Annotated in this window: 40 protein-coding genes and 1 tRNA gene (2 of these 41 cut by a window edge); 24 read left to right on the plus strand and 17 right to left on the minus strand. The window is 35.5% G+C overall.

Annotated elements, in window-relative coordinates; all coding sequences use genetic code 11:
• A protein-coding gene (locus VOI54_RS06430) for a DUF2135 domain-containing protein (protein WP_326281899.1) crosses the window boundary here: on the minus strand, window positions 1-1007 show its beginning. It extends 2239 nt beyond the left edge of the window; 1007 of the gene's 3246 nt are visible here — the first part of the coding sequence; it begins with the start codon at window positions 1005-1007; its stop codon lies off the left edge, out of view.
• Window positions 1008-1208: 201 nt separating this feature from the next.
• Complete coding sequence (locus VOI54_RS06435) at window positions 1209-2387, minus strand: acyl-CoA dehydrogenase family protein (protein WP_326281900.1); 1179 nt, start codon at window positions 2385-2387, stop codon at window positions 1209-1211.
• A 439-nt stretch (window positions 2388-2826) separates the two neighbouring features.
• Between VOI54_RS06435 and VOI54_RS06440 the strand changes: the two genes are divergently transcribed.
• From VOI54_RS06440 to VOI54_RS06455, 4 genes are read left to right on the plus strand one after another with little or no spacing between them, the layout of a single operon-like run.
• Entirely contained in the window at window positions 2827-5520 is a 2694-nt protein-coding gene (locus VOI54_RS06440) for a DUF1553 domain-containing protein (protein WP_326281901.1), read from the plus strand.
• Between the two features lie 10 nt (window positions 5521-5530).
• Window positions 5531-7000 (plus strand): DUF1501 domain-containing protein, encoded by a 1470-nt coding sequence (locus tag VOI54_RS06445; RefSeq protein ID WP_326281902.1) that lies wholly within the window; start codon window positions 5531-5533, stop codon window positions 6998-7000.
• Between the two features lie 18 nt (window positions 7001-7018).
• Complete coding sequence (locus VOI54_RS06450; protein ID WP_326281903.1) at window positions 7019-7927, plus strand: sugar phosphate isomerase/epimerase family protein; 909 nt, start codon at window positions 7019-7021, stop codon at window positions 7925-7927.
• A 28-nt stretch (window positions 7928-7955) separates the two neighbouring features.
• Window positions 7956-9332: a c-type cytochrome domain-containing protein gene (locus VOI54_RS06455; protein ID WP_326281904.1), complete on the plus strand. Its 1377-nt coding sequence runs from the start codon at window positions 7956-7958 to the stop codon at window positions 9330-9332.
• Between the two features lies 1 nt (window position 9333).
• On the opposite strand, the gene VOI54_RS06460 is transcribed toward VOI54_RS06455, so the two are convergent.
• Window positions 9334-10050, minus strand: coding sequence for a tRNA1(Val) (adenine(37)-N6)-methyltransferase (locus VOI54_RS06460; protein ID WP_326281905.1), 717 nt, complete (start codon window positions 10048-10050; stop codon window positions 9334-9336).
• Window positions 10051-10218: 168 nt separating this feature from the next.
• Here VOI54_RS06460 and VOI54_RS06465 point away from each other — a divergent pair, with 168 nt between their 5' ends.
• Window positions 10219-10671, plus strand: coding sequence for a DUF2383 domain-containing protein (locus tag VOI54_RS06465; RefSeq protein ID WP_326281906.1), 453 nt, complete (start codon window positions 10219-10221; stop codon window positions 10669-10671).
• A 56-nt stretch (window positions 10672-10727) separates the two neighbouring features.
• On the opposite strand, the gene rimM is transcribed toward VOI54_RS06465, so the two are convergent.
• Entirely contained in the window at window positions 10728-11252 is a 525-nt protein-coding gene (rimM, locus tag VOI54_RS06470) for a ribosome maturation factor RimM (protein WP_326281907.1), read from the minus strand.
• Window positions 11253-11392: 140 nt separating this feature from the next.
• Complete coding sequence (locus tag VOI54_RS06475; protein ID WP_326281908.1) at window positions 11393-11902, minus strand: 30S ribosomal protein S16; 510 nt, start codon at window positions 11900-11902, stop codon at window positions 11393-11395.
• 236 nt (window positions 11903-12138) lie between these two features.
• Between VOI54_RS06475 and VOI54_RS06480 the strand changes: the two genes are divergently transcribed.
• Window positions 12139-13314 carry a hypothetical protein gene (locus VOI54_RS06480; RefSeq protein WP_326281909.1) on the plus strand — a complete coding sequence of 392 codons (1176 nt, stop codon included), beginning with the start codon at window positions 12139-12141 and terminating at the stop codon, window positions 13312-13314.
• 14 nt (window positions 13315-13328) lie between these two features.
• Here the strand turns inward: VOI54_RS06480 and VOI54_RS06485 are convergent, their stop codons facing one another.
• On the minus strand, window positions 13329-14390 hold the full coding sequence (locus VOI54_RS06485; protein ID WP_326281910.1) for a lactonase family protein: 1062 nt from the start codon (window positions 14388-14390) through the stop codon (window positions 13329-13331).
• 164 nt (window positions 14391-14554) lie between these two features.
• Here VOI54_RS06485 and dnaE point away from each other — a divergent pair, with 164 nt between their 5' ends.
• Window positions 14555-18940, plus strand: a complete 4386-nt coding sequence (gene dnaE, locus VOI54_RS06490; RefSeq protein WP_326281911.1) for a DNA polymerase III subunit alpha — start codon at window positions 14555-14557, stop codon at window positions 18938-18940.
• A 110-nt stretch (window positions 18941-19050) separates the two neighbouring features.
• Here the strand turns inward: dnaE and VOI54_RS06495 are convergent, their stop codons facing one another.
• Genes VOI54_RS06495 through VOI54_RS06505 form a run of 3 tightly spaced genes read right to left on the minus strand, consistent with a single transcriptional unit; the run spans window position 19051 to window position 20253 of the window.
• Window positions 19051-19656, minus strand: a complete 606-nt coding sequence (locus VOI54_RS06495; RefSeq protein ID WP_326281912.1) for a MarR family winged helix-turn-helix transcriptional regulator — start codon at window positions 19654-19656, stop codon at window positions 19051-19053.
• 48 nt (window positions 19657-19704) lie between these two features.
• The gene (locus VOI54_RS06500) at window positions 19705-19968 is read right to left on the minus strand and encodes a DUF2024 family protein (RefSeq protein WP_326281913.1); all 264 of its coding nucleotides are present in this window, start codon (window positions 19966-19968) and stop codon (window positions 19705-19707) included.
• A 51-nt stretch (window positions 19969-20019) separates the two neighbouring features.
• On the minus strand, window positions 20020-20253 hold the full coding sequence (locus tag VOI54_RS06505; protein WP_326281914.1) for a thioredoxin family protein: 234 nt from the start codon (window positions 20251-20253) through the stop codon (window positions 20020-20022).
• A 164-nt stretch (window positions 20254-20417) separates the two neighbouring features.
• Between VOI54_RS06505 and VOI54_RS06510 the strand changes: the two genes are divergently transcribed.
• Complete coding sequence (locus VOI54_RS06510; protein ID WP_326281915.1) at window positions 20418-21305, plus strand: hypothetical protein; 888 nt, start codon at window positions 20418-20420, stop codon at window positions 21303-21305.
• 83 nt (window positions 21306-21388) lie between these two features.
• Here the strand turns inward: VOI54_RS06510 and VOI54_RS06515 are convergent, their stop codons facing one another.
• Window positions 21389-21715, minus strand: a complete 327-nt coding sequence (locus VOI54_RS06515; RefSeq protein WP_326281916.1) for an ArsR/SmtB family transcription factor — start codon at window positions 21713-21715, stop codon at window positions 21389-21391.
• A complete protein-coding gene (locus VOI54_RS06520; protein ID WP_326281917.1) occupies window positions 21705-22136 on the minus strand; it encodes an SRPBCC family protein in 432 nt (143 codons plus the stop codon). Before VOI54_RS06520 ends, VOI54_RS06515 begins: the two co-directional genes overlap by 11 nt.
• A 419-nt stretch (window positions 22137-22555) precedes the next feature.
• On the opposite strand from VOI54_RS06520, the gene trxA reads away from it, so the two are divergent.
• The 14 genes from trxA to VOI54_RS06590 all read left to right on the plus strand — a co-directional run bounded on the left by trxA (window position 22556) and on the right by VOI54_RS06590 (window position 42856).
• The gene (trxA, locus tag VOI54_RS06525; RefSeq protein ID WP_326281918.1) at window positions 22556-22873 is read left to right on the plus strand and encodes a thioredoxin; all 318 of its coding nucleotides are present in this window, start codon (window positions 22556-22558) and stop codon (window positions 22871-22873) included.
• Between the two features lie 173 nt (window positions 22874-23046).
• A complete protein-coding gene (locus tag VOI54_RS06530) occupies window positions 23047-23589 on the plus strand; it encodes a ClpP family protease (protein ID WP_326281919.1) in 543 nt (180 codons plus the stop codon).
• A 72-nt stretch (window positions 23590-23661) separates the two neighbouring features.
• Entirely contained in the window at window positions 23662-24591 is a 930-nt protein-coding gene (locus tag VOI54_RS06535) for a DUF58 domain-containing protein (protein ID WP_326281920.1), read from the plus strand.
• Window positions 24592-24672: 81 nt separating this feature from the next.
• A tRNA-Asp gene (locus tag VOI54_RS06540) sits at window positions 24673-24746 on the plus strand.
• 407 nt (window positions 24747-25153) lie between these two features.
• The gene (locus VOI54_RS06545) at window positions 25154-25756 is read left to right on the plus strand and encodes a hypothetical protein (protein WP_326281921.1); all 603 of its coding nucleotides are present in this window, start codon (window positions 25154-25156) and stop codon (window positions 25754-25756) included.
• 345 nt (window positions 25757-26101) lie between these two features.
• Entirely contained in the window at window positions 26102-26431 is a 330-nt protein-coding gene (locus tag VOI54_RS06550; RefSeq protein WP_326281922.1) for a YegP family protein, read from the plus strand.
• Window positions 26432-26887: 456 nt separating this feature from the next.
• Entirely contained in the window at window positions 26888-28513 is a 1626-nt protein-coding gene (locus VOI54_RS06555; RefSeq protein ID WP_326281923.1) for a beta-N-acetylhexosaminidase, read from the plus strand.
• Window positions 28514-28523: 10 nt separating this feature from the next.
• The gene (locus VOI54_RS06560; RefSeq protein WP_326281924.1) at window positions 28524-30821 is read left to right on the plus strand and encodes a family 20 glycosylhydrolase; all 2298 of its coding nucleotides are present in this window, start codon (window positions 28524-28526) and stop codon (window positions 30819-30821) included.
• 26 nt (window positions 30822-30847) lie between these two features.
• Window positions 30848-32617 (plus strand): DUF4091 domain-containing protein, encoded by a 1770-nt coding sequence (locus VOI54_RS06565; RefSeq protein WP_326281925.1) that lies wholly within the window; start codon window positions 30848-30850, stop codon window positions 32615-32617.
• Window positions 32618-33231: 614 nt separating this feature from the next.
• Window positions 33232-33792 (plus strand): RNA polymerase sigma factor, encoded by a 561-nt coding sequence (locus VOI54_RS06570; RefSeq protein ID WP_326281926.1) that lies wholly within the window; start codon window positions 33232-33234, stop codon window positions 33790-33792.
• A 69-nt stretch (window positions 33793-33861) separates the two neighbouring features.
• A complete protein-coding gene (locus VOI54_RS06575) occupies window positions 33862-35019 on the plus strand; it encodes a FecR family protein (RefSeq protein ID WP_326281927.1) in 1158 nt (385 codons plus the stop codon).
• A 153-nt stretch (window positions 35020-35172) separates the two neighbouring features.
• On the plus strand, window positions 35173-38853 hold the full coding sequence (locus VOI54_RS06580; protein ID WP_326281928.1) for a SusC/RagA family TonB-linked outer membrane protein: 3681 nt from the start codon (window positions 35173-35175) through the stop codon (window positions 38851-38853).
• Window positions 38854-38874: 21 nt separating this feature from the next.
• A complete protein-coding gene (locus VOI54_RS06585) occupies window positions 38875-40470 on the plus strand; it encodes a SusD/RagB family nutrient-binding outer membrane lipoprotein (RefSeq protein WP_326281929.1) in 1596 nt (531 codons plus the stop codon).
• A gap of 520 nt (window positions 40471-40990) precedes the next feature.
• Window positions 40991-42856, plus strand: coding sequence for a PLP-dependent aminotransferase family protein (locus tag VOI54_RS06590; RefSeq protein WP_326281930.1), 1866 nt, complete (start codon window positions 40991-40993; stop codon window positions 42854-42856).
• 271 nt (window positions 42857-43127) lie between these two features.
• Here the strand turns inward: VOI54_RS06590 and VOI54_RS06595 are convergent, their stop codons facing one another.
• The 6 genes from VOI54_RS06595 to VOI54_RS06620 all read right to left on the minus strand — a co-directional run bounded on the left by VOI54_RS06595 (window position 43128) and on the right by VOI54_RS06620 (window position 55697).
• Window positions 43128-46433: a VCBS repeat-containing protein gene (locus tag VOI54_RS06595; RefSeq protein WP_326281931.1), complete on the minus strand. Its 3306-nt coding sequence runs from the start codon at window positions 46431-46433 to the stop codon at window positions 43128-43130.
• A gap of 103 nt (window positions 46434-46536) precedes the next feature.
• The gene (locus VOI54_RS06600) at window positions 46537-48588 is read right to left on the minus strand and encodes a beta-N-acetylhexosaminidase (protein WP_326281932.1); all 2052 of its coding nucleotides are present in this window, start codon (window positions 48586-48588) and stop codon (window positions 46537-46539) included.
• Window positions 48589-48597: 9 nt separating this feature from the next.
• Complete coding sequence (locus tag VOI54_RS06605) at window positions 48598-49017, minus strand: hypothetical protein (protein ID WP_326281933.1); 420 nt, start codon at window positions 49015-49017, stop codon at window positions 48598-48600.
• A 7-nt stretch (window positions 49018-49024) separates the two neighbouring features.
• Complete coding sequence (gene nagB, locus VOI54_RS06610; RefSeq protein ID WP_326281934.1) at window positions 49025-50947, minus strand: glucosamine-6-phosphate deaminase; 1923 nt, start codon at window positions 50945-50947, stop codon at window positions 49025-49027.
• Window positions 50948-51056: 109 nt separating this feature from the next.
• Window positions 51057-52667, minus strand: coding sequence for a RagB/SusD family nutrient uptake outer membrane protein (locus VOI54_RS06615; protein WP_326281935.1), 1611 nt, complete (start codon window positions 52665-52667; stop codon window positions 51057-51059).
• A 15-nt stretch (window positions 52668-52682) separates the two neighbouring features.
• On the minus strand, window positions 52683-55697 hold the full coding sequence (locus VOI54_RS06620; RefSeq protein ID WP_326281936.1) for a TonB-dependent receptor domain-containing protein: 3015 nt from the start codon (window positions 55695-55697) through the stop codon (window positions 52683-52685).
• A 180-nt stretch (window positions 55698-55877) separates the two neighbouring features.
• Between VOI54_RS06620 and VOI54_RS06625 the strand changes: the two genes are divergently transcribed.
• The gene (locus tag VOI54_RS06625) at window positions 55878-56972 is read left to right on the plus strand and encodes a sensor histidine kinase (RefSeq protein ID WP_326281937.1); all 1095 of its coding nucleotides are present in this window, start codon (window positions 55878-55880) and stop codon (window positions 56970-56972) included.
• A protein-coding gene (locus VOI54_RS06630) for a LytR/AlgR family response regulator transcription factor (protein WP_326281938.1) crosses the window boundary here: on the plus strand, window positions 56972-57671 show its 5' portion. The gene runs 26 nt beyond the window's last position; the window shows 700 of its 726 coding nt (coding positions 1-700); the start codon lies at window positions 56972-56974; its stop codon lies off the right edge, out of view. The genes VOI54_RS06625 and VOI54_RS06630 overlap by 1 nt, the downstream gene beginning before the upstream one ends.

Genomic DNA, 57671 nt, shown 5'->3' on the forward strand with positions numbered 1-57671 from the left:
AAATCCCCTATAATATTGTATGCAGTACCTCCGTCATAAGTAATACTTAATAACTCCTTCCTTAATGCTTTCCAGTTGCCATTTACTACCTTAAAATTTTTTCTTTTATGAATTGTATTACTAAAAGAGATGTACTCAACAGATACATCACCTATATAATTAAAGTAAGATTCTAATAAATTCAATTCTTTATTTAAGTCTCTATCTTCCATTGAAAGAGATGCATCCCAAAAAACTGTTATTTTTTTTGGCTTTAATCTGAGTTTTTTTTGTGAGGATAATACTTTATGAAAATAAAAGAAGCTATTATAGGTAATTAGTTTTTCACTTTGTAATGGTATAGGAATCTTAATTAAGATACTCTTGTTAGGCGTATAGCCTTTCTTAGAAACACTTGTTCTATAGTTTCTTTCCCAATCCTTAAATTCAAGCCCAGATATTTTTCCTTTCTCAATAACAGGTTTGTCTTTTTGATCAAAAACTACTATTTCTAACTTGAAATTCTCTAACTCTTTCTTAAAATATAATGGCAAATCAAAAAATTGCTCTCCAGTATTAATAATCAGATCTTGCTCATAAGCTAATAATACCCTTTTATAACCATTAGCAGGAATAGGATAGATTCTAGCTTTGTAATTATTTCCTGTTCCCTTTTGCAATAAGGCAGGGTCAACCCCTCTTCTAACTACCTGTTCAAAAGCAATTCTACCAAGTTCTTTATCAACCACAACGGCTTCTCTTAATTTACCGTTAACATCTAATGCAAATCTGGAAACATTATGACCATCTCCTAAAGGAAATGATAACTCTCCTTCTAAAACCTGATTAGAAGGATTGTAGTAGAGCATATCATAGGTTGTTGTGGCTCTATTACCAACAATCTCAACCTTTATTTCTAATGAGGATAGACCTAATAATTTATTTTTGGCTTTTAAGGTTGGTGAAACTTGAGAATTTCCTAACGATACCATTAATGTCATTAAGAAAAGAAGGAGTCTTTTTTTCATGGAAATTGTTTATAGATTAATTAATAGCTGTAAGACATTACATTCAAGTATTATGCCATTTTTTTTAATCTATTTTTTATGGACACCTTTAACTAAATTGACATACAAAATAATTTAAAAATTAAGGCCTATCCAAGACCACAAAATCTTAATTTAGAAAAACAGAATTAAGCTAGTAATAAAGAAAGCTGTCCGGGGTAATCACTTAAAAGCATTCAACCCTGTAATATCCAAACCGGTAATGAGCAAATGAATATCATGGGTGCCTTCATAGGTAATGACACTTTCTAAATTCATCATATGGCGCATGATAGAATATTCTCCGGTAATACCCATACCGCCTAATATTTGCCGGGCTTCCCGGGCAATGTTTATAGCCATATCCACATTATTGCGTTTTGCCATAGATATTTGTGCTGAGGTGGCTTTACCGTCATTACGTAATACCCCTAAACGCCAGGTGAGTAGTTGTGCTTTGGTGATCTCAGTAATCATCTCCGCTAACTTTTTTTGTTGTAATTGAAACTGTCCTATGGGTTTGCCAAACTGCATACGTTCTTTGCTGTATCTTAATGCCGTATCATAGCAATCCATAGCAGCGCCAATAGCGCCCCAGGCAATACCATAGCGTGCAGAATCTAAACAGCCTAATGGTGCTCCTAATCCCGATTTATTAGGTAATACATTTTCTTTTGGCACTTTGACATTATCAAAAATGAGTTCCCCCGTTGCCGAAGCGCGTAAGGACCATTTATTATGGGTCTCCGGGGTAGAAAAGCCTTCCATACCACGTTCTACAATAAGTCCATGTATACGGCCTTCTTCATTTTTAGCCCAAACCACAGCAATCTGCGCAAAAGGTGCATTACTGATCCACAGTTTAGCACCGTTTAGTACATAATGATCACCTGCATCTTTAAAATGGGTAACCATACCTCCGGGGTTACTGCCATGGTCCGGTTCGGTTAAACCAAAACAACCTATCCATTCGCCATTGGCCAGTTTGGGTAAATACTTTTGGCGCTGTGCTTCTGTACCGTATTTCCAAATAGGGTACATAACCAGAGAGGATTGTACGGAAGCCGTACTTCTAATCCCCGAATCTCCCCGTTCAATCTCCTGCATGATCAGGCCATAAGAGATTTGATCTAAACCCGCACCGCCATATTCCATAGGGATATACGGACCAAAAGCTCCTATTTCTGCCAGGCCACCAATAAGCTGTTCCGGGAATTCTGCTTTTTGTGCATAGTCTTCTATAATAGGAGAGACTTCCCGTTTTACCCATTTGCGGGCAGCATCACGTACTAATTTATGCTCATCAGTAAGTAATTCATCTAAGTTGTAATAGTCCGGTGATTCAAATACATCTGGTTTCATGTGCAACTGTTAATTTGAAATATGTATTTCTTAAATTTGACGTATGTTTTTTGTTAAATTCGCAATAGAGGTCAAATTTAATTAAAGCAATTTAAAAAATCGCAATAAAAAAGGCATTAATATAAATAGATGACAAGTATTTGTAAAGGAGTAGATAGGTAAATTAAACAACAAAATTAATTGAAAATGAAATCTACCCCTATAAAAAAGTGTATCCACACCCCATTGAGTTTCTTTATAATTAAGACATTTAAACCTTGGAGTTTTAATTTGTGTTGAGCTGATGACCGTCTTTTAATTAAGGACAAGTTATAATGAATACGTTCAATACTTTGTCAGATAATATGAAGACTCTGCAACACGGATTAAAATTTGAGATATTTAGACTAATGGTTAAACATCATTTAAAAATGATTATAAGTTATTTGAAAAAAGGAATATGAGTTTTTACAGGATTATAAGCCTTTACTTTTTTAGCTTTCTTCTATTCACATCTTGTAAAGAAGAAAGAATAGATTTCAATGCCCAGGTACGCCCCATATTAAATAAGAATTGTATTAGTTGCCATGGCGGTGTAAAGCAATCCGGTGGATTTGGTTTGGTGTTTAGAGAAAATGCCTTAGCAAAAACCATTAATAATAAGATAGGGATAGTACCAGGTCATCCTAAGAAGAGTGAAATGATTGCAAGGGTTATACATAAGAACCCGGAAATGCGTATGCCTCTTGAAGGCGAACCCTTAAGTAAAGAAGAGATCACCATACTTACCAAATGGATTGAACAGGGAGCAGAATGGCAAGAACACTGGGCTTATTTAGAACCACAGGAATCGGAAGTAGCTGTGGATAATCCGGGTTGGGGTGTTAACGAAATAGACTATTTTGTTTTTAACAAAATGGAAGCACATGATTTGATTCCGAATGAAGAAGCGGAAGCACGTGATTTGGTACGCCGCGTATATTTAGATCTAATTGGAATCCCCCCATCTCCGGAACAGATTAATGCCTTTGTCACTGATCCTTCTGATAAAGTCTATGAAAATCTAGTAGATACCCTTTTGCAATCTCCCCAGTATGGGGAGCGTTGGGCCACTATGTGGTTGGATTTGGCCAGATATGCCGATTCTAAAGGTTATGAAGCTGACAGAGCCAGAGAAATATGGCAATATCGAGATTGGGTAATTAATGCATTTAATAAAGATATGCCTTTCAATCAGTTTACTATTGAGCAACTGGCAGGCGATTTGTTACCTAACCCAACAAAAGCACAATATATAGCTACTGCATTTCATAGAAATACTTTGAATAACGGAGAAGGAGGCACAGATAATGAGGAGTATAGAATTTCGTCGGTAATCGATCGTGTTAATACAACTTGGGAGGTGTGGCAATCAACAACCATGAGTTGTGTACAATGCCATAGCCATCCTTATGATCCCATAAGGCATGAGGAGTATTATACCTCTTTTGCCTTTTTTAATAATACAGCCGATTGGGATGTGCCTACAGAGTATCCTATATATAGGGATTTTGATAGTTTAAATCTGACGCAGCTTCAAGCCGTTAAAAAATGGGTCGCTAAAGTATCATCGGTTTCGGAAGCCAATAAATGGGAGAATTTTATCCGTATACAAGAACCTAAAATACGTCCTGAGGATTTTAGTGAATCGTACAAAACCATTCATTATAATAGGAGCGGGCAGGACTATATGGAAATCTATGATGACGCTTATGTAAAACTTGAAAATGTTGATTTAACTAATGCCGATAGAATATATATCAATTACAGGCAACGTACTAATGCTAAAGGGACCGTGTTAGTGAAAAAAGACAGTCTTAATGGAGCGGTAATAGGTAAGAGGGTATTAAATAAGACGCATAAATTTGTTAGTGTTCCCATTGTATTAAAAACAGATTCCAAAACAGCTGATTTGTATTTTGAGTTCACGAGTCAAACAACAGATTATTTATGCTTTTTGGATGGGTTTTTATTTTCTGAAAAGCTGCCATCTGAGAAGAAAGAAGAAACCTTTGGAATCTATAAGAGCATTGACAACCTGCTAAATGCCCAATATAAGTATTCAACACCCGTAATGGTAGAGAAACCTGGGAATTTTGGTAGGTTGACACAGGTATTCGACAGAGGGAATTGGTTGGTGCCGGGAGATACGGTTCAAACAGATATTCCCAAATTATTTAATGTAAATAACAAACAATTTAAAAACAGGCTGGATTTTGCTGAATGGTTGGTTAGTGAAGACAATTATCTTACGGGAAGAGTTATTGTAAATCGTTTTTGGGCAGAGTTATTTGGAAAAGGTATTGTACTTACTTCAGAAGATTTTGGAACCTTGGGAGAAAGACCAACACATCCGGAATTAATAGATTGGCTGGCTTTGCGATTCTCTAAAGAGTGGAATTGGAGCATGAAAACATTAATTAGAAATATGGTCCTTTCAGCAACATACAGGCAAAGCGCTGTGATCACTCCAAAGACGAAGCAGATAGATCCGGACAACAAGTGGTTGGCAAGAAGTTCAAGGGTGAGGTTGTCTGCTGAACAGATCAGGGATCAGGCATTGGCTGTTTCCGGATTATTGAGCAATAAGATGTATGGGCCAAGTGTAATGCCCTATCAGCCCGAAGGTGTTTGGACAGTGGTATACAGCGATGATAAGTGGGAAACCAGTCCTAACAAAGATGCCTATAGACGTGGTTTGTATACGTACTTAAGAAGGTCAAGTCCATATCCTTCATTCATAAGTTTTGATGCCTCAGAAAGAGAAACTTGTTTGTCCAGAAGGATTAATACCAATACACCTATTCAAGCATTGGTAACTCTAAACGATCCGGTTTATTTTGAAGCTGCTATGAATTTAGCACGGCAAATTGAAGCTATTGATGGAGACAATAAGTTTAAAGTTGAAATGGCTTATACAAAAGTGATGGGTAAGACAATTTCACCTGATAAATTGAATGTTTTAACAAATCTACTTGAAGATACCAGGGCGTATTATCAAGTACATAAAGATGAAGCTCATGAGTTAGTAAAATCAGATAATTTAGAATTGGCATCACTTACCATAATGATGAATGTTTTAATGAATATGGACGAATTTATTGTAAAAAGCTAAACCGTACACTATGGACCTATATAATGAAGCACAAAAAAGAAAGTTAGAGTTTACAACAAGAAGGCATTTCCTAAAGAAGTGTAGTACCGGTTTGGGAGGTATTGCTTTGGCATCTTTAATGGGGCCACAATATATGTTTGGAAGTAATAACTCTATGGAAAGCTTTGACCCCGGGAGTTTGCCACACTTTTTACCTAAGGCTAGGCGTGTAATTTATTTACATATGGCAGGAGCACCATCGCAATTGGAGCTATTTGATTATAAGCCAGCTTTGCAAAAACTTCATGGATTGGACTGCCCGCAATCGTTGTTAGAAGGTAAACGTTTTGCTTTTATCCAAGGGGTCCCGCAAATGTTAGGCCCGCAATTCAATTTTAAGCAGTATGGGCAATCGGGAACTTATATATCGGATGCCTTACCTTATTTTAGTGAGATTGTTGATGAGGTATCTATTATTAAAGCGATGCATACTGATGAGTTTAATCATGCGCCTGCACAGCTATTATTGCAAACAGGAAGTGCTCGATCGGGAAGACCTAGTATTGGTGCTTGGGTGACCTATGGTTTAGGATCAGAAAATGAAAACTTACCGGGCTATATGGTGTTGGTTTCAGGAGGGAAAAACCCCAGTGCCGGTAAAAATGCATGGGGTAGCGGTTTTTTACCGTCTGAATATCAAGGCGTACAATGTCGAAATTCCGGGGACCCGATTCTTTACGTGTCGAATCCTAATGGTATGAGCAGAGATATTAGAAAAAAATCTTTGAAAGCCATTAATGAGATTAATAGAAGTGAGTATAAGGCGTTTAATGACGATGAAACCTTATCCCGTATTGCACAGTACGAAATGGCTTTTAAGATGCAGGTATCTGTGCCCGATGTTATGGATATTTCAAAAGAACCAGAGTATATTCGGGAAATGTATGGTGCAAAACAAGGCGAAGCATCCTTTGCAAACAATTGCTTATTGGCACGGCGCCTGGTGGAGCAAGGTGTTCGTTTTGTTCAATTATACCATTGGGGTTGGGATATGCATGGAAATAGTAAAGCAACATCGCTAAATGAGGGACTAAAAACAAAATGTGAAGAAGTAGACCAGTCAATGACAGCCCTTGTAAAAGATTTGAAACAACGTGGCCTTTTAGACGATACTTTAGTGGTTTGGGGTGGGGAATTTGGAAGAACTCCAATGCGTGAAAATAGAGGTGGACGTATAATGCCTTACTATGGCAGGGATCATCACACTGAGGCATACAGTATGTGGATGGCCGGGGGAGGTATTAAAGCAGGTTTCACTTATGGAGAGACCGATGAAATAGGTTATTATGGTATCAGAGATAAAGTACATATTCATGATTTACAAGCTACCATATTAAACCAATTAGGAATAAACCATGAAAAGTTTACTTATCCTTTTCAAGGAAGGGACTTTAGGCTTACTGATGTTCATGGTCATGTTGTTAAAGATCTACTTGTATAATCAAAAAGCAAAGATATAATGAAACAAACCAGGCGTCAGTTCATAGCAACAGCCAGTACGGCCGGAGCAGGCTTAATTTTAAGTAGTATGAAATTACCAAATAAGATCCCCCCAAAAAATGGGTTTTCCCTTAACATCTATGCGACACGATGGGGGTATAAAGGCTCTATGGATGCGTTTTGCAAGGACGTTAAAAAAGAAGGGTACGATGGCATTGAAGTTCGGTTTCCTACCAATGAAGCTGATGAACAAGCACTATACGAAGCTTTAGATAAGTACAATTTACGGTTTGGAGTCTTGACTAGCAGTGGGGGTTCCGATTTTGAAGCTCATAAAGAAAGCTATCAGGCTAATTTAAGAAAAGTGAGCTCCAAAAAACCAGATTTTATAAATTGTCATACAGGAAAAGATTTCTTCACATTTGAAGAAAGTAAAGCACTAATGGAATTTGCAATTGAGACCTCAAAGGTGTCAGGCGTACCCATTTATCAAGAAACACATCGTGGTCGTATGTTATTTGCTTCACATATTTGTGAACGCTTTATAGATGCTATTCCAGAACTTAAATTAACCTTGGATATCTCTCATTGGTGTGTTGTAGCCGAAAGCTTGTTGCATGATCAAAAAGCTGCAGTAGAAAAAGCATTGAAGCGTACCTGTCATATCCACTCAAGAATTGGACATCAAGAAGGGCCTCAGGTAAGTGAACCGAGAGCACCAGAGTGGCAAAACGCTGTTGATGCTCATTATGCTTGGTGGGATAAAGTAGTAAACTATAAAAAAGAAGCGGGAGAGCCCTTAACAATGACTGCCGAGTTTGGGCCTGCAAATTATATGTGGACCATGCCATATACGCAGCAACCATTGGCTAATCAATGGGCAATAAATGTGCATATGATGCACGAATGGCGAAAAAGATATTTGTAACCCGATTTTAATACAATAAGTTTAAAACATGATATTCTTTTTAGAGACTAATGTCTATCAATTTTTTGGCAGATTCCATGCCATAATTGTTCATTTGCCTATAGGTTTTATAGTTCTAGCTGTACTGTTTGAGCTCATTTCTTTAAAGAAAAAAACAGACTTAAACCTGGCTATTTCCTATGCCTATTTAGTTGGTGCGTTATCAGGAGTGTTTTCTATCATTTTAGGCTTAATGCTGGCTTCCGATGGTGACTATAATGAGACCACCTTAAATATCCATAAGTGGACAGGCATTACGATGACAATCGTTGCATTTCTATTGTTTTTTATAAAGCGAAAACAAGAGGCCTTATTTTGGGCTAGGAAAAGTTATCCGGTTTTGGTAACTCTAGTTGTAGCTTTGTTATTTGTAGCCGGACATAATGGAGGGAGTTTAACTCATGGATCTGATTACCTTTTTGAACATGCGCCAAATCCAATAAGAACTTTAGCAGGAATGAAACCCGTTAGAGAACGTGTAATAGACTTAGATAGCGCACTGGTTTATGAAGATGTAATTCACCCTATTTTCGAATCAAAATGTAATGTATGTCATAGCAATGACAAAGCGAAAGGAGATTTACTTTTAACGGATGCTGAAAGTATAATGAATGGAGGCGAAAGCGGAGCGGTAATAGTTGGCGGTAATGCTAAGGAAAGTGAGCTTTACAGGCGTATTACGTTGAGCCCTACGCATAAAGAATTCATGCCTACCGAAGGACGAACACCACTATCAAAAGAAGAAACGATGTTGATTCAATGGTGGATCGATGAGGGGGCTTCTTTCGATAAAAAAGTTGTAGAACTCAACATATCGGACCGTATGATGATATGCTTAAAAGATGTAGGCATTGGTTTAGAAAAAACGTTTATAGAACGTCTGGATTTGAAAGCAGTAGAGGATAATGTTATAGCGGCTATTGAAGCTCAGGGTTTTAAAATAAAACCAATTACAGGTAATAGCACATTGTTAGAAGTAGCATATTCGCCCTATAGAAAGGATTCCATAACATCTGAAAAAATAGAAGTATTATTGCAGGCTCGAACAAACATTGTATGGCTGGATTTTTCGAGTTTAAACCTGCAAGTGGATCTAATTGCCAAGTTAGGACAATTGGAAAATCTTGTTGAACTTAGGATGAGCAATACTAACCTTACAGATGTAGGAATGAAAGCTATTGAATCCTTAACGCATCTGGAATACCTTAATCTTTATGGAAACCCGATAAGTGATGTTAGTTTGGAAAGCCTTAATAAGTTGTCAAGCCTTCAAAAGCTCTATTTATGGAAAACCAATATATCAGAAGAAGGATTAAAAAATATTAAAGATCATTTACAAGAGGTAACAGTCATATCAGGAATATAGGCTACATCTTCAGATAAAAATCCTTAGTCAGATCAATATATTCGCGGGTGTATTGATGCCTTTCGGTTTCTATGGTCAGTATCTGGGTTTCTGTTTGGGCTTGCTCAAAGGAAAATTCTATTAAAGCACGTTTAACGGGGGTAGAGGAGTTTCCTTTTACATGGAGTTTCCGTTTAGGGTATAGGCCAAATTTTGAAGCTTGTTCAATAAAAGCCGGTTCTTCTTTAAAAGGGATGACCACTGAAAAGCGTCCTTCCTTTGAAAGTAATTTTGAAGCACTTTCAATAAGATGGTCAAAAGGCATGGCGTCTTGAAACCGTGCTAAATCGCGCTGGTTGTTTTTAGTTTTGTAATCTTCGGAATAGAAGGGTGGATTACAGATAATCAGATCGTATTCATCATCAATTTCTTCAACAAATTCTTCCAGGGAAGCATGATAACAAAACAACCGGTCTCCCCAGGGCGATTGTTCAAAATTGTTGACGCATTGTTCATAAGCACGATCATCAATTTCAATAGCGTCAATGAGTTCTGCATGACAACGTTGGGCAAGCATTAAGGAAAGAACCCCTGTTCCGGAACCAATATCCAATACTGAAAACGGACGATGTGCTGTTGAGGCCCAGGCCCCCAGGAGCACACTGTCTGTTCCAATCTTCATAGCACATAGGTCTTGGTCTATAGTAAATTGCTTAAAAGTAAAAGGCTTGTTAGACATAAAGGCTGTTGAAATGTAAGAAGTTATTGTAATAAGGCGTTAAAGTATTATAAAAATGTATTAAACTATGTTAAAAAAAATACTTTAGCGATCCATTTTGAGTTATTTAATAGTATATGAGGTAATGCAATATGCTTAAACAAGATATTAAATATAATGACGTGTGGTATGAAGTATTCTGAAAAACTTTTAAGAAGACTAAATGAACTATTATTGATTAACTATGAGGCCAAAAAAATATACATGGAGGCCCAGGGAGAAGATGTTAATGAGGATTTAAAACGGTTTTTCCGAAAAAGGACTTATGAACGGCATGAGAGTGTTAGGTTTTTAAGCTCGGAAACAGCAAAATTAAATGAAAAACCTTATGATTTAAAATTGCTAAATTCACGTTTTCATGATTTCAGGGAAAATTTTAAGAGTTTACTCAAGCAAAATAATGAAAATGAATTGCTTGAAGATATTTACTATTTAGAAAAATTGAGTTTAGATAAATTCAATGCCGTTTTAAGCGAGCCGGGATTATCTCTGAGCATGTGTAAGGCATTAATAAAACAAAGAGATATCACTGAATCGTCTTTAAATGCTATTAAAAGGCGGGAAGACGAATTAGTGGCTTAAAAGCATTAATTTTATAGTTGTTGAATGAGGCTGGTCTTTGGACTAGCCTTTTGTTTTTATAAATATAGGTCAATTAAACCCTCGGGTGTTTCTACAACTATTTTTTTATTATCTCTATCCACGTTAATGATAAACTCATCATTCATAGGGATTAAGACCTCTGTACCATTCCTGTCAATTTCAAAAAGAGATTGGGCCGTTGAGTCGTTTATAGCCGTTATTACTCCAACGTTGCCATAATTGATGTCTTCAACAGAAAACCCTATAACTTCATGAAAATAGAATTTGTTGCCTTCAAGTTTTGGCAGCAGGTCTAAAGGTAAATATAAACCGCTTTTCATTATAGCATCGGCATCAGCTTCAGTGTCCACATCTTCAAATTTTAACCTGAGAAGTTCAGATTTGTGAAGCTGGGAATGTTCAACAAAAAACGGAACCAGATTATTGCGTAATTCTAAAAAAATAGCATCTAGATGCTCATATAATTCAGGTTGATCTGTATCCAATTTGGCTAACACTTCACCCTTAAAGCTATACTTTTTAACAATCTTGCCCAGATAAAAACAATCTTCTTTTTTCATGACCAATGTTTTTTTGCCGTCCTGAACTTGTTTTCAGGATCTTTATAAATAGGATTATGTTGCGGTATGTTCCGGAATTATTGGAATAAAAAACTCCGATAAAAATTACCGGAGTTTAAAAGTATAAAAAATATAGTTTTTTATTCTTCTTCGTTTGAAGCTTCTGCTTCAGCAGCCGGAGCTTCTTCAGCTTCTTCTACTACAGGCGCAGCAGCAGCTATTCTAGCGTCGTTAACAGCTTTTTCAGCGGCTAATGCATCAGCTTTAGCTTTAGCTTCAGCTTGAGATAAACCTTCAGCTTTAGCTTGAACTTTACTTGCTTTTTCCTCTAACCAGGCTGAGAATTTAGCTTCAGCTTGCTCTTCTGTTAAAGCACCTTTTGCTACACCACCAACAAGGTGATTTTTAAGCAAGGCACCTTTGTAAGATAAAAGGTTTTTAGCAGTGTCAGTTGGTTGTGCACCATTTTGTAGCCACTTCACAGCACCGTCAACATTTAATTCAACTATTGCCGGGTTTGTGTTTGGATTATAAACACCTAATTTTTCAAGGTATTTACCATCTCTTTTTGATCTTGCGTCAGCTGCAACAATCCAGTAAAAAGGCTTCCCTTTTTTACCATGTCTTTGTAATCTAATTTTTACAGGCATAATGATTAATTATTTGAGGTTCACGACCTCGGTTATTAATAAGGGCGCAAATATACCATATTTTTTTTGAATCCCCTATGCTTTTTATTAAGACAAATTAATTTAATTAATTGTGGAGCAGCACAGTGTCATTTTATAGATTGTATTTTTGGTTTTTGACTCTTATATAGGAATAAACCTTTTTTAAAAAAGGAAGTCTAAAACATCAAAATGATTTTTAAATCGTAAATAAAACTATGGCGTTTCAGTTTAAGGAGAAGACCGTATTCATTTTTATATGGTTTGTATTTTGTTTTGGGTTTGTAAATTGTGCTTCGGCAGAAAACATGTTTGGTGAGAGCAATCCGGATAGTGACAGTTTACCCATGAAGGTGAACATTGTAATTCTTAATCCAAAGGATAGGGAAATTCCGGATTTTGCAGTTAAAATGTTACGGGAAATTGCCGATTACACACGTCATTTTTATGTTACCGAAATGACAAAACAAGGGTATCCGCCTAAGCATGAATCTATTTTTGAATTAGACCAAGACGGAGACATAAAAATTTATACAGCTAACTCACCATTAACTATGGTTGAGCTGGAAAAAGTAAAACATAAAAAGAAGCATGCCTATAATTGTATTGATCAACCAAAATCATCATATGATAATGCCGTTTGGTGGATTTTTAGTAACATTACAAACGAGGTGAAATATGGATTTAATGGAGGTGGAACTGTCAGCTTTGGAACGGCTATTGTGAATTTACCCCAGGCCTATGAAAAAATTGATAACACCATACCATTAGCATCCTCAGGATATTTTGTCAAGCATAAATTAAAAGCCCTATTGCATGAGTTAGGGCATGCTTTACAGCTTCCGCACAATGGCCCTGCTCCCGGATTTATAGAAAAAGACCCAAACGGAAATACGCTTATGGGGCCTACAAATAAGGCTTTCAAACAACATTATAATACAGAAGATAACCGGGTATATTTATCTAAATTATCAGCAGCTATACTATGGAAGCACCCTGTGTTTAATCATACAAACTATAAACCTTTTAAGACTATTGATTTTGTATTAACCGATATAAAAATAAACCGTGATAGTATAAAGAATACTGCAAAATTAACTGGCAGAATTAATACAAAGTTACCTTATCATAGTGTTGTTTTAATTGATGCCCCTAAAAATAAGAGAAGACACTTAAAAGGAAATAAATCTATTCGCCCCTTATATAGAGATAGAGGTTATGTTGCTAAGATTGATGAAAACGGTATTTTTGAATTTAATATTGATAAAATGACTTCAAAATCCGGGCATTTTTTAATAGCGGTGTGCTTCAATAATGGTTTGACTTGTGGTGCGTTTAAAAAACCATCGACTACCCGATTAAAGTGGATGCCATTGGAATATCAGTTTCAATAATAATCAGCCTGTTGTCAAAATAATAAACAAACCGGTGAAGGAACTTTAAGATCCTGTAAAAAAGTGAGCTTGCCGGTAGCGTTATCTATACTAAAAACAGAAATGTTTTCACTTATTTGATTAGCGGCAAGTAAAAATTTCCCAGTTGGATCTAAAGTGAAATTTCGTGGCCAGTTGCCATGAACACTCATATTCTGAATTTTATCCAGTTTCCCCGTCTTTACATTTCTTTTAAAAACTACTATTGAGTTTTCACCCCGATTAGAGCCATACAGGAAACGTTCATCTTTTGACAGATGAATATCTGCGCAATTGTTCTCTCCATTATAGTCGTCAGACATAGTGCTATCATGGTCAATCTGCTTAAAGCGCTTAGCTGTTCTTTTAATTGAGGTTACAGAACTGCCATGCTCATTGATGACATAAATGTGCTTGCCGTTTTGACTTAGAACAAAATGACGCGGCCCCGGATTTCCTGTTGTTTTAACTATGGCATCAGATGCTAGCTCATAGCTATTATTGTTCAGTTTATATTGATAAACAGCATTTCTTCCCAAGTCAGCTACAAACAAATCATCTTTAAAAAATTGTGCAGAATGTGCATGTGATTTTTCATTTTCGGTATTGTGGTCAAAAACCTGTGAGGCCTCTTCCAGACTTCCGTTTTTGTTTATTTGATAAAGCGATATTGTACCTCCGGTATAATTTGAAACTACTGCCTTATTGCCGGATGTGTTTATAAAGATATGGCAAGGCGCTTTGCCATTACTGCTCACCGTATTTAAAAAATCTAAAGCACCGTCCTTTTTTAATTTAAAAGCGCTTACGGCACTGGTTTCACCTTCACCAACAGCATATAAAAAGTTTTTTTCAGGAGAAAAAGCAATAAAGGAAGGGTTTTGAGTGGCAACGGCCAGTTGTAAATTGGAAAGCGCTCCGGTGCGTGTATTAAAATCCAGTTTATAAATGCCTTCGCTTTCACCATTGGTATAAGTCCCAACATACATTGGAATGGTTTGGGCTTTGAGGTTAAAACAGACAGATACTAATACTAAGAGCAGAAGTTTGAATTTCATTGAAATCGATTTTTTATGATTTCAAAAATAGAGCTTTTTAATTAAACATTTTTTGTTTACAACTCTTTATAACTTCAATAAAAAAAAGCATAAATTCTACCTATTTTTATATGCTCTTTATTCTTGAGATAATGAATACGCAGATCAACCTATAAACTTATTGAATGTACTTAATTTTTGATACTGAAACCACGGGTTTACCAAAGCGATGGGATGCACCTATTACTGATACTGACAACTGGCCAAGGTGTATACAAATAGCATGGCAATTGCATGATGCCATGGGGAACTGTATAGACAGCCAGGATTATTTGGTGCAACCGGAAGGCTTTAATATTCCCTATGATGCAGAAAAAATTCATGGTATTTCTACGGAATTGGCTCAAGAGCAGGGTGTGCCATTAGCTGAGGTTTTAGAGAAATTCAATAGCGTTTTAAGTAAAACTAAATTTGTTGTAGGACAAAATGTAAAGTTTGATTTAAACATTATGGGTGCGGAATTTGTGAGGGGCCGTGTTGAAAATTCCTTGCAGGAATTACCTGTTTTAGATACCTGTACAGAGCACACCGCAAGTTTATGCCGGATACCCGGAGGAAGAGGAGGGAAATTTAAATTACCTACACTTACCGAATTGCATGAATTTTTATTTAATGCACCCTTTGCTGAAGCCCATAACGCCACTGCCGATGTAGAAGCTACAACCCGCTGTTTTTTGGAATTGGTACGTTTGGGCGAATACACTCAGGAACAGTTAGATGTAGCACCGGATTATTTTGAGAATTTCAAAAGAGAAAACCCGGAACCGGTTCAACTTATAGGGTTAAAACATATTAACCTTAAAAAGGAAAGTGCAAAAATCAGCGCACGCTTAGAGAAAGCCGAATCTGAGATCTCTACTGAAACTATTCAACAGAATGTCTCTGATTTAGCCGATGCAGATTATGTGCATTTACATAACCATTCTCAGTTTTCGGTATTGCAATCTACTATGAGTGTGGCAGACTTGGTTTCGGCAGCGGCCAAATACAATATGCCGGCTGTAGCTTTAACAGACCATGCCAATATGATGGGGGCATTCCATTTTGTAAATGCCGTGTATAAACATAATAGTGGAGTTAAAGCTCAAGTTGAAGCAGCCCTGGCCTCAGGAGAAGCCGTTACCGCAAAAGAGATCAAACCCATAGTGGGCTGCGAATTTTTTGTTTGCGAAGATCATCTGGATAAGTCAAGAAAAGATAATGGTTACCAAATAGTTTTATTGGCCAAAAATAAAAACGGTTATCACAATTTGGCAAAACTATCCTCGCATGCGTTTGTTGATGGGTTTTATTACCTGCCGAGAATTGACAAAAAGCTAATTCAACAGTATAAAGAAGATATTATTGTATTGACCGGAAACCTGTATGGGGAAGTGCCGAGTAAAGTGTTGAATATTGGTGAAAACCAGGCTGAGGAAGCTTTGCTCTGGTGGAAAAATGAGTTTGGTGATGATCTGTATGTAGAGCTTATGCGCCATAATCAGGAGGATGAAAACCGTGTAAATCCCACTTTGATAAAACTGGCTAAAAAACATAATGTTAAACTGGTTGCCTCCAATAATACCTATTATCAGGATAAAGAAGACGCTAATGCACATGATATTTTATTATGTGTAAAAGATGGTGAAAAACAAGCCACACCAATAGGTAGAGGACGAGGTTACCGTTATGGATTGCCAAATCAGGAGTATTATTTTAAGTCTTCAGATGAAATGAAAGACTTGTTTAAAGATGTTCCGGAAGCCATATTAAATGTACAGGATATTGTAGATAAGGTAGAAGCTTTCCAGTTGGCCCGTGACGTTTTATTACCGGCTTTTGATATTCCGGAGCGGTTCAGGCATGACGAAGATTTGGTTGATGGCGGCAAGCGTGGAGAAAATGCGTATTTAAAGCATTTGGTATATGAAGGTGCCAAAAAAAGGTATGGCGACCCCCTTTCAGAAGACGTTACAGAACGTCTTGATTTTGAGTTAAGCGTTATAGAAAATACAGGCTATCCGGGATACTTCTTAATTGTTGAGGATTTTATTCGGGAAGCAAGAAATATGGATGTGTCTGTAGGCCCCGGGCGGGGTTCGGCAGCAGGGTCTGTTGCTGCTTATTGCCTTTGGATTACCAATATAGATCCCTTAAAGTACGATTTACTTTTTGAGCGTTTTTTAAACCCTGACCGTATTAGTATGCCCGATATTGATATTGATTTTGATGATGAAGGCAGAAGTCGTGTTATGGATTATGTCATCGAAAAATATGGTGCCAATCAGGTGGCTCAGATCATTACCTATGGGACAATGGCTGCAAAATCGTCTATTAGAGATACAGCCCGTGTATTGGATCTTCCTTTATTTGATGCCGACAGAATTGCCAAGCTGATCCCTAATATGTCTAAGCTGAATAAGATTTTTGGTTTGGATGAAAAAGCACTGGGGCAAAAGTTTAGAGCAGAAGAATTAGAAAAGGTCAATGAACTTTTAAATATAGCCGACGGATCAGATTTGCAAGCCGAAACTGTAAATCTGGCCAAAACTTTAGAAGGCTCTGTGCGTAATACCGGAATACATGCTTGTGGTGTGATTATTACCCCTGATGATATTACCAAATTTGTTCCCGTGTCTACAGCAAAAGATTCTGATTTATATGTCACACAGTTTGATAATTCGGTGGTAGAGTCTGCAGGATTATTAAAAATGGACTTTTTAGGGTTAAAAACGCTGACTTTAATTAAGGATACGGTTAAAATTGTAAAGGCAAAACACGATATCCAGCTTGATCCGGAAAACTTCCCATTAGATGATGAGGAAACCTATGCTTTATTCCAACGGGGAGAAACAGTAGGGGTATTCCAATACGAATCTCCCGGAATGCAAAAGCACCTCAGGGATTTAAAGCCAACGGTATTTGAAGATTTAATAGCTATGAATGCGTTGTATCGTCCCGGGCCAATGGAATATATTCCAAGTTTTGTTAGAAGAAAACACGGGGATGAAGAGATTGAGTATGACCTGCCTGCCATGGAGGAGTACCTCAAAGAAACCTATGGTATTACAGTGTATCAGGAGCAGGTGATGTTATTATCTCAGAGTCTTGCTGATTTTACAAAAGGTGAGGCCGATGTACTGCGTAAGGCCATGGGGAAAAAGCAGATTGCGGTACTTGATAAAATGAAACCTAAGTTTATTGAGCAAGCCAGTGCCAATGGTCATGATGCTAAAATTCTGGAGAAAGTTTGGAAAGACTGGGAAGCTTTTGCAAGTTACGCCTTCAATAAATCGCATTCTACATGTTATGCGTGGATTGCTTACCAAACGGCCTATTTAAAAGCACATTATCCTGCGGAGTATATGGCTGCTGTACTGTCTAATAATATGAACGACATTAAGCAGGTCACCTTTTTTATGGAGGAATGTAAGCGTATGAAGCTGGATGTACTGGGGCCTGATGTAAACGAAAGTTATTATAAGTTTTCAGTAAATAAAGATGGGGCGGTACGTTTTGGTATGGGCGCTATAAAAGGAGTAGGCCATGGAGCGGTAATGACTATTGTTGAGCATAGAAAAAAAGACGGTGCCTATAAATCTATTTTTGATCTGGCAAAACGTATTGATTTACGGGCTGCCAACAAAAAAGCTTTTGAAAATTTAGCTTTGGCAGGAGGGTTTGATGGTTTTGGAGACACACATAGAGCACAGTATTTTCATGATGATGGGGATGGCATTACTTTTTTAGAGAAAGCGATTAAGTACGCTCATAAACATAAAGAAAATGAAAACTCTGCTCAGGTAAGCTTATTTGGAGAGGCCAGTGAAGTACAGATAGCAGAACCTCAGGTGCCGCCATGTGAAGAGTGGGGGACTATGGAAAAGTTAAGTAAAGAGCGTGAAGTGGTAGGCGTTTATATTTCAGGACATCCGTTGGATGATTTTAAAACCGAAATGAAGACATTCTGTAATGCAACGGTTGGTATGTTCAATACCTTGGAGCCTTACGTAAACAGAGAATTGGTATTTGGTGGCGTGGTCACTGATGTGCAACACCGTGTAAGTAAGCAGGGAAAAGGTTGGGCGTTATTTACTATTGAAGATTATTTTGACAGTTATGAGTTTAGGATCTTTGGGGAAGAGTATTTAAAATTCAGGCACTTTTTAATGAAAAACAACTTTGTGTTTGTTAAGACCTTTGTGCGTGAAGGATGGGTGAATAAAGATACCGGAAAACGAAGCGATCCAAGATTACAGTTTAATAGTTTTCAATTGCTCCATGATGTTATGGAACAATATGCCAAAAAATTATCCATCCAGGTTGATATCAATGATTTAAGTGAACAGAACATTGTTGAGCTTAAGGCGTTAATTCATTTACATCCGGGAAATCAGGCACTCAATTTTGTGGTCTATGATACCAAGGAAAAAGTGAAGCTTACCATGCCCAGCAGGAGACAAAAAGTAAAAGTATGTCAAGAGCTTATAGGTGAACTAGAATCCAGAAATGTTAGATTTAAGCTAAATTAAGGGCTAAGGTAGAAATGATTTGATTTATAGCTGATTGTACGCAATTAAGTAGTTCTATTTTTAGTGTTTAGCGTAAGTAATGTTCTTTTGTAAACACAGTCCTGTCCTGTTCAATTGATATCGGCAAACTCTGGGCAATCAATACGTATATCGCTGTCCAATAACTCCTGTTCCAGTAAATTACAGAAATGTTGATTGTTCTTCTTTTGGTAGAACTTACAGGCATAACAAGTGCGTTGTACTGTTAAGATACCTATTTTGTTGAGTTTGTGAATTAATTGGCTTAGTGTTTTAAAGGTTTGTTCCAAATCGTCATTATGAATGCCTGTTAACTGGTTTTTTAAAGGTTGCGCAAAGTTTTCGGTTTCAGAAACAATGCGTTTTCCAGAGTCAGATAATTGGATGGTATAGCGTCTGCTGTCTGAAGAGGAGTAGACTTTTTTTATCATCCCCTTTTTATTTAAAATACGAACAGCATCGCTAATAGTAGGCTTGGTGACATTAAACTCTTTAGCCAAATGACTGACATTACAAAATGCAATCTTATGGTAATTTATAAAAATGAGTATTTGTATTTGGATGGGGCTGAGCCCAAGTAATTTTGCCTTTTCCCAAAGCAGTACCTTAAAGGTTTCTGAAATGCGTTCCAGTCCGGCAACAATTTTGCCAGATAGGTCGGTTTCCTGGTTTTTAGGATTGAAGATACTGTCACTCATAGAAAAAGTCCCGCATTAAGCGGGACAAAGTTAGTCATCCTAATTAAATTAATTGCAGTTTTCCATTTCAATAATTGAAAAACCTGTGTTTTCAATTTGACGTTTAACCACATCTGTTGCCTCTTCAATATGGCAAAAATTACATATTTTAGTGTTAAGGCGTTCGGTTTCAAACGGTTTACCTTTTAAGTAGGTTTCGCCATATTCTAAGATGGTTTTTTCATCATTGATCGCATTAGGTACTAAAATATCAAAGTGCATCAACTTACTGTCTTTTCGCCTTACGTATGTATCCCAAACTGAAACTTTCATAGATTTTAGTTTTAATTATTATATAAGGATTCCTAACAATTTTAAATAAAATTAAGCTTTTACCTCTTCCATTGAAGCACCATAATTGATGTGTAATACATGGCCGTTTGGTGTTACTAAAGCCGGTACGGATTTTACGCCTGCATTTTCGGCTTCCGGAATCCTGGATTGGTCTTCACCAATGTGAACAACCTCAACCTGATCTAGTCCTATTAAGTCTACAATGTCGTGCTCTGCACTTACACATACCGGACATCCTGCGTGATAAAAAATGGATTTGCTCATAATGTTATTTTTTTGATTATTAATGATACAAATATAGTAAGGAATCCTAACTAAAAAAATATTTCGCTATTCTTTTTATAAAAAAGCAAAATTTAACATAATCAGGAGTAGGAGTTTTTAGCAGTAACTTGTTATATCTATATAAATTAATAAAAAAAGTTGTTATGAGAAAGATTAATAGTTTAGTGCTTTTAATAGCCATTACGTTTTTTGCCTGTGAGACAGAACGTACAGATACCGATGAATTAAACCTCCTTGAAAGTGATCCCGTTGCTGTTGATGCTGTAATAGAAGAGGTAGAAGGTGTGTTAGATGATATTGTTGTGTATTCAGATAGTACTTTTGGTATTGAAGCGATCAGTTCAAGTGGCTCTACATCAAAAGTATCGTCTACAGCCAAAGACTCTGGTCATGGAAAGCGCGGGCGTTCTGAATTTTTTAAGGCATGTGCTACTATAGAATCTGAAGAATTAGATGGCGTTATAACAACTACAATAACATTCTCGGGAGATTGTGAAGACTGGTTTGGAAATGTTATTTCTGGTACAATTACTAAGGTAAGGGCTGTATCTGATACTGGAAAAGAAAAAACAGTAACTATTGAAAACCTAACTATTAATGGCTATGTGATTAATGGAACCAAAACCTATACGTTTGTTTTAAGTAATGATAATGGTAATCCTGAAATGACAGGATCTGTTAATATTACGGTTGAAACTGAAAATGGAACCAGAACAAAAGAGGGAACCAGAACTGTAGAAATCACTGCCGGAGGAGATACTGATACTTGTAGAGATGATGAAAAAACCATAACCGGCTCTTCGGTTTATACCAATGCAGAAGGTGCCAGTAGATCAGTAACTATAACAACACCATTGGTAAAACCTGCCGAGTGTAGATTTATAGCTTCCGGAGTCAAAGAATATACCAGAGAAGAAGGTACTACGGTATTAGATTATGGAGATGGTACTTGTGATAATGTAGCTACTAAAACATCTGAGGATGGTACGGTTACCGAAATAAGATTAGGTAAAAGAAGAAAGCACCACTAATAAGATAAGCATATAAAAGAAAAGTGCCATCAAATATTTGATGGCGTTTTTGTTTTAAACGTGTAGCTCATGAAGCCACTTATTTATGAGTCTTTGGTATCCAGATAGTTTCCTAATTGGCCAAGTTTATCATCCCAGAATTGTTCATAGAATTTTAGCCATTTATTGACCTCCTTTAATGCTTTAGGATTGGCATTACAAAACCGTTCACGTCCTTGTGTATTGATATGTACCAAACCGGCATCTTCCAGTGTTTTGATATGCTTTGTTACTCCCTGCCTGGTCATTTCAAATTGATTGGAAATTTGAGTGATAGATAAGGCTGAGGTAGCAATGACCAGGGCGTGAAAAATATCACGCCTGGTAGGATCTGCTATAGCTTTAAATAGCTTTGTGATTTTATCCTGCATTCACTTCTGCTTTTAAATAACTGGTCAATCCTGAAATACAATTGTCCCAACCGCCATTAAAGCTTTCAAACATGGCAATAGCCGTTTCTCCTGCATAATTTGAGATACCCGAATGTTCTAAAATGAGTTTAGTGCCCTCTTGTGTAGATTCTAATTCCCATTTTACTGTGGTTTCGGTTTTGGTATCTCCTACTACCCATGTATAGACCAAAAGGTATGGACTGGCATTCTTTACCTCTCCGCTAATTATGGTACATCCTTTTTCATTAGGTTCAGCAGTAAAGGTATAGTTATATCCTTTTTCAGCTTTAAAATCTGCTTGAATAAACCATGCTGATATTTCTTCTGCTTTTGAAATGGCATTCCATACGGTGTCTATGGTATGATTAAACAGAACTTCTTTTTTGATTACATCTTTCATAGTGATATGTTTTTAATTAATACGCAACTTTATGGTTGCTAAAATAAAACAAATATTTTTATTACGCAACATTTTGGTTGCGTAAGATGTATTTTAATGATTATTCTATGTTTTACATATGATTATTGGCCTGCCTTTGCGCAAAGGATAGAAGCGACATCCTTTTTTGTGCATGTTGTAATAATGTATTAAGCATAGACTGAATTTAGTAGTATGACAATACCTGAAGAGGTATTTAACTTGTTGGACACAAAAAAGATATAGCGGATAGCCTGGTTTATGCGCTATAAAAATTAAAGGATAATCCTTAGTAATGTTACTATAAGGAAAACAAATTGCAGGATTGTAAGCTTTAGAAAATATTTTGACTAATTTTGTGTAATTAAAATAAATTAAGAACAGATTAAAAGATAAATATTATGGCATTAGAGATTACAGATGCAACGTTTGAGGAAACGGTATTAAAAAGTGACAAACCGGTATTGGTTGATTTTTGGGCAGCATGGTGTGGACCATGTAGAATGGTTGGACCTATCATTGAACAAATTAGTAATGAATATGATGGTAAGGCTGTAGTTGGAAAGGTTGATGTTGATGCTAATCAGGAATTTGCAGCTAAATACGGGGTACGTAACATCCCTACTGTTTTGGTATTTCAAAACGGAGAGGTTGTTGGCAGACAGGTAGGTGTAGCACCTAAGAATGCTTATACTGATGCTATTGACGGTCTTTTATAAGCAATAAAATATAGAAAAAGAAAAATGAAAAGGTTTGCTGTTATGGCAAACCTTTTTTTATTTTAGACGAAGCGAAAATGAATTTGATTTAATATGAGTATAGCCTGAGCGGTTAATACTCTATTTTAGTATTAATTTGTTGCAACCATAAACGCGCTAAAAATTATAAGATCATGAGTAAATTAAAAATACAGGATGCTATTGATAGCAAATTAATTGAAGCACGTAAAGTGTTTTTATGGGGACAGGTAGATGATAAGTCTGCAAAGCATGTCATTGACAGGTTATTGTACTTAGATGCCCTTGAGACCAAGGATATTCATTTATACATTAACAGTCCCGGTGGTTATGTTACATCTGGTTTTGCTATGTATGATTGTATCAAGTCCTTAAAGAGTGATGTGTCTACAATTTGTACAGGATTGGCTGCATCTATGGGGTCTATTTTACTCTCTGTAGGTACAAAAGGGAAGCGTTTTATTCAACCTCACGCTAGAGTTATGATCCATCAGCCCAGTGGTGGAGCACGAGGCCAGGCCAGTGATATTGAGATTACAGCTAAGGAGATTTTGAAAACCAAAGAATTGAGTGCTAAGATTCTAGCTGATAATTGTGGTCAGAGTTTTGAAAAAGTAATGAAAGACTTTAATCGTGATCATTGGATGGGTGCTGAAGAATCTGTGGCTTATGGTATTGTTGATAAAATAATCCTTTAACATGTAAAGGAGCATATTTCTTATTGTCAAGCATTAAGCCTCTCCATAAAGGAGGTCATTTAACTTTAACTTATGAACTTACAGAACGAGCTTAATAAAACAGAAGGCTTTAAAAACCTTGAACTTCTTGCAAAACAGGTGGTTGAAGGTTTTATTGCCGGGATGCATAAGAGTCCGTTTCACGGATTTTCTGCTGAGTTTGCCGAACATAAAATTTATAATCAGGGTGAGAGTACCCGTCATATAGACTGGAAATTATTTGCAAAAACAGATAAGCTGTATACCAAACGCTATGATGATGAGACCAATTTACGCTGCCATATTATTTTAGATAATAGTAGTTCCATGCATTACCCGGAACAAAATTCGTTTTCCATTGATAGCTTAAATAAGGTTGGGTTTTCAGTATTGGCAGCGGCATCTTTAATGCAAATCTTAAAAAAACAGCGTGATGCTGTTGGACTTAGTATTTATAGTGATAATTACGACTATTATGCGCCGGAAAAAGGAAGTGAACGCCATCATCAAATGCTATTGAACCGTTTAAGTGAGGCTGCGGTTTCTAAACCTGAAAGTAAACAAACCGAAACCTATAAATACCTGCATGAGATTGCTGAAAAGATTCACCGCCGGTCCATGATCTTTTTATTTACAGATATGTTTCAGGTTTCAGAAGAAGCCGTAAAATTATTTGAAGCACTCAGACACCTAAAATATAATAAGCATGAGGTGGTGTTATTTCATGTGTTTGACCGGGCCAGAGAGCTAAATTTTGATTTTGATAATACGCCCAAACGATTTGTTGATGTGGAGACCGGAGCATATATGAATTTGTATGCAGACTCCATTAAGGAGGGTTATAATAAGGCGGTTGAGGATTATTTTAATGCATTGCGCTTAAAATGTGCACAGTATAAAATAAAATATGTAGAGGCTGATATCAATAAGGATTTTAACAGCATCCTGACCACCTATCTGATAGAGCGCCAAAAATTTGCTTAATTAAAATAATATATAAAAAACTTAAAAAAAGGTTTGAGATATTAAAAAAGGCGTGTATATTTGCAACCGCAATAAAGCAACGGTCTGGTAGTTCAGTTGGTTAGAATGTCGCCCTGTCACGGCGAAGGTCGCGGGTTCGAGTCCCGTCCAGACCGCAAAAATTGCAAAAGAAAAGCTCTAAGGAATTGGAGCTTTTTTTGGCAATAGCAAGATGTTGTGTTGTTCACGCCTTAGGCGTGATGTAGTTATGCTAAATTTTGTTTAGCATTTCCAATGGAAAGCTTTCCTTTTTTCTGTGAAGAAAATTGGGATGCTTTTTTGTTTTAGTCAGCATTTAGATTTGTTTATGGCCTCGGATAGAAAATCATTTGACAATGAAGAATTATTTATTTCAGCCAATATCAAAGTCTTTTTTGGTAAAAGTTAAAAATGATAAATTAATTAAGGTAATAGTAAATATTGTTTTTTTTCATTAATCAATAACTTTGATTCGTATCAAACTTAACAAGTTACTAATTTACTTAATATTTTATCTGTTTTTATTGAGTTTAAAGCATTTTATATGAAAAAATTAATTTTACTATTTGTTAGCCTATCTTTTATTATTAGCACTTTTGGGCAAACAAAAATGAAGATTACATTAAATGATGGAAGTGTTAAACAAGGAGAGTATTGGGTGAAAATGCAACATTTGGGAGTCCCTATTAAACCTAGAATAAAGTCATCAAACTCAAAAGAGAAATATAAGCTAGAGGAAATTGAAAATGTCATTATGTATGATGGCATTGATTCAATAAAATTTAAAGTTATTGACGCTAAAAAATACTTGAATTCAAAAAAGATTGAAAAGAAACTGGGTAGAATAGATTATATAGGAGATAAAATTCAGCTTTATAATGTTTATGAACTTCTTTATCAAGGAGGAGCCATAGGTTTAAGCACTACTGTTGATTCATATGGAGAAAAATATGTGAAAAGAACAGAAGATAATATTGCTTATAACATGGGTTATATTTATGGGGCAGGACAGAGGGGTATTAAGAAGAGAGTTAGAGACTATTTTATTGATTGTCCAGAATTAATAGAGAAGGTTAATAATAATGAAATTCCTAAACATGAAACAAAGAAAATTGTGTTGTTTTATGAAGAGAGTTGTGGAAAATAAAAAGGTTAATTGATAATTTTTAGATGAAAATTGAATTAAGGAGTTGTTTGTATAATGAGTTATGTGTAAAACGAGATGCCGTCCAGACCGCAAAAATTGCAAAAGAAAAGCTCTAAGGAATTGGAGCTTTTTTTGGCAATAGCAAGATGTTGTGTTGTTCACGCCTTAGGCGTGATGTAGTTATGCTAAATTTTGTTTAGCATTTCCAATGGAAAGCTTTCCTTTTTTCTGTGAAGAAAATTGGGATGCTTTTTTGTTTTAGGGAGGTTTTGTTCTTCTATAATATGTGACTTTTTTTATTCCTTGTGTCTTATTGTTATACTTAATTTTTAAAACCCTTTCAAGATGGCAAAATTTGAAATTTACAAAGACAAAAGAGAAGAATTTAGATTTAGATTAAAAGCAGGTAATGGACAGACAATCCTAGCAAGTGAAGGCTATGCGGCTAAATCTGGCTGTAATAATGGTATTGAATCTGTTAGAAAAAACTCAGGAGATGATTCAAGGTATGAGCGTTTGGAATCTAAAGGAGGAAGCCCATATTTTAACCTAAAAGCAGGCAATAATCAAGTAATAGGAACTAGTGAAATGTATTCATCTACTAGTGCAATGGAGAATGGAATTGCCTCTGTAAAAACTAATGCTCCCAAAGCTACTATTGAAGACTTATCATAGAATTATTAGCGTTTATTCACTCATAATAATTAATTAGGGTCACAAGAAATTGTGACTCTTTTTTTTGCCATTAACTCAAATGTTAAATTTGTCAGCATTAACAATTTTTACGGATCAAGACTAATTGTTGTGTTTAGACAAAAAATGTAGTTAGTCTAAAGAGATACTATCTTTCAATCCAAAACATTATTGGAATCGGTTTAATATCACCGGGTTATATAAATTAAGCGAGTTTTACTTTGTTCATATAATACAAAAAATATCCTTTTTGAAAATTATTATTATCATAAAATAGTATTACAAAGGCTAATAAATTTGTGGTTAGCAATGTATACATCCTTATATCTTTAACAATCAATATTATTTATATACAAGATAATATGATAAAAATTTAAAAATAACATTAAATTTGTGTTCGAGCACACTAATATTTTATTCAATTTTAATCTTAAAAACATGCAAGCAATTTATCGTTTAATCTTTGTCGTTATTTTATTAAGTAGTTGTAATGAAAAAAATAAGACATTCTCAGAGTCAGAAATAACAATACTTCCTCAACCAACTTCAGTAGCTTTAGGTAAATTTTCATTTTTATTAGAGGATGATATGACTGTATATGGTGACACTAAAGAAGCTAAAAAGGGAAGCGATTATTTTATCACATCTATTAAAGATTCAATAAAAATAAATCTTCAGAAAACCGATAAAGAAGCTGCAGATATTGTATTTAAATTAGACACTTCTCTTAATGATGAAGCGTATGATTTAAATATTGTTCCAAAACAAATAACAGTTAGTGCTAATGGGTATGGAGGTTTCTTCTATGGTGTCCAAACGATAAAGCAACTACTTTCAAAAGAAATTTCAGAAGAAAAAAATGAAACGAAATACTTAATACCTACAGCTAATATTAAAGATAAGCCTCGTTTTAAATGGAGAGCATATATGTTGGATGAGTCGCGATATTTTCACGGAGAAAAATTTGTAAAGCAAATGTTGGACCAAATGGCAATGTTAAAAATGAATGTATTTCATTGGCATTTAACAGATGATGCCGGATGGCGTATGGAAATAAAGAAATATCCTTTATTAACTAAAGTTGGTGCATTTCGAACAGATAGTGAAATTGAAACCTGGAAAAGCGGTAAAACTTCAGGTAAGGCACATGGCGGTTTTTATACCCAAGAACAAATAAAAAATATTGTGGCATATGCAGAAGAAAGGAATATTACTATAGTTCCAGAATTTGAAATGCCAGGGCATTCTAGTGCGGCAATAGCTTCTTATACTTGGTTGGGAACTGCAGGAAAAGATATTGATGTTCCTGTTAAATTTGGTAGACATTATGATAATTATGATGTAACTAAACCAGAAGTTGTTCAATTTATTAAAGATGTTTTAACCGAGATATTTGAGTTGTTTCCTTCTAAAGTTATTCATATAGGTGGAGACGAAGTGAGTTATAAATCGTGGGAAGATGCAAAGCATGTTCAAAAATACATGAAAGAGCACGGTATTAAAACACCTGCCGATTTACAAATTGCTTTTACAAATGATATCTCAAAATTTATAGAAGCTAATGGCAGGCGTATGATGGGATGGAATGAAATTATGGGAATTAACATTCATAAAGGTGTTGAAGAAAAAAAACATGACCAGGAAGCTGAAACAGAGTTGGCTAAAAATGTAGTTGTACATTTTTGGAAAGGAAATTTAGATTTAGCAACTCAAGCAGCTGAAAAAGGTTACGGTATTGTAAATTCATTACATAGTAATACATATCTAGATTATGGGTATAAGAATATTAGTTTAGAAAAGGCTTATGGTTTTAATCCAATTCCAAAAGGCCTGGAGAAGAAATATCACAACAATATTTATGGTTTAGGTTGCCAAATGTGGAGCGAATGGACACCTACAAGCAAAGATGTTGAAAGGCAAACATTTCCTAGGATTGCGGCATTTGCAGAAGTTGGATGGACAACATTAGAAAATAAAGATTATAAAAGCTTTAAACAAGCTCTTAAAAAAATACAGAAGTATTGGGACACCTTAGGGATTAACTATGCAAAAGTTTTAGAATAATCAAAAAAACATGAAACATACATTTTTATGCAAACTAGCATTTTTATTGATTATTGTTAGTTGTACACAAAAAACAAAAACATTTACAGAAGCAGAGGTTTCAGTGGTTCCAAAACCTATGGAATTGGCCTTAAAGCATCAAAGTTTTGCTTTTAAATCAAGCACCATCATTTCAGTACAGGATAGCTCACAACTTAAATCGGCTCAATTTTTAATCGATTTGTTTAATAAAGCTACTGGCTACGAATTTAAAATAGCTGAAAAAGGAGTCAAAGCACAAATAGAATTTGTTTTAGATACTGAATTAGAAGCTGAAGCTTACCTGCTTAATATAACGCCTAATAAAATCGTTATAAAATCTCGTGAAGGTGCAGGAGCTTTTTATGGAGTACAAACACTGAGACAATTATTGCCTTCAGGAATAGAAACGTCAACAAGTAACATTAAAGAATGGATGGTGCCTTGTACTATAATCAAGGATAGTCCTAGATTCTCATGGAGAGGCATGCATATGGATTTTAGCCGACATTTTTTCAGTCTAGAAGAAGTTAAGACTTTTTTAGATTATATGGCACTCTATAAGCTTAACAAGTTTCACATGCATCTTACCGACGACCAAGGTTGGCGCATAGAAATTAAAAAATACCCGTTACTTACTGAAAAAGGAGCATGGAGAACGGAAAGTAGCCACGATAAAGAATGTAATCGTTTGGCTAAGATTAACCCCATGTATACTATAGATAAACAACATTTTCATCAACGCGATGGTAAGAAAATGTATGGCGGGTTCTTTACTCAAGAGCAAATAAAAGATATTGTTAATTATGCTGCTAACTTGCATATAGAGGTAATCCCTGAAATAGATATGCCAGGGCATTTTAAATCGGCTATCGATAATTACCCGTTCTTATCATGTACTGGTGAATCCGGATGGGGCGATCACTTTTCACAACCTGCCTGTTTAGGAAAACAGACTTCTTATGAATTTGCTAAAGATATTTTAGCAGAAGTTGTAAATTTATTTCCTTCAGATTACATTCATATTGGTGGAGACGAAGTAAACATTGCCTCTTGGAAAGTATGCTCTCATTGCCAAAAAGCGATAAAAGACAATAATTTAAAAGATGAGCATGAACTACAGTCCTTTTTTAATAAAAACATTGAAAAGTTCTTAAACTCTAAAGGAAAGCGTCTTTTAGGGTGGGATGAAATTGTTGAAGGCGGATTAACAAAAGACGCCACAGTCATGTGGTGGCGAAACTGGGCTCCTAAAGCACGCTATATAGCGGCCGATAATGGTTCAGACATTATTATAACACCCGATTTTGAATATTATTTCGATTTTAAGAACGAAGCAACACCTCTTGAAAAAGTATATAAATACGAACCCGTTCCCGAAGACTTTACAGAAGCTCAAACTAAACAAATACTTGGCGTACAAGCCAATTTATGGTCAGAGTACATTCCTAATTTTCAACGTCTACAATATCAGGCATTTCCTAGAATGTTAGCTTTAGCGGAATCTGGTTGGACTGGCAAAACAAATAAGGGTTACGATAATTTTTTGCAACGCATGGAGATGCAATATCAGCGTTTAGATAGTTTAAATATCACATACTATATTCCTTCTGTAAATGGATTACCGAACAAAATTGGTTTTATAGACGAAGCAGTAATAACTTTGGAAGCTCCTTTAGAGGATATGAGTATTCATTACACATTAGATGGAAGTACACCATCCAAAACGTCTCCTAAATATACTGGTCCCATTCACGTTAAAGAAAATGCAACCATTAAAACAATTGCATACAGAGGTAATGTATCAAGTGAAATAAAGGCTGCGACCATAGAAAAACAAATCTTTATTACAGCTTTAGACGTATCTCCCAAAATAGGTAAAATAAATAGATGGTTAGACTTAGATGCTTTTAAAATTGTAGAAGATATTAAACTTCCTAAAAACCCGAAATGGGAAGCCGTTAGTAATATAGATTTAAAAGGATTTGAAGATAAAGACCAGCTTTCTATGGTTTTTAAAGGGTACTTTTTAGCGGCAGAAGATGGTTTATATGAGTTTACAACCAAATCAGACGATGGGAGTTTACTTTATATTGGTGATAAGTTAGTTGTTGATAATGGTGGAAATCATGCAGCAATCTTAAGAGATGGTATGGTTGCATTAAAAAAGGGGTGGCACCCCATAACTATAAAATTTCATGAAGCATCAGGCGGTAGTGAGTTGAGTGTTTGGTATAAATCACCAAATAGTGAAAAACAACTTTTAAAAGATAAGGTCTTAGGGTACTAAATACATGATTATTAAAATTATACAATATGAAATCTATTCTTTATATTCTTTGCTTTAGTTTAGTATTAAATTGCCAACAAAAAAAAGAGATTGTTGTTGCCCAAACATATCAAGAACCCAACGACCCCTCTCCTGATACTGATCAAAACTGGACAGAAATTACTAAGGGCATGCACGCCTCTTTGGTGTCAACAAATATTCGATTTGTAAAAAGTAAGATTCCAGAGGTCAATCAAAGCAATTCATGGAAAGGTGAAGCATGGAAGGGCGAACGCATTTCTACCCAACTCGTACTATGGTCTAACGATTCTATCACGAACACGAGTATAGAGGTTGTCGATTTTGTTTCAAACTCAGGAAGTAAACTTCCTGCAAGCATTGCTCGAACCCACTTTGTAAAATATGTAATCACTGATGAATTTGCGGGTGGATGTGGATACAGAAAACCAGAGGATTTTGCATCTTCTTTAGCTGCAGACGCTTTTGACCCAATAAGTTCTTATGCAGTAAAAGCAAAAGAAACAAGACCAGTTTGGATTACTATTGATGTGCCTCATAATGCTGAATCTGGTACTTATAAAAGTATTGTCTCTTTAGATATTGAAAATCAAAAGACTCAACAATTTGAATTGATACTTCATGTCTTACCTAAAGAGTTACCAAAAGCAACGGATTGGAAATTTCATTTAGACCTATGGCAAAACCCTTATGCAGTAGCGCGTTTTCATAATGTAAAGGCATGGTCTCAAGAGCATTGGGGCTTATTAAAACCGCTGATGAAACGATTGGCTAATGCAGGCCAAAAGGTAATTACAGTGTCTTTGAATAAGCGCCCTTGGGGAGGTCAAACATTCGACCAATTTGAAGCTATGATTGATTGGAAAAAGAAAACCGATGGGTCTTGGGAATATGATTTCACAAATTTTGATAATTGGGTGCAATTCATGATGGATCTTGGAGTTAAAAAGCAAATAAGTTGTTACTCAATGGTACCGTGGGGAAATGAATTCTACTATTTTGATGAAGGTGAGAATAAAGAAGTGAAAATAAAAGCGCCTCCAGGAACAAAACCTTATGAAGACCTATGGGTTCCTTTTTTAACAGCATTTAAAAAACATTTAGTAGAAAAAGGCTGGAATAACATTACCAGAATTGCTATGGATGAGCGTGGCCCAAAAGAAATGAAGGCCATGTTAGAATTACTTAATGAATATGCACCAGAATTTGGAGTGTCTTTTGCAGATAATCATAAAAGCTACAAACTATATCCTAATGAATTAAAGGACATGTCAGTTGCTTTTGGTCATCCGGTTGACAATGAAGATCTAGTAATAAGACGTGAAAATGGCTATGTAAGCACACATTATGTATGCTGTTCCGATGGTTTTCCAAATACTTTTACGTTTTCAGCTCCAGCTGAAGGGTTTTTCATTGGTTGGTATACTATGGCTGCAGATTTTGACGGGTTTTTACGATGGGCTTATAATAGTTGGGTGGAAAATCCATTACAAGATTCACGATTTAGAGCGTGGCCTGCCGGAGATACTTATATAGTGTATCCAGATAACCGTAGTTCTATTCGATTTGAAACTTTACGAGATGGTATTGAAGATGCTGAAAAAATAAGAATTCTAAGAGAAGAACTAAAAACCAATAATATGTTGGATGAACTAGATTATTTGAATGGAGTTGTTGCTAAATTTAATATAACAACAAAACCTGATGATCTAGAAGGAATGCTTAAAGATGCTAAAAATACACTGAATGTTTTGGCTAAAAAATTAACAATTGATTAATGTTAACTATAGTTTTAATACTGTTGGTTTAACTATTCTATTAATCTAAATATCGCTGAAAACGCACATTTTATTATGGAGAAACTATTATAGTTATAATTTGAAATTATATAAATATATTACATCTTCTGTATTTGCTTGTATCAAAGGAATTTTAAAAGTATCGTGATTCTGTGTGTTTCGCGATATTTCATAATTAACGTCCCGCCCAGACCGCAAAAATTGTAAAAGAAAAGCGCTGAGAAATTAGAGCTTTTTTGTTTTGAGGAGGTTTTTAAGGATCAAGGGCAATAGTTGTGTTTAGGTAAAAATTGTAGTTAGTCTAACGAGATATTATTCTGAATATTTTAGTTATAAGGTATCCCAAAATGAATAAGTTAAATTTAAACATGTTATTTTACTTTAATAAAAATCAAAGAATAAATTTGATAAATCTGTCCTCATGTTTAGGCTTACTTATTTAAAAATGTATCGGTGTTTTTTGATTAAGACAAACTGAAAAACATAGTGTTGATTGAATATTAATGCTTTAAGGGCTATACAACGACTTTTAATAAGTAGCATTAAAGATTTAATCAAAAAATATTATGTTTGCAGGAGTAAAAGTGAACAGATTGAGTGATGATTATCAAATACTACCCTCCACTAATTTAAGGAGTGTTTTTAAAACATATTATAAAGCGCTGACTTCTTATGCTCATAATTATATTGACTCAAGTAGCGAATGCCAAGATATTGTACAAGAGGTTTTTATTTCGATCTGGGAGAAAAAGACAACATTCTCTAACGAAGTTAGTTTAAAAGTGTATCTCTACAAATCTGTAAGAAACAAATGTTATGATAGCATTAAGCACAAAAAAGTAAAAGAAACCTATGCAAAAAGAGTTCTGCAAGAGCTTAAAGATGACAATATTTTTGTAAAACACGTACTGGAAGAAGAAATGACATTAAAGCTTTATAAAGCAATTGAAACGCTTCCTAAAAGAAAAAAAGAAATTATTAAGTTAAGTCTTGGTAATTTAAATAATAAAGATATTGCTGATAGATTAAATATTAAACTTCAAACAGTAAAAACGCTTAAATCTCAGGCATATAAAGCTCTTCGGAAACTTTTTAACGAAAAAGCCCCCATAATAAACTGCCTTATATTTATAGCTGAAAACATAAAATTTTAAAAAAAAATACGTTCTAAATAGTACTCTTTTAAATCTTAGTCGTTCTTAAATACATAAACTACTTTATTGATGAACGATATATTTGAAGTTGCTAAGTTACTTGTCAAGAAAAAAATGAAGGCTTTGACAAGTCATGAGAAGCAAAGCTTGAAGAAGTTAGAAGAGAAATTTCCATTTGCCAAAAAAATAAGTTATGGCAAAATTTTAAATAAAATAAGTTATTATGATACTCTTAGTAATAAAAAGGGTTGGAAATCAATAAAGGCCAAACAATCTGAATCTAGTCGTTCAGCTTCCATTTCCTTAGTAACTAAGAGTTGGTTAAAATATGCGGCCATAATTATAGTACTGCTTGGACTTGGAAGTTTTATATATACCATTTCTATTAATTCTTCTTTTTTCAATAATCAAATATCAAATGATCTTCCGAAAGTTGTATTGAAATTGGAAAATGGGTCTTTTGAGGAAATAGATACCAACAAAAAACGAAAAATCTTAGACGCCCAGGGCAAAATTATCGGTACCCAAAAAGGTGAAAAATTAATTTACGGAGAAACAATTGGAAAGGATAATGGTGTGTTGATTTACAATGAACTGATTGTTCCTAACGGAAGGAAGATGGAATTATTGCTTTCTGATGGAACCTATATATACGTTAATTCAGGCAGTACTATTAAGTATCCCGTTAGATTTATAGATGGCCAGGAACGCCAAATTTTTTTAAAGGGAGAAGCCTTTTTCGATGTGGCAAAAGACACGACTCATTCTTTTATAGTAAATGCGAAAGATATAGATGTTCAGGTTTTAGGTACAAAATTTAATATGTCCGCTTATGAGGACGATGATCTTATTAATACGGTTCTGGTAGAAGGTTCAGTTAATGTGAATTCAATAGCCAACAAAGCACTTTTATCAAAGTTAGAACCAGGATATATGGCTTCTTGGAATAAAGATAAGGAAACCTTAAACATTGAGTCGGTTAATACAGAGATTCATACAAGTTGGATAGACGGCAAACTTATTTTTGAAGATGTGCCCTTTAAAGAAATTACTAAAAAACTAGAAAGACATTACAACGTCATTATTAATTATGATAATAAAGAACTCGAATCTGAAAGATTTGATGCTAAGTTTGATATTGAAACCATAGAAGAAGTATTTGAAACCTTCGCTAAAAAGGACTCTTTACAATTTACCATTGAGGATAACCTGATAACTATTTATTAAATAACCCTTTAAACTTTTAAAATGCCTATGATATAAACTATACTAAAAACAAAGATCTATTTATTAGAAAAATCGGAAAATGCGGCTACATTTCCCGATTGGAATAAAAATGATTTAATACAAAATTAAACCAAATAATATCGCATTAAATATATGAAAAAAATAACCAACCCATGGGTCACGTTTGACTACAAATTTAAATTTGACTTAAAAATGAAACTAACTACACTTTTCTTAATGGTTTCTCTTTGTTATGTAAACGCAAATTCCTATTCTCAAAATGCTAGGATTACACTTAATCTTCAAGGTGTTAGCGTAAACCAAGTGTTAGATAATATTGAATCACTTTCAGAATTTAAATTCTTGTTTAAAAGAAAGGAAATAGATGTTAAAAGAATAGTATCAATTAAAGTTAAAAAACAACCTATTTCATCTATTCTGAAAAATTTATTTGAGGGTGAACAGGTAGATTATAAAGTGTTTAACAAACAGATTATACTAAACCAAGCTTCTAATATACCGAATGCTGGATATAAAACTGTAAAAAAAGATCAGCAACCAAGTGTTACAGGTAGTGTTACAGACCAAAATGGGCAGCCATTACCAGGTGCTACCATACAGGTTAAAGGCACACGCATAGGAGTTGCTACAGATTTTGATGGAAAATATAGTCTGGAGCTCCCGGACAACTCAAAGTATCTTGTGTTTTCTTATGTAGGAATGTCAACTCAAGAGATTGAGATAGGCACACAATCAGTTATCGATGTCATAATGAAAGAAGATGCCAGTACCTTAAATGAAGTAGTAGTTACCGCTTTAGGTTTAAAAAGGCAAAGTAGAGAATTAGGATATGCTACTCAAGGAGTAAGCGGAGAGTCTCTTGTACAAGCTTCTTCTCCAGACATTATTACAGCTCTAAGTGGTCAAATTGCAGGTGTAAATATTTCTGTGCCAGATGGTGTTGAAGGCTCTAGCTCCAGAATAATAATTAGAGGAAATAATAGTATTAAGGGAGATAATCAGCCCCTTATTATTATTGACGGTGTACAACAATCTAACGACTTTATTGAGCGCGATAATTTTTCTGGATATACAGATTGGGGAACAGCATTGAATAATGTAAATTCATTCGATATAGAGAATCTGGAAGTGCTTAAAGGTCCAGCAGCAGCAGCTTTGTATGGAGCAAGGGGCTCAAATGGTGTTGTGCTTATTACAACAAAAAAAGGAAGTAAAAGAGAGGGGCTAGGAATTAATTACTCCACACGTTTCAGAATTACTAGTGCAACCAGATACAGAGATATTCAAAATGTTTTCGGTTCAGGAGGCCCTATTACACCTAATGATAGTGCTAACCCGTCACTTCCTGTTAACGGCGATGGAGAATTTATTTTACCCGGGGTTTGGGGGACAACTTCACCTCAGCACTCAGGTGGTTTAGGTCTTGGAGGCAGAGCTACTTGGGCAGACTTTAGTTGGTATGCTTCTGGAGTGTCTTGGGGACCCAGAATGGAAGGCCAGTTAGTACGTTGGTGGGATGGTGAATTACGATCATTTTCGCCACAGCCCAATAACATAAAGGAATATTTTAGAACAGGAACAAATGCAGAACACAATATATCTTTCTCAGATGCAGGGAGTTTTGGATCTGTACGAGTATCCTTAACCCATCTGGACCATCAATCAGTTACACCTAATAGTGATTTTAAGCAAAATACAATAAACATTGGGTCTGCTCTAAATATTTCTGACAGATTAAAAGCAGATGTCGCTTTAACATATTTTGATTATTCAAGGAAAAATTCTCCAATATTGGGCGATGCTAACGATAGTTGGGGAAAAGCAACATTATATTATTATCCAAGGAACTACAAGGTTTTGGATAAGGGAATTTACGAAAACGAAGATGGATCAAGAAACGACTTGGCGGGTTATGGAAATAATTATTGGGGGAATTCCCAATATTTATGGTGGAATACTTACCATGATAACCGCTATTTAGATAGAAAAAAATTACTTGGTTCTCTTACTCTAAATTATGAAGCGACTAATTGGCTGTCTCTAATGGGAAGAATTGGTATTGAAGATACCAGAGAGAATTTTTCGAGACAAAGAGATCCAGTGGATGTTTTTGGTTTATTAGATGCAGCATATACACGATCATTAACGAACAAGTCGGTTATAAATACAGATTTTCTAGCAACTTTAAGGAAAGACAATATACTACCTAATTTTAATGCCAGTTTGTCTTTAGGAGGCGCTTCTCTTGCTATTAGTAATTATGGAATAAATGCTGCCAGAGGAGAAATAGATAAAGGTGAAGCACAAGTTGCTTATCCTTTCCAGTTTTCTTTTAATAACGTAGAAGATGGTTCTCAAATAGATGCGGAAGAGATTTTTTACGATAAAAAGATAAATTCATTGTTCTCATTTTTGGATCTATCATATAAAGACTATTTATTCTTGCAGGTAACAGGTAGAAATGATTGGTCGTCAACCTTACCTAGCAGTAATAATTCTTATTTTTATCCATCAGCGAATCTAAGTTTTATCGCTACAGATGCCTTTGATTTAACAAATATAAAATGGCTAAGCTTTGCTAAACTTCGTCTTGCTGTTGCTCGTACAGCAATAGATACAGACCCTTTTAGTACAGCTGCGATTTATGATCCTGGGAATTTTGCAGGCAATCCTACAGTATCATTACCGGACGTAATACCTCCAATTAATTTAAAACCTCAAATTTCAGATTCTTATGAAGCTGGACTTTCTTTGGGAATTGATAATAACAGGTTTAATGTTGATTTTACATACTATAAAACAAAGTCCTTTAATCAAATATTAGAATCACCAGTTCCTATTTCAAGTGGAGCCTCATCATATATGTTTAATACAGGGGAACTAGAAAATAAAGGTGTTGAAATTCAATTTAATGGTAGAATTATAGATAATCCTAATTTTAGATGGAATATGTCCATTAATTATGCCAGGAACAAAAACTTTGTTGTAGCACTAGATGAACAAGCTGAATTTCTCGAACTTGCAAATCTATGGGGGGTTTATGGACCTTCAGTGCGGGTTAAGCCTGGAGATCAATATGGAACAATTTATGGTTATGATTACCAGTTGAATGAAAATGGAGAAAGATTGGTGAGCGATGATGGTCATCACTACCTTACCACCGATGAGAAAGTACCATTAGGCAATGCCACTCCAAGTTTTGTTGGAGGAATAAATAATACCTTAAGCTATAAGAATTTCTCACTTGGAATTAATATTGATACTAAATGGGGAGCAGATGTATTTGCAGGGACTTATGCCAATTCAATTTATAATGGGCAAGCACCAATTACAGTAAATGAACGCTTAGGTGGAGGCTTGCCTTTTACATCAACCGATGGTTCTACAAGTAATATTGGTGTAATTTTAGATGGTGTACATGCTAATGGACAACCAAATACTACAGTGGTTCACCCTATTTGGAAATATGTTGGGAACTATGGTAGTGCCTGGGGGGATAGAACGGCATTAGTTAACGGAGAATATGAGAATCAAAAATTTTTACATCGCGAAGTGGTTATAGATAATTCTTGGGTAAAGTTAAGACAGGTTTCATTAAATTATACTGTACCTAAAGAGCTGCTTGCAAAAACAAAGATTTTTCAAAGTTTGAATTTTTCGCTTGTAGGTAGAGATCTACTATACCTCTACCAAAATATGCCTGATAATATAAACCCTGAAGGACTTACCAATGTTGGTAATGGGCAAGGCGTTGAGTGGGGTGCATTACCCGGGTTTAGCTCATTTACCATAGGGTTAAATGCATCATTCTAATAACTTTTTAATTTTAAAATTATGAAAAACAAAATATACGCATTACTCGTTTTATTCGGATTGTTATTGGCTGGTTGTGATAAGGGTTTTGAAGAATTAAATGAATCGCCAGACAGGCCCGTTACAGCAGATTTATCCGCTGTTTATAATAAGATATCAAATAGCTTTAGGAATATAGGAACAGAACAAACATTTCTTAGGAACGAATTACTTTTACCAAGTACACAATTAACTGGTTTGTCTCGTAGAATTGGTGTTGATCCGATTTCACGAACTCAAGGTAGTCTTTGGGAAAATTATTATAAAGCTTTAAAGAATATTGTATTTTTAGAAAGAGAAATAGCAGCTTCTGAAGGTTTAAATACCTTTTCTGCAGAGGCAATGCTTAAAATTGCAAAAGCTTTTTTAACTTTAAAAATTACCGATCTCTATGGAGATATACCATTTACCGAAGCTGCACATGGATTTGTTGTAGGTGAAGATCAGGTTCTTCGACCTGTCTACGATGACTCAAAAAGTATCTATTTAGCTTGTTTGGAAGATTTGAAATGGGCAAGTGATAATATTAATACAACTGGAGATGGTACACTTCTTAGTTTTGCAGGAGTAGACTCTTACTATGGTGGCGATTTGCTTAAATGGGAAAAATTAGCAAACACTTTGCGTTTGCGTTATGCATTAAGAATAAGTGAAAAGGAGGCAGCAATAGCTGATGAAATAATTTCTGAAATTCTTGGTGGTGGTAAACCTGTTATAGAAGGAACTTCCTCTACATCCGAGGATTTTTATTATAATAGAATTAGTGCAGATGATCGCTCATGGTTACAACCAGCTTTTCGTGCAGCAGGGTCTAATGGTGTGCGATTAGGAGAGAATATATGGAACTTTATGTCCGATAGCGATGCACAAGATGGTTCGGGAATTTTTGATCCAAGGCTGTATATCTACTTCGAACCTAATAAGGATGACTTATGGATTCCTGTAACTCAAGATTTTGATGCGGTTGATCCTGTCGATGACGCCGATATTTATCATGGGTCAAGAGCAAACGATTATCATAATGAAAGACATTTGAATCATTATGCTGCAATAAATACCAATTTTGTCTTTTCGAGAACCAATAGAGTACCTGTCGTAACATCATCTGAAGCCTACTTTTTGAAAGCTGAAGCCTATGCTAGAGGTATTGGTGTTGCAAAAGATATGACCTTGGCAGAAGAAAACTATTATAATGGTATAAGAGCATCTGTAAATTATTGGTATGAGGTTGTTGATGATTTAGAGAAGTGGCAATATCCTATAACTATTAGTATGCCTCCAACGGAAACTGAAATGAACAATTTCCTGAGTCATGCACAGGTTGCTTTTACAGGAACAGACGATGAAAAATTGAATAAAATTTATGGTCAGCGCTGGGCATCCTTATTTTGGCTACCAGAAGAAGCTCATTTTCTGCAATCCAGGACAGAACGCACACCTTTAATTGGTAGTAGAGGGGACTTTTATAGAATGCCATATCCTGAGACCGAAGAAGCGAATAATAAGCAAAACTTTGATGCGGCGGTCACAAAGATGGGCGGCAACGGATTTGACATAAAGTTATGGTGGATGAAGTGAAAGCATTTAATAAATTAGAGTTATAGTTAGTTTATTATAATTAGTTTTTTATTTGATTTAAAGGAGGGTATATGCCCTCCTTTTTATTTGACCTGCTTTGTCTCGCCCTGAAATAGCGTTACACAAAAATGTAACATTATGAAAGTCCGATGTATCGGAATTAGGATGCTTTTTTGTTTTCATAAGAACGGAACGTATAATTGCTCGGTATCCAAACATAGAGCAATTTTAATATTCAGGAAACTTAATACTATCCTGGGAACCGATATCGATATGGTATGCCATGGGAAAAAGTACTATAAAACAACTCAGAAACAGGGACTGAAGTAGATTTGACATTGTTCTATGGTTTGTTGCGCTATAAATTAATATAACATTTTTCTTATATTTGATTCGTATTTAAGCTACTCCCAACGAAGTATTTTTTGATAGCACTCCATATGAATGTTATGAGATACTTGTGTTTTCTTTTCTTATTCTTTTACAAACAGAAGGTTATCTTATATAAAAACCAACAACGATGAAAGATACAAAGAAAAGCACAGTGCCGTACGGACCAAAACAAGAACCCTGGGATCAACAAACCCCTGACTGGTCTGGAGTTACCGGACCTCTTGAAAATCCAATTCCAATTTATGATGCAGTACCTCCAAGAGATGTACATGGGGATTTCCCTAAGATCGATTACAGCAAGTTTGAAATTCCCCCGGAAGGCTTATCTGCAACTGAATATAATGCGGCGATGTCTGAATTTGAAAGCTTTATTAAGACACAGCATAAACGGTTTACCGGGTATCAAACCAATGAGTATATTGAAGGAAATGATGAATTGTCATGGTTGTTGAATATACACACCAATAATGTTGGAGATCCGTTTACTACGGGTATTTTTTCATTAAACACAAAATTTGTGGAGCGCGCTGTTCTGGATTATTTTGCAGCATTATGGCGCGCTGACTGGCCTTATAATGAGACATCCGGCGATATAGACAGATATTGGGGCTATGTCATGTCTATGGGGTCTACCGAAGGTAATATTTATGCTCTGTATAATGGCAGGGAATATCTTAGCGGTGGTAAATTAATTATTGACCCTGAGAGCGAACAAAAGACCCGGGAAAAATTAAAACGCGGTAAATTTGCTTTGGAAAAAACATATAAACTGATACGGCCTGTTGACTATTATGAGAACCCAAACAAATACAAACCTATTGCGTTTTATTCAGAAGATACGCATTACTCCGTTATAAAGGGGGTAAGTGTATGCGGTGTGGTTAACTTTTCTGAAGCAGGTAACACCCATTACCCTAAAGAATGCCCAATAACCAAAGATGGTGTTTGGCCGGACGAAGTGCCTTCTCATAATTTTAACCATGATGATCCAAAATCCGGAACTATAGATGTAGACGCTTTAAAAGCATTAGTGAACTTTTTTGCCAAAAAGGGACATCCTGTTTTAATTGTACTCAATGAAGGTTCCACATGGAAAGGCGCTTATGATAATGTACCTGAAGTAGATGCTATGCTTAAAGAGCTGGGGCAAACCTATCCCTGGCTATGGGAACGTGAGGTTAACTATAAGATAGGCAATGATACGCATACTGATATAAGACGGGGGTTCTGGTTGCATATTGACGGTGCTTTGGGTTCTACATATTTACCTTTTTTAAGAATGGCCAAAGCACAGGGTAAATTACCTGATGATAAGCCTGTTCCTGAATTTGATTTTAGTATAGATTCAGTGATGAGCATTGTTTCGTCCCTGCATAAGTGGATTGGAGCTCCGTGGCCGGGAGGAATCTATATGACCAAAAGAAAATTTCAATTGAGTCCACCGGACACAGCCGGTTATATTGGATCGCCGGACACTACGCTTGGCGGATCAAGAAACGGGTTTTCACCTATGCTCTATTGGAAGTATTTTGCAAAAAAAAGCTATTCAGAAAACATTACCAGGGCTTTAAAAACAGAAGCAGTAGCTGTTGAATTTGAAACTAAAATAAAACTATTGGAAAAAGAGCTGCAAGTTCAGTTCCCAGAGGATAATGTTGATCTTTGGATCCATCGTTCCGCTTTATCGTTAGCGGTTCTGTTTAGAAAGGTCAATAATGATATTACCTATAAGTATACGGTGGACTCAGAACGTATCTGTGTGCCTTATGAAGATGATGGCGTACTGTATGCCGAAGAGCGAACCTATTCTCATGTGTACTCTATGACTTCCCTGGGAGAATACGGACTGGTTGATAAATTGATCAATGACATCAGAGAGGCCTGTAAGGACGGGTGGAAAAATGCATTCCCGGGCCATTGGATAGAAGATGGAAAAGAAGTACATAATCCCGGGAAACGGCATGAAATTCATGGCGCATTACAAGCGTTATAGTATAAAGGAAAAAGAGAAAACCAAAACAGATAGGCTGGTATTTGATAGGGCCTAAAACAAAAAAGCACATGTACAAACTGGTATGTGTGCTTTATTTATTGGTTTTTATTTTGGAACGCGATACAATTGCGCATCAGCAGAGAGCATTATAAGAGTTATAGTATAATATTAATAAGAGAGTCAGGATATATCAATTTATGACAGGTTTGCTTTTCAGAACCAGGTGGTTTATGTTCTGTTAATATAGTATTATTCATGACTGATGTATACTTTAAAAGCTTGATTTGAATTTTAGGATGTTTAGGCCACTGTTTTTATTTAGTATGATGATATGTAGCTGATTTTGAATTTTAATTTTCTTGACGGTTTTGGCTTCTTTATTATTAAAATAGCTCATATCGTTATAATGTTTAAGGCCTACATCTTTATTTCCTAATAATACATAGCCGGTTGAAGCATCATATCTAATGGTTTCTACCTCGGCATCATAAACGTTTCCAACCCCAAAAACATCTGAATAACCATCGCCGTTAATATCCAGGATTTCAAAACCTAGAGTTGGACTAAACTGCGCTTGAACAGGAAGAGCTTTTATGTCAAAAGTGCCATCTTCTCCCTGTTTTAAAAGGATTGAACTAAAATGCTCTGCTTTATAATGAAGTGCTTTCTTTAAGTTGTTTGCGCCATAGATATCAGGTAGGGTAGATGTGGCAAAGGCCTTATAGGTTTTTAGTTTTTCATTAATGAATGGAGTTTGTTGAGAGGAACATTCTTTGCCTCGGACTGGGAGTAAATCACCAGTTTTTGATACCTTACTAAGTACAACATCAAAGGTTTTATTGTCATCAAAATAATCCGCATAAATATGTAACGGTTTATCTTTAGTAGGGTGAAACTTGTTATTGTTTCCCCAATTACCAATAAGATAGTCCGGAAGCCCGTCATTATCAATGTCGGTTTGTGCTATGGTCTGATACCAGCCGTTTAGGTCACTTAAGCCCTGAACCTCTTTTTGTTTAAATATATTGGTATTGTTTTCAAAAAACACAATACCCATCCATTCGCCAACAGCAATTAGGTCTAAATCCCCATCGGTGTCAAAATCTGTAAAAACAGCATCATTAACCATTCTTAGACCTGATGTCTCCGGCAATAGTTCTGTGGTAACATCCTTTAAAATTCCTTTTTGGTTCTCAAATAATTTAGAGTTTGAGGCTAAGGGATATTTGCCGTGTATAACGGCCCCGGCAATAAAGAGGTCCTGATCACCATCTTGATCCCAGTCAGCAAAGATTACCTTTTTTGTCCCGTAAAGGTGCTCGGGTAATACTTCCTTTTTGAAGTGGCCTTTCCCATCATTTTTATATAACCGGTCTTGTAATAACCTGCTGTTTTCAGGGATTTCATAACCTCCGGAGGCTATATATAAATCTAAATCTCCATCATTATCAATATCAACAAATACAGCATCAGTATCTTCAAAAACCTGGTCAGCATCAAATACATTTTTATTGGATTGGGCAAATGTTCCGTTTGCTTTTTGAATGTACAGTGCTCCTGATTCTCCTTTTGCATTGCCAACAAAAAAGTCATCTAAACCATCATTATTAATATCACCAACAGCCAATGGGGTGCTTTTTTCTGATTGCTTTTGCGGTAGTAATAACTGTAACTTATAATCATCAAACAGGTTTTCCTTTTGAGTATAATGTATTCCGATTTCTGAGGGGGTAATGCTTTCAAACAGGGTGTTGTCCTGCAATTCTGAATTTAGATTTTTGTGACTGTCAGAATATTTTAATGTGACGGTTTGGTTTGCGTCAATAGCTGTAATAAATTGCTGGTTGTTATCAGGCCATGTTACCAAAATACTATCAATTTTATTCTGGTTGCCAATACCAAAATGCAATTTGTTAGTCACTGAAGATTGGTAGCCCCTGCTTACAAAGAGTGTTTTAGATTGTTGCAAACCCTGTGTGTAGACAGTTACGGAACTCCCAATACCGTTTGGGTTTTTGTGTGCGCCTTCTAACCGGAAATTGATGAAGTTGCCATTTATATTATTTCTGTAAATTGAAGCTGCTTCCCCTTGATTATTTAAAACGATATCTAAGTCGCCGTCATTATCTAAATCGGCATATACAGCACCACAGGAATTTATTTTTTTGTCAAGCCCCCAATGTTGTGTTTTATTGTTAAACCCTAAGTTTTTATTGTTTTGAAAGATGTAATTACTCAGCTTAGCAGAAGGCATCATGTTTATAGCCTCATCTAATGATACTTTTTTCCGGTTTTGAATATTAGTTCTCATTTGATTCCTGAAATCCTGATTTGAAAGATCGTTTTCAATACCGTTGGTAATCAATAAATCGTTATAACCATCATGATCAAAATCTGCTATTAACGGAGCCCAGCTCCAATCTGTTTTTGCAATTCCGGTTAGTTGTCCTATTTCACTAAAATAACCATTCCCGTTATTGAGCTGAAGCATGTTTGACATGTACTGATGATGGTAGTTGTTATTGACTAGAAAATTAAATTGATCGGTACTCATAGTGGCCATATTCTCCTTACCCCGAATATGGTCTTCAGCCAACATATCCAAAACCACTAAATCCGGTTTTAGGTCGTTGTTGATATCGGCATAATCTGAGCCCATGCTATTGGCAGAAATGTGTTTGAATCTGGTAAGGACCTCATCTTTAAACGTACCATTACCTTGATTTATATATAAAAAATCAGGTTCCAGAAAATCATTTGCTACAAAAATGTCCTGAAGATTATCGTTATTAAAATCACCAATGCTGGCACTTAATCCCCAGGCTTTATTTTCTATACCGACTTCTTTAGTGACGTTTGAAAATATTTTGCCATCATTTCTAAATAGCTGATCAGAATGAAAGGCTTCTTTGGTTGCCAGTACTGCAGGATTAACAGTTATATTATTTCTGAAATCGGCCCGGTGATTCACCAAATACATATCCAGATCGGAATCATTATCATAATCAAAAAAATAGGCTTGAACTGAGAAGCCAAAATGATCTAATCCGTATTGGGCAGCTTCTTCTTTAAAGGTATTGTCCTTTTGATTTATAAACAGTTTATTTTTTCTGAGTTGGTGGCTTTTTAAGGATCCCGACTTGCATACATAAATATCCAACCAACCATCATTGTTTATATCAATCATAGAAACTCCGGTTGTCCAGCCCTCACTATCTTCAACTAAAGCCTTAGTGGTGATGTCTTTGAATTTAAGATCGCCGGTATTTAGATATAGTTTATTGGATTCTTGATTTGAGCTAAAATAGAGATCATCCAGCCCGTCATTATTAATATCCCCTACGGCTACTCCCGCACCGTTGTATATATACGCATAATTTAGAAAGTTGAAATACAGATCTTCAGTTACCGTATTTTTGAAATCAATACTGGTGTGTTCGGCATCAATTAAGCTAAAAAGGGTACGCTTTTTTACGTTTTCATTTTCTTTTTCACAAGCAAAGCTTATAAAAAGTAAGATAAACAGAGCACATTTAAGAACCACGGATAGTTTATATGAATATTGTTTTATTTCCATAAGTTTAAATTCCGGATGCTTTGGTATTATTGTACTTTAATTTGCTGCTTTATAGAATAGCCAGCCACATTTTGTTGATCCACTACCTACTATTAAGATCATTTTAGTTATTGTTTTTATAAAAATGTGTTTGACAAAAGGTAACTAACTTATTCAAAGCGTTAATTATTGCTACTTCAACATCAGCCACGGGAGAATTTAAGATAGTAATTAAATTTTTAATAGCAGCTATATTTTCTTTAGAAATATGTTTACTCTGAATAGCTTTTAAGAGGCGATTAGAGCCTTCAGAAATATTTTCAGATAAGGTGTTTAACGGAGTTATTTTCGGATTTTTTTGAAGCTGTGAAAAGCGGTCATGGTTTTTTGACCATAAACGTAAATAGGATATGATTTGATCCTCATGATTAGAACCTTCAACATAACTTGAAACAGCATGGTTAAATTCTAAAGCGTCCTTAGCGTCTACCACACAGGCATCGGCAAATAAATTAAAAGGAGAATACGTTTTGTATTCTATACCGCCTTTGTTGCGTTGATATACCTTTAAAGGCTCACAAATATTGGCTAGAGTAATAAGCGATGCTATGTCTTGATTATTTGTCATACCTCTTAAAATAACAGCTCTGTTTTTAATATGGGTTAAGCCTAGTTCTTCCAGGTTAAAAGATACTGTTCTTAGGCGTTTTTTCATATTTTCAATATCATTTACTGTTTTAGCAGACCAAAAACGTTCTGAAATAGCAGCGGTTCGCGGCCAGATTCTGGAATCTATAGTTTGTGGTGTTACCAGTTCACTCCACATAGTGGCCTCACCGCCTAAAATTCTTGAGCGTTCTTTGTTTGTTAATTGAATATCTCCAATAGGGTCTACAGTATAATGATGTTCTACAGACAGCATTCGGTCTATATAATAGCCATTTGATAAAACGGTTTGATAACCTTTTTTTGCAGCTGTGATTAATGAACCTCCATCTGGTAATCCTTCATTTTTGCCACGCCAGGAATGAATGACAGCTGTTGTTGGCATATCGGGAGTCATGATCTCATCCCAACCCATTAATTTTTTTCCAAGAGCATTAAGAATCTTTTCCAACTTAATATTAAAGTAGGTTTGCAGATCATGATTGGTTTTTAGTTTATGCTTTTGTTTGAAGGTTTGAATGTCCTGATTTTCATTCCAGTGTTTACCTTCATTTTCGTCGCCTCCAATATGGAAGTATTCATCAGGAAATAACCGTGTTACTTCTTTAAATAAATTTTCAAGAAATTCATAGGTAATATCTTTAGTGGGATTCAAAGTGGGGTCAAAAATACCTGAATAGCGTTCAATGGTATAGTTGTAACCTGTTTTGCTCCCCAGTTCAGGGTATGCTGTTAAAATTGCAGAAGCGTGACCGGGAACATCAATTTCGGGGATAACACGAATTCCTAAATGGTTAGCATAGTCCACAACATCTTTAATCTGTTCTTGAGTATAATACAGGCCATCTGAGGCTAATTCCTGTAACTTGGGATACACCTTTGATTCAATTCTAAATCCTTGGTCGTCTGTTAAGTGCCAATGGAAAACATTCATTTTAACAGAAGCCATAGCGTCCAGGTTGCGTTTAATAACGTTTACCGGTTGGAAATGCCTGGAAGCATCAATCATTAAACCCCGCCAAACAAATCGGGGAGTATCTGTAATAGTCACACCAGGGAAAAAGTATTCTGAGGCATTGTGTTTTGTTAATTGCAATAAGGTTTGCAGGCCCCTGATGGCTCCTATATCTGTTTTGGCACTAATTTCAATTATGGAATCTTCAATTTTTAAAGTATAAGATTCATCGGTTTTTATATTAAGATCTGAAATACTATCAAAGGCAATATGTATTGATCCTTTTTTATTTTTTAAAGGAAAGCCTTCTTTTAAAAATACACCGGTCCGGTTACTTAGGCGTCTCAGAAAACTAATGGCAGCATTACGAACTCGTTTTGAATTTTCAGTATTTGTTGAGATCGTAATGTCGCTATTAATAATAAACTTAGCAGAGTTTTCCTTTATTTCTTTTGGCCAGGGCATCAAATCATATTTGCTGGATAAGGACGATTGAGTATAGCTCCATTTACTCAACATTCCGGTGAATACAATAAGTAATATGATTTTTTTCATTATTTCTTTTTAATGGATTCGGATATATTTTTCTGTTATTTCTCTATTAATTCCAGCTTCTTTAACGTGTTCTAATCCGGTTTGGATCAGGCTGTCTTCTTTAATGTGTATTTTGAATGAAAACTCATGGTCTTTCATGCTTTCTACAGATGTGAAGTTTAAAGTCTCTGTATAATTGCTTCCATCAAAAGTGTAGGTTCCGCCACCGCCGTAAAATTTTTCATTCCCGTTATTCTGCTGATTAAAAAAAGCAAAATGTGTGTCATTAATAATTTTAATAAATCGGGTTTGACTCAAATCTTTTATTTTTAATGAATCATTTTCAAGAACTTCGGCGTGGACCATTTTCCAGGTGCCAATAATTTTGTCAGGTTGTTTTTTACAATTCAAGAGTATCAGGGGTAAAAAAATAAGAGCATATATTTTCATTTGGGTTTTAAAAATAGTAGCGTTTAAAAGCTTCAATGGCTGCGTAATCTGCTAAGCCCAAATCATTATATTTTTTAGCTGTTAACCGGTTTCTATCCTCTGCACGAACCCAAAATTCTCTTGAATCTCCGCCTTGAAACATCACCCCGTCTTTTTGTGACTGGTGGTAGAAAATAGCATGCCGTTTTCTTAGCACCTGATCGGGGCTCATTGGAACGGCCATTTCAATTTCATAAGATTCCCATTCATGCCACGCGCCTCTATATAGCCAAACCCAACAGTCACTCATATAATCATTTTGCTTTAATACGTTGAGAGATTGAAATAATGCATCTAAGCAAACTTTATGAGTGCCGTGTGGGTCAGCTAAATCTCCTGCTGCATATATTTGATGTGGTTTAACAGATGCAATCAGGTCACACATAATATCTATGTCATTTTGTGAAATATTGTTTTTCTTGATTGTTCCGGTTTCATAAAAAGGTAAATCCAAAAAATGAACATGTTTATCATTAAGTCCTAAATATCTGGTAGCAGCCAGTGATTCGCCTCGCCTGATCAGCCCCTTTAATTGGCGTACTTCAACAGAATCAATATCATTATCTGTTTTGATTTTTAAAAAATTGATAATGCTTTGTGTGTCTTCACAGTCCGGACAAAGGGATTGTGTGATTTCAGCAAATTTCATAGCTTCCTCATCAGAAACAGCAATATTTCCTGAAGTTTGATAGGCTATATGTACCTCATGCCCCTGTTCTACCAGCCTGTCAAAAGTGCCGCCCATTGAAATAACATCATCATCTGGATGCGGACTAAAAATGATAACGCGTTTTTTAGGGATACTTGCGCGTTCAGGTCTGTTGGAATCATCAGCATTTGGTTTACCTCCAGGCCAACCGGTAATGGTGTGCTGAAGTTTATTAAACATTTTTATGTTTAGGTCATAGGCAGTACCTTCTTCTGTAAGAAGTCCGGACATGCCGTTATTGTTGTAGTCTGTGTCGGTGAGCTTTAATATAGATTTATTGGTTAATTCGCTCAACCAAACCACGGCCTTAAGCTTTAAAGCGTCATTCCAAACACAATTGGTAACCAGCCATGGCGTTTTTACCCGTGTTAACCTTGATGATGCTGCCTCATCAATGATAAAGGTGGTATTATTATGATTTTGCAGGTAGGTTGCAGGGACTTCAGAATTTATTTCGCCTTCGATGGTCTTTTTGAGAATTTCAGCCTTATTGCCTCCCCATCCTAAAAGGATAATTCGTTTAGCCCCTAACACGGTACCTATACCCATGGTAATGGCTTTTCTTGGGACGTTTTCAATTCCTAAAAATGCGGGGGCGGCATCCACTCTGGTAATATGGTCTAAAGTAATACTCCTGGTTCCTGAATTGAAATGAGATCCCGGTTCGTTAAAACCTATATGCCCGGTTCTGCCAATGCCTAGTAGCTGAAAGTCCAGGCCTCCAATAGCTTTTATTTTCATTTCATAATCTATGCAGTACTGGTAAAGATTTTCAGTGTTAACAATGCCATTAGGAATGTTAATATTCTCGGGTAAAATGTCTATATGATTAAACAGGTGTTCATGCATGAAATAAAAGTAACTTTGTATGTTACCTTTGTCCATGGGGTAGTATTCATCAAGATTAAAGGTAATGACATTTGCAAAGCTTAATCCCTCTTCGTTATGCATACGAACCAATTCTTCATAAACTTTTATGGGAGAAGAACCGGTTGCTAAACCTAAAACACAGGGCCTGTTTTGCTGCTCCTTTTCTCTAATCAATGTGGCTATTTCTTGCGCTACAAGAATGGAAGCTTCTGTAGAGTTTTTGAAAATAATATTATGTATTTTTTCAAAACGAGCTTCTTCAAACTGACCAGCTTTAGAATATGCTATATTTTTATGATCTGCAATTTTCACAGTAAAGGTGTTTTCTGTTAATGATATTTTAGTTAAAGCAAACGGAAAACCTAGGCTCTCCGTTTGCTTAATTAATTACAAACTAAACTATTGACTAAATCAACTTAAATTAAAAATTAGGTCCTCCGGTATCCCACCATAAACGTGTACCACCATTGTCTGGGCCTCCAAGTTTTGTTACTGCATCAGCTACACCATCAGGGTTTGTTGATAACTCACTATCAACAAATGGAATTCTTCTTATTTGGATATCCGTATCTACTAATCCCCCACTTTGGTTGCTTACCACCGGAAAGATTTTTGGATATCCGGTACGTCTATATTCACTCCAGGCTTCCTGGCCTTCAGGGAACATGGCAATCCATTTTTGTGTAATAATTCGTTCCAGCTTTTCTTCGTCAGTTGCACCTGCATCCCAAGCAATAGTTATAGTGCTTAATGCTGTTGCGCTGTTGCCTGCATTAACCGGATCTATATAATCTGCAGGTGTTGATGTGTTGTCATTTATATAATCTGAAGAACCACTTGCACCATGTTGATCAAATGATAATTCTATGCCGGTTTCATAATTTGTTTGCGCATCACCGGCGCCAGCCCATCCTCTTAAAGCGGCTTCTGCTTTTAAGAAGGCTACTTCTGCAGCAGTCATTAACTGAACGGTTGAAGTGTGTATGTCATCGTTGATTACTGCAAAAGTGATATAATCTGCTTTCTGTTCTAGCTCACCAGCATATCCAGGTAATAAAGGTAATCCTGATCTAATTCCTTTTAATTCACCTGGAACTACAGGGATTGTAATATTGTCATTTGGATTTACTTCCTGGAAAAATGCATCAGCTCTAGAGTCATCATATCCAGTCAATATAGATTCCATTGAAGCATTCATTCTAATATCTCCCCATGAATTATCTATGATAGACAACGGATGGTCTAATGAGCTGTTTACAAAAAAGCTGTCAGGATTTGATTCCATTACTCCTAAGGATTGGCTAAGTGCTTTTTCACCTTCGGTTTTTGCTTTTGCAGGGTCTATTTTTGAGATACGAATTGCTAAGCGCAGACGTAATGAATTAGCCAATTTCACCCAATTGGTGTAATTGCCATCATAGGACAAATCAAAAGCTGTAAACCTGGGGCTATCAATATCAGCCATAAGATTTGAAACTGCTGTATCCAAGTCAGTAAAAAAGGCGTTATAAACTTCTTGTTGTGAGTCATAAACACCGGCATTTTCCAGATCTCCAAAATTAGAATATACAATCGGGCCAAAAACATCCGTAACACGATGCATGGCTGCCACCTTTAAAATAAGAGTCACGGCATATAATGTAGGAAACTCGCTTTCAGTTAATTCACTTATGGCATCTACATTATTCATGACATTAGAATAAGGGACACTCCAGATAAAATTATTCCAACCGCTAATTAAACTGTATGTGGTATTATTAGCTCCGGCTACAAAAGGCCTGGGATTTGTTAAGTATCCTGAGTATACATCGGCATTTAGGTTTTGTTGTAATTGATAAGACCAGGCCGGGGTATATTGATAAATATTCTCAAAAATGGGTTTGTATTTAGAGCCAACATGCTGAAAATCTACTTCCAGCTGTTCTTGTGTTATATTTCTTTCGTTTACATTGAATTGTTCTAAATCGCTACAAGATGTGCTAACCAGACCCAATACAACTAAACATACTAGTATGTTACTTATTTTTTTCATCATCATTTTAATTTTTTAGAAGGTTAAATTAAGATTTAGTCCAATGCTTCTTGTTGAAGGAAGTGCCAAAGCATCTACACCTTGTAGTGCATTTCCTGTACTTAAGGAAAGATTCGGGTCATGTGGTGCATCTTTATAAAAGAAGAACAGGTTGGTGCCAATTAAAGAAGCTTTTACTCTTGAAAAGAATGAGTTTTCCGAAAGGTTAAAATTATAACCGATAGCAAACTCTGCTAATCTAACATTGGTAGCACTATATATATATTCTCCTGTAAAACCATTTCTCCCTCCTACTTTACCATAGTATTCCTGAGCTGTCAGTGTTGACGGCGATCCGTCTATCTGTACATCAACCGGTGCATTGGCGGTCTCTCTGGCAGAATTGTTACTGAACCCTTCAACAATAGCTTCGGTCATACTCATGGTTTCTCCTCCAAACTTGCCGTCAATTAAAAAATCTACTGAAAAGTTATTAAACTGAAAGGAGTTGTTCCATCCTAATGTGAAGTCCGGATTGGCATTTCCTACTTTGGTTAACCCGTCTACTGGATTATCTTCATCAGCAATTACGGCATCGCCTTCTATAATGGGTAACCCATCTGCATTTCTTTTTACCACTTGTGCATAAATATCTCCAAAAGAACCTCCTTCAACCAGATAAGATCCAAAGGTGTTTACACCTTTGCCGGAAAGTGTAAAGAACTCAGGCTCAATTAGACCTTCTAATACCTGGCCATTATAAATTCTTTCAATTCTATTTTTGTTTGATGCAAAGTTTACTGTCGTTGTCCATTCAAAATTATCTTTTTGAATAGGAATGGCAAAGATTGATGCTTCAACACCTTTGTTAGAAATTTCTCCTGAATTCAAATACGCCTGAGGGGCTCCAATAATAGAGACTGATGTTGAAAACGGATAATATTGATTTATTGTTTTAGTATTATAGTATCCTATATCAAATCCCAATCTGTTATTATTAAATCGCCATTCGGTACCAAATTCAAAAGATTTTTGTCTTTCCGGTTTTGGTGTTGAACCAGGAAATGGCCTGATAGGGTCAGCAGGGTTTACACCTCCACCGCCAAAGATTATTGAGCGTTGTGGATTAATTTGATCTGCTGCAAATCCGTTACCTACTTCGGCATAAGATGCCCGGAACTTTGCAAAAGAAATATTTTCGGGGAGTTCAAATAATTCATTTAATACTCCGGTAACCCCAACAGATGGGTAGAAGAATGAATTGTCGCTTTTAGGTAATGTTGAGGTCCAATCATTACGGGCTGTTAAATCCACATATACCTTGTCACTAAACCCTATTGTAGCACTAGAAAATACTGAGTTTACTCGAGTTTCTAATGAATTTTGATTAAAATTTACTGCGGGGTTCCCGTTAAAATTCTGGAAAGAAAATACATTTGCAAATTGTAACCCTCCGTTAGTTCCGGAATCACCGGTAAAAGATTCTGTTGTTGTCCGGGTTGTACTTGCCCCTACAATAGCCGTAATGGAAATACTTTCACTAATCTGTGTGTTAATATTTGCGATAACATCTCCGTAATATTGCGTGTAATCATTTTCAGATACAATATATCGTCCAGTTAGTGGAGCTAAAGTAGCTTCTGTTGTTGCGTAAATTCGTCTTTCAAATTCAAACATTGACTTATCATAGGTCCCCCTGGTTTGGAGTGATAACCAATCATTGATCTTAAAATCTAAGTTTAAAGATGCTACTAATTTTTTACTATTATCTTCAGAAGCATTTCTATTAATTACCCAATATGGATTTTGTTCAATATCTGAAGTTAGTCTAAACCATCTTTGAGCCATGATATTTCTATTAGGGTCTAAAGCTTCAAAAACAGCATAATCAGATAATTTTTCAGAATCAGATTCAAAGGCATAAACACCCACTAAAGGATTAAAATATAAACCGGAAATGGGCCTGTTCTTTATGTTTTGAGTGGTTGCCATTACACTGGCATTAATATTAAATCTTCCATCAAAAAGTTGTGCCGTTTCCCTTACGTTAAACGTATGCTGTTTTAACTTGTTTGTAGGTAATACACCATTAGCAAACGTATTACTATAAGAGAAGTATGTTTGTGCTTTCTCTGTTCCACCGGAAACTGATAACGAGTTAATATTAGTCACACCCGAATCTAGAAAGTCATCAATGTTGCCTTGCGCTTCATCATTGAAATCCATGGCATATGCGGCACTATCTATAGTTAAGTTTGAAGAAAAGTCAACTTTAAAACTTCCAGAACGCCCTTTCTTAGTTGTAATTAAAATAACACCATTTAAACCTGCACTACCATATAATGCAGAAGCAGATGCTCCTTTTAATACGGTTAAAGATTCAATATCATCCGGATTCATTAAGGCAAGCGCATCACCCCCATCTCTATTACCACCATTTATATCACCAAAAGTATCTTCGGGTTGACTGGAAGACGGGTTAGACAAAGGAATACCATCTATTACATATAAAGGCTGGTTGTTGCCAATAGAAGAGTTACCCCTTAAGGTTACTTTAACAGATCCACCCACACCAGAAGAACTACGGGTTATTGAAACCCCGGAAACCTTACCTGATAAACTGTTAATTGGGTTAGTCTGTTTAGCCTTGTTTAACTCATTAGCATTAATGTCTTGTGCTGCATAGGTTAGCGACTTTCGGGTTTTCTTAATACCCAGTGCAGTTACCACAACTTCATTGAGTTGTTCTGCGTCTTCCTCTAATTGTACGTTAATAATGTTTGAATCACCAACTGTAATTTGAGCATTAGTCATTCCCAGATATGAAAAAATTAAAATATCACCTACATTGGCGGTAAGTGTATAATTTCCATCAAAATCTGTTTGAGCTCCAATTGTAGTCCCTTGAACTAGTACATTAACTCCAGGAAGCGGGATACCATCTTCTTTTGAAGTTACTGTTCCCTCAATTTCTTTCTCCTGTCCAAAAGAAAACTGAACAGTCAATAATAAAAAAGAAAACAAGAAAAATGTTTGTAAGTTTTGTTTCATAATTTGTTTATTTTGTTTTTTTAGTTAAGCCAAACTATTTATTCTAAAAATTGTTTAAAAAAAAAATATATAAACAACATTGTTTAACACACAGACAACATTTTATGCTCGATAAGTGATTTTGATAAAATAAACTATTAGTGATTTTATTGATAAATAATTAATATATTGCTAAAATTGTTGAATATTAATAAGGTTTTAGCGGTGAAATCTTTTAAAACATTAAAAAACATTTTTCCTTTTAGTAAAAAACTTCCTTTAACTATTCCGGTCAAGTATCATGTTATATTTTGGTTGGGGTATTTCTTATTTAATTTTGTGAGATGGGGTAGTTATTTTGATGATTATTGGTATTCATTAAAATCCAATCTGGTTGAATTTCCTATTCACATTATAATAGTTTATATTAATATCTATTATTTAATACCAAAGTTTGTTTTAAAGAAAAAGTACCTGTACTATGTGTTATCATTAGCTTTTATGTTAGCCATGGTTTATTTGGTAAGAACCGGTCTTAACTATTTGTTGGTGACTGAGGAGATTTGGCCTGAGGCAGAAGATTCTGCAAAGTTTTTGGAACTCAATCATTTTATAGCTGTTATTTTAGGTGAGCTATATGTTATAGCTTTTGCAACATCAATAAAGCTGCTTATTGACTGGTCTGTTGAAAAAAGGAGAAATGAAGATTTGGCAAAATTACAAATGAGTACAGAACTCAAATATTTACGAACTCAAATCCAGCCTCATTTTTTCTTTAATACATTAAATAACCTTTATGCTTTAACGCTACAAAAATCTGATAATGCTTCACTATTGGTGATTAAGTTGTCAGATATGATGCAATATATATTATATGAAATAAAAAGTTCAAAGGCTAACTTACTGGAAGAGATTAATCATATAAACAATTTTATTGATATTGAGCGTTTGCGTTTTGAGAATAGGGTTGAAGCCGAAGTGAATATTACCGGTAATATTGAAGATATAAGTGTACCGCCACTACTACTATTATCATTTGTGGAGAATTGTTTTAAACACGGAATGAAGGGCAATGATAAATTGGAGATAAATATGAGTTTTGAAATTCAAAATAATGAGTATCTTGAGTTTACTATAACCAATAATTTTAACCCTGATGTTGTAAAGGAAAAGAGTAGAGGTATTGGTAATGACAATGCTAAACGAAGACTGAAGTTATTGTTTTTCAATAACTTTATTTTAGACTCTAAAATTGAAGGAGAGACCTATAAATTATTCCTAAAAATCCCAGTTTGATGAAAATTAAATGCATTATAATTGACGATGAGCCCCTTGCTATTTCTGTGATTGAGAATCATTTAAAGAATTTTGATCATGTTGAGATTGTAGAAACATTCAATAACCCTTTAAAAGCATATCGTGTTCTGGAACAAGAAAAGATTGATGTTATTTTTCTGGATATTAATATGCCACAAATGACCGGATTCACTTTTATTGAGAATCTTGGGTATAAGCCATTAATTGTTATAACAACGGCATATAGAGAATATGCTGTAAAGAGTTTTGAGTTAAATATTTTAGATTATTTGGTTAAACCCATTCCGTTTAATCGGTTTTTAAAGACCATTAATAAAATATATCAACAGGTTTATGTAAATAGCAATACATCCGCTGATACTAGCTTACAGCAAGAACCACATATATTTTTAAAGGTAAATAAGAAACTTGTGAAAATAAATCTGAACGATATTTTGTATATAGAGAGCCTCAAGGATTATATAAAAGTTATTACGGCATTAGGTGATTATGTGGTACATAAAACGCTTTCAGCGATAACTGAAGAATTGCCTCAATCCAATTTTATACGAGTCCATAGATCGTATACAGTTTCAATTAATAAGATTAATGCTTTAGAGGGAAATACTATAGAAATATCAAATAGAAAAATACCAATTGGACGGAATTATACAAAACAGGCCAAAGTGCGAATTTTTA

Origin of the sequence: Alterotamlana spongicola (assembly GCF_035818475.1) — a bacterium.
In the GTDB taxonomy this organism is placed as follows: Bacteria; Bacteroidota; Bacteroidia; order Flavobacteriales; family Flavobacteriaceae; genus Cognatitamlana.

Excerpts from the sequence above, each read along its gene's own strand:
- VOI54_RS06435 (WP_326281900.1), bottom strand. The coding sequence starts at position 2,387 with ATGAAACCAGATGTATTTGAATCACCGGACTATTACAACTTAGATGAA.
- VOI54_RS06440 (WP_326281901.1), top strand. The coding sequence starts at position 2,827 with ATGAGTTTTTACAGGATTATAAGCCTTTACTTTTTTAGCTTTCTTCTA.
- VOI54_RS06445 (WP_326281902.1), top strand. The coding sequence starts at position 5,531 with ATGGACCTATATAATGAAGCACAAAAAAGAAAGTTAGAGTTTACAACA.
- VOI54_RS06450 (WP_326281903.1), top strand. The coding sequence starts at position 7,019 with ATGAAACAAACCAGGCGTCAGTTCATAGCAACAGCCAGTACGGCCGGA.
- VOI54_RS06455 (WP_326281904.1), top strand. The coding sequence starts at position 7,956 with ATGATATTCTTTTTAGAGACTAATGTCTATCAATTTTTTGGCAGATTC.
- VOI54_RS06460 (WP_326281905.1), bottom strand. The coding sequence starts at position 10,050 with ATGTCTAACAAGCCTTTTACTTTTAAGCAATTTACTATAGACCAAGAC.
- VOI54_RS06465 (WP_326281906.1), top strand. The coding sequence starts at position 10,219 with ATGAAGTATTCTGAAAAACTTTTAAGAAGACTAAATGAACTATTATTG.
- rimM (WP_326281907.1), bottom strand. The coding sequence starts at position 11,252 with ATGAAAAAAGAAGATTGTTTTTATCTGGGCAAGATTGTTAAAAAGTAT.
- VOI54_RS06475 (WP_326281908.1), bottom strand. The coding sequence starts at position 11,902 with ATGCCTGTAAAAATTAGATTACAAAGACATGGTAAAAAAGGGAAGCCT.
- VOI54_RS06480 (WP_326281909.1), top strand. The coding sequence starts at position 12,139 with ATGGCGTTTCAGTTTAAGGAGAAGACCGTATTCATTTTTATATGGTTT.
- VOI54_RS06485 (WP_326281910.1), bottom strand. The coding sequence starts at position 14,390 with ATGAAATTCAAACTTCTGCTCTTAGTATTAGTATCTGTCTGTTTTAAC.
- dnaE (WP_326281911.1), top strand. The coding sequence starts at position 14,555 with ATGTACTTAATTTTTGATACTGAAACCACGGGTTTACCAAAGCGATGG.
- VOI54_RS06495 (WP_326281912.1), bottom strand. The coding sequence starts at position 19,656 with ATGAGTGACAGTATCTTCAATCCTAAAAACCAGGAAACCGACCTATCT.
- VOI54_RS06500 (WP_326281913.1), bottom strand. The coding sequence starts at position 19,968 with ATGAAAGTTTCAGTTTGGGATACATACGTAAGGCGAAAAGACAGTAAG.
- VOI54_RS06505 (WP_326281914.1), bottom strand. The coding sequence starts at position 20,253 with ATGAGCAAATCCATTTTTTATCACGCAGGATGTCCGGTATGTGTAAGT.
- VOI54_RS06510 (WP_326281915.1), top strand. The coding sequence starts at position 20,418 with ATGAGAAAGATTAATAGTTTAGTGCTTTTAATAGCCATTACGTTTTTT.
- VOI54_RS06515 (WP_326281916.1), bottom strand. The coding sequence starts at position 21,715 with ATGCAGGATAAAATCACAAAGCTATTTAAAGCTATAGCAGATCCTACC.
- VOI54_RS06520 (WP_326281917.1), bottom strand. The coding sequence starts at position 22,136 with ATGAAAGATGTAATCAAAAAAGAAGTTCTGTTTAATCATACCATAGAC.
- trxA (WP_326281918.1), top strand. The coding sequence starts at position 22,556 with ATGGCATTAGAGATTACAGATGCAACGTTTGAGGAAACGGTATTAAAA.
- VOI54_RS06530 (WP_326281919.1), top strand. The coding sequence starts at position 23,047 with ATGAGTAAATTAAAAATACAGGATGCTATTGATAGCAAATTAATTGAA.
- VOI54_RS06535 (WP_326281920.1), top strand. The coding sequence starts at position 23,662 with ATGAACTTACAGAACGAGCTTAATAAAACAGAAGGCTTTAAAAACCTT.
- VOI54_RS06545 (WP_326281921.1), top strand. The coding sequence starts at position 25,154 with ATGAAAAAATTAATTTTACTATTTGTTAGCCTATCTTTTATTATTAGC.
- VOI54_RS06550 (WP_326281922.1), top strand. The coding sequence starts at position 26,102 with ATGGCAAAATTTGAAATTTACAAAGACAAAAGAGAAGAATTTAGATTT.
- VOI54_RS06555 (WP_326281923.1), top strand. The coding sequence starts at position 26,888 with ATGCAAGCAATTTATCGTTTAATCTTTGTCGTTATTTTATTAAGTAGT.
- VOI54_RS06560 (WP_326281924.1), top strand. The coding sequence starts at position 28,524 with ATGAAACATACATTTTTATGCAAACTAGCATTTTTATTGATTATTGTT.
- VOI54_RS06565 (WP_326281925.1), top strand. The coding sequence starts at position 30,848 with ATGAAATCTATTCTTTATATTCTTTGCTTTAGTTTAGTATTAAATTGC.
- VOI54_RS06575 (WP_326281927.1), top strand. The coding sequence starts at position 33,862 with ATGAACGATATATTTGAAGTTGCTAAGTTACTTGTCAAGAAAAAAATG.
- VOI54_RS06580 (WP_326281928.1), top strand. The coding sequence starts at position 35,173 with ATGAAAAAAATAACCAACCCATGGGTCACGTTTGACTACAAATTTAAA.
- VOI54_RS06585 (WP_326281929.1), top strand. The coding sequence starts at position 38,875 with ATGAAAAACAAAATATACGCATTACTCGTTTTATTCGGATTGTTATTG.
- VOI54_RS06590 (WP_326281930.1), top strand. The coding sequence starts at position 40,991 with ATGAAAGATACAAAGAAAAGCACAGTGCCGTACGGACCAAAACAAGAA.
- VOI54_RS06595 (WP_326281931.1), bottom strand. The coding sequence starts at position 46,433 with ATGGAAATAAAACAATATTCATATAAACTATCCGTGGTTCTTAAATGT.
- VOI54_RS06600 (WP_326281932.1), bottom strand. The coding sequence starts at position 48,588 with ATGAAAAAAATCATATTACTTATTGTATTCACCGGAATGTTGAGTAAA.
- VOI54_RS06605 (WP_326281933.1), bottom strand. The coding sequence starts at position 49,017 with ATGAAAATATATGCTCTTATTTTTTTACCCCTGATACTCTTGAATTGT.
- VOI54_RS06615 (WP_326281935.1), bottom strand. The coding sequence starts at position 52,667 with ATGAAAAAAATAAGTAACATACTAGTATGTTTAGTTGTATTGGGTCTG.
- VOI54_RS06620 (WP_326281936.1), bottom strand. The coding sequence starts at position 55,697 with ATGAAACAAAACTTACAAACATTTTTCTTGTTTTCTTTTTTATTATTG.